The organism is Sodalis sp. RH20 (genome assembly GCF_047324205.1).
Lineage (GTDB): Bacteria > Pseudomonadota > Gammaproteobacteria > Enterobacterales > Enterobacteriaceae > Acerihabitans.
On record NZ_CP178733.1, the window covers coordinates 3860931 to 3917426 of the forward strand.

Consider the following 56496-nt stretch of genomic DNA (forward strand, 5'->3'; position numbering starts at 1 on the left):
ATACAGCACAAACGCCGGCTGCTGGCCTTCGGTCAGTTGCTCCAGATAGGCCTGGCGGATGGCATGGTTAATCAGCTTATCGCGCATCATGCGCTGGTTAACGTAACAATATTGCATTTCCGGCAGCTCGCCGCCGCCGCGGGGGTCGGCCACCCAACCGCGAATGGTCAGATCGCCATGGCTCCACGACACCGCCAGCGCGCGCTGCACAAAAGCCGGTCCGCACAGACTGCCCAGCCGGCGCAGATGCTGGGCTTCCTGGGTCACCGCGCGATATTGCCGCACCGGCTTGCCGTTATGCGTAAGGGTAAAGCTCACGTCGAAACGCGCCAGGGCGATGCGTTTTACCACCTCGTCGATATGGGCGAACTCGGTTTTTTCGGTGCGCATAAATTTGCGCCGCGCCGGCGTATTGTAAAATAAGTCCAGCACTTCCACCGTCGAGCCCACCGGATGCGCGGCCGGCTTCAGGGTCACGTCCATATCGCGGCCTTCGGCATAGGCCTGCCAGGCTTCGCTCTGCGCCTCGGTGCGCGAGGTCAGGGTCAGGCGCGACACAGAGCTGATGCTGGCCAGCGCTTCGCCGCGAAAACCCAGGCTGACGATCGCCTCGAGATCGTCGAGCGTAACAATTTTACTGGTGGCGTGGCGCGCCAACGCCAGCGCCAGCTCGTCTTTATCGATGCCGCAGCCGTTATCGCGGATGCGGATAAGCCTGGCGCCGGCTTTTTCAATATCGATATCGATGCGGGTGGCCCCGGCGTCCAGGCTGTTTTCCACCAGTTCCTTCACCACGGACGCGGGTCGTTCCACCACCTCGCCCGCGGCGATCTGGTTGGCTAGCTGTGGCGGCAGCACCTGAATGGGCATGACGGCATTACCTCTGGCATTATGCGGGTGGAATAATCAACGTCTGACCTAACATGACATTATCGGATTTAAGCTTATTAACGCGTTTCAGGGTATCGCTGCGCACCCCATATTTTGCGGCAATGCCGGTCAGCGAATCCCCCACCGCCACTTTATGACGGCGCGCGCGGGCGGCCTGCGTTTGTTGCGGCACGGCGCCCGCCGGAATTTTCAGCCGCTGTCCTACCCAGACGACATCCCGTTTCAGTTTATTCAGATCGCGCAGCGCGGCCATGCTGACGCCATATTGCGCCGCGATGCCGGACAGGGTCTCGCCCCGTTGCACGGTATGGCGGGTCACCGTTGCCGATGCCGCCGCGCCGCCCGCGGGCTGTACCGCGCCGGCGGTGGATTGCGACACCGCCTGCACGCCGCTGGCGCCGGCATCCATCGCCGAACTGACGCCCTGCGGCCGGTTTTCCAGCTTCGGACCGTTTTGCTGCGGATGCGACGCGAAATACGCCCGCAGGCCAAGATAAATGGCGTTGGCAATTTTATCCTGGTAATCACTGCTGCCCAGCAACCGCTCTTCGCCGGTATTGCTGATAAAACCGGTTTCCACCAGAAGCGATGGAATATCCGGTGAGCGCAATACTCCAAGGCTTGCGTGCTCCGGCCGCGCTTTATGTAGCGAGCCGACGTTGCGCAACTGCCGCAGCACCCGGGTGGCGACGTCGTACCCTACCCGCTGTGAATGGCCGAACTGCAAATCCAGCACCGCCTGGCTGAGATACGGATCGGCGGCGCTGTTGGCCAGCAAATCCCCCGCGCCGCCGAGCAGTTCCGATTGCTTTTCATGCTGTTCCAGCCAGTTGCCCATTTCGCTATTGGCGCGGCGGTTGGACAAGACCCAGACCGACGCGCCGTTGGCGCTGCGGTTTGGCGCGGCATCGGCATGTATCGACACCAGCACGCTGGCGCCCTGTTTACGCGCCACATCGGAGCGGCCCATGACCGAGATAAAATAATCGCCGTCGCGGGTCAGCGCCGGCCTGAACATCGGATCGGCATCCAGCAGCGCTTTCAGTTTGCGGGCAATGGCGATGGTGACATTCTTCTCCTTCAGGCCGTTTGGCCCGATGGCGCCGGGGTCCTGCCCGCCGTGCCCCGCATCGATGGCCACCACCACCCGATCGCCGGACGCCACCGCGCGCCGCGGTCCCCGTGCGGCAGGCGCCGCGTTGGCGGGCGCGCCGTCAAACGGATTGTCCTGCGCCGCCGGCGTCGCCTCGCCGGACGCCGCGCGGGTAACGCGCGCGCGATTTGGCGACGGGGTAACCTGCGCGGGCCTGGCCTGCGCCGGCCGGGGCTGTCCGGTCAAGGTAAAGACCAGGGTATAGCGGCCGTTCTCTTGTGCGGCGGCGGCCTGCACGCGCGATTTGCGCGTCAGTTCAAATACCAGCCGGATACTCTGCGCGTCGGGCGCCTGGCTGCTGCGAATGCGGCTGATGATGTTCTGGCCGTTAAAGTTCAGCGGCAGCCCTTGGGCCACGGCGCTATCGCGGATATCCACCACCACCCGTTCCGGATTGTGCAAGGAAAAGAAGGCATACACCGGCTGCGCGGCAAAACCCAGCGTCACCGTCGAGCGCTCGTCGCCGTTGGTCACATTGATATCGCTGAGGTTTGCCGCTAACGCCTGTCCCATCAGGCACCCGAACACAATGAATAAAATCGTCCTGATCTTCAGCATCATGAATGATTTTCCCGGCGTGACGCCAGCCGCGCCAGGATATGCGCGCCGCGATCGGATCGGGGCTCCAGCTGCGCCTGGCGCCCGGCGCCGACATACTCAAGCGACAGGACGATATCGGCGTCAGGCAGTATTCCCTGGCCTTTTTGGGGCCATTCCACCAGGCACAGGGCATCCTGATCGAAATAATCACGCACGCCCATAAACTCCAGTTCTTCAGCATCCGCCAGACGGTAAAGGTCGAAATGATAGACCGTCCTCGGCGTTAATTCATAAGGTTCGACCAGGGTGTATGTCGGGCTTTTCACATTGCCCGCGTAGCCCAGGGCGCGTAAAAAACCGCGGCAAAACGTTGTTTTGCCGGCGCCCAGATCGCCATAGAGATAAATCACACAGGATTGTCGGCAGGCCGCGGCCAGCGCCGCGCCTAATGCTATGGTCGCCGTTTCGTCCGGCAAAGGTAATACACGTTTGTCCATGTCTGATTTCTATGCGATACGTTCAGGATTAACAAATTGAGATAACGCGGGCAGCAAATCCGTGGCCAGCATACCCCGCGTTCCTTTTTCCGCCGCCAGCTGGTCGGCGGTGGCGCCATGCACGACACAGCCGGCGCAGGCCGCCTCATACAGCGGCAGTTTCTGCGCCAGCAAACCGCCGATAATGCCCGACAGCAGATCGCCCATGCCGCCCGAGGCCATGCCGGCGTTACCGACATCGGCGACGGCCATGCGGCCTTCATCGTCGGCAATAAGCGTGCCGGCGCCTTTCAGGACCACCACGCCGCCGTACCGTTTAATGATATTTTTCGCCGCGAGTAAGCGGTCACTTTCAATGTCGCCTACCTTAGTATTCAGCAGGCGGGCGGCCTCCCCGGGATGCGGGGTGATAATACGATTGTGACGTTTCTGTGGGTTGAATGCCAGCAGGTTAAGCGCATCCGCATCCCACAACATAGGTTTAGTGCAGTTTTCCACAACGCGCAGCGCATTTTTCCCCCACTCCGTCTGGCCCAGTCCCGGGCCGATGACAATGACGTCCGCCCACTCGAGCCCCTGGCGCAGGGACGCGTCGTTAAGGGGCTCGACCATCAGTTCCGGGCGGGCGGTCAGCAACGATGCGATATTTTCCTCACGGGTCAGTACCCGCACCAGGCCGGCGCCGGCGCGCAGCGCCGCCTCTCCGGTCATGCGAATGGCGCCGGACAGGCCGCGATCGCCGCCGACGATCAGTAAACGCCCGTTATCCCCTTTATGGGAACAGGGATCGCGCGGTGTGAGCCAGCGCGTCAGCTGCGAAGCGGTCAGCCGTTCCATAACCGGCGCCTGGCGCGCCAGCCAGGGCGCCAGTCCCAGGTCGTCATAGTGTAGCCGTCCGGTCACGCTGCGCGCTTTGCCGGTCAGCAAACCGGGCTTGAGGGCGATAAAAGTCAGGGTATGCGCCGCGTTTATCACCGCCCCCGCCACCGCGCCGGTTTGCGCATTCAGGCCGGAGGGAATATCCAGCGCGACGACCGGGGCGGCATGGCCGTTAGCCGCCGCGATAAGGGTGCTATAAGGCGCGCGCGGGGCCGCCGCCAGGCCGGTGCCCAGCAAACCGTCGATAATCACGTCCGTTCGCTCCGGCCAGACGGCGTCGGCCCCCAGGACAGTCCCGCCGGCATCCAGCCACGCCTGGCGCGCCAGCCGGGCCTGTTCCGGCAGCGAGTGGATCCCCTTACACTCGATAAGCGTTACCTGCCTGCGTTGCGACCGGGCCAGGCGCGCCACCACGTAGGCGTCGCCGCCGTTATTGCCGTGGCCGGCCAGGATCAGGTAATGGCCGGCAAACGGATAAAGCCAGCTCAGGGCGCGCCAGGCGGCGGCCCCCGCGCGCTCCATTAATTCATACAGCGTTACCCCGGCGAGATCCGCCGCCTCCGGTTCCCAGCCCCGCAGCCACTCCGCCCCGTAGACGGAATGTGGTAAACTTGCAGAGCTTGTTTTCTTTTTATGGTCCGCCATGTCATACCCTTTTGATCTTTTGGAATTAGCCCGGCTTATCAAGCAATGGGGGCGGGAACTGGGTTTTCAACAGGTCGGCATCTGCGATACCGATCTGGCCGCCCATGAGCCCGCCTTGCAAACCTGGCTGGACAACCAGTATCACGGCGAAATGGCCTGGATGTCCCGTCACGGCATGCTGCGCGCGCGCCCCCATGAATTGCTGCCCGGGACCCTGCGGGTCATCAGCGTCAGGATGAATTACCTGCCGGCCGGGGCCGCCTTTGCCCGTACCCTGAATAATCCCCGTATGGGTTATGTTAGCCGCTATGCGCTGGGACGCGACTATCACAAGGTTTTACGTCAGCGTCTTAAGCAGTTGGGCAACAAAATTCAGGATTGGTGCCAAGGGGTAAACTTTCGGCCGTTTGTCGACTCAGCGCCGATCATGGAGCGCCCCCTGGCCGCCAAGGCCGGCATCGGCTGGGTTGGTAAACACTCGCTAATCTTGAATCGCGAGGCCGGCTCCTGGTTTTTCCTCGGGGAATTACTCATCGACTTGCCCCTGCCGGTAGACCAGCCCCAGGAGGAACAATGCGGGCGCTGCGTCGCCTGCATGACCACCTGCCCCACCGGCGCCATTGTCGCGCCCTACCAGGTGGATGCGCGCCGCTGCATTTCTTATCTTACCATCGAACTGGACGGCGAGATCCCCGAGGCGCTGCGTCCGCTGATTGGCAACCGCATCTACGGTTGCGACGATTGCCAGCTAATCTGCCCGTGGAACCGTTTTTCCCAATTAACCGACGAGCCGGACTTCAGCCCCCGGGCGGTACTGCATACCCCGGAATTACTGGCATTGTTTGCCTGGGACGAGGCGCGGTTCCTGCGCGTTACCGAAGGGTCGGCCATCAGGCGCATCGGCCATTTGCGCTGGCTGCGCAACGTGGCGGTAGCCCTGGGCAATGCCCCTTATGAAGATAATGTCGTGCTCGCCCTGCGGGAACGGCTGGGCGAAAACGCCATGCTTGACGTGCATATACGCTGGGCCATCGATCAGCAACTGCTGCGGCGGGACGCCGGGACGGTCAGCGTACAGACCGCGCAGCAAAAGCGGCTGGTAAGGGCGATTGAAAAGGGTTTAGTTCGCGACGCGTAAGCCGCGGCAGCTGATTATAGCGCAATGTTTTAAAAATTCCCGCCTGTGGATAAAATTAAAAAACCGTTGGCAATCAAGCACGCTAAAAAAGGCAATAGGCGCCACCGACGTTTTTAAATAAATTTTAATTGATAAATATCAAAGGACTAAACTTTTCTTTTGATCTGAACACTGGTAAGGGAAAATTATTATTACGAGGCTGCGCTGTGGATAACTCTGTTCAAAACATTTTGGCCCGCGCTGTAACCGCCGCGATGCGCAAATGCATGATAGCCATTGAATGTAAGCGGATTTTGATGTTGGAGCGGGAAACGAGGCTCGAACTCGCGACCCCAACCTTGGCAAGGTTGTGCTCTACCACTGAGCTATTCCCGCTTTATGTGTGACTGAGTAACGTCTGGCTGTCTGTTGCGGGAATGACCCTGGGTCATCACGTCGACCGCCGATAAAAAACGTCTGCCGAGCAAAGGCGCCTTTTCGAAACAGCTGCTTTCAACCATTTGAAATAGAAAGCTTTTTTTACAAATCCCCGCTCAGGAATGGACGAGATTATGGACTGATACCCTAAGAGAGTCAATAACTCGGCGGAAATTTATTGTCTCTCCCCGGCGAACCGTAGACGGCGCTTTACCCGTTACGGCAACGGAAGGGCGGGTGGTGCGTTTACATTACGGCGCGCGACCTGCGACCTGAACCGTTATCCGGGACGGGCCGGCCGCCGGCCTTATTCCCTTGGCGAATTGCCTTGCTTTTTGTAACATCCAACCACGTCAACTGCTATCAGGACTATACCAATGCACACATCCAACACCCTGCGCGCGGCGCTCGACAGCCGCCGCCTGTTTACCGCCATGGCCGCGCACAATCCGCTGGCGGCGCGGCTTGCCGAGGAAGCGGGTTTTGACGGTATCTGGGGCAGCGGCTTTGAACTGTCGGCGAGCTATGCGGTGCCCGATGCCAACATCCTGTCGATGGGCACCCATCTGGAGATGATGCGCGCCATCGCCGCCACCGTGTCGACGCCGCTTATCGCCGATATCGACACCGGCTTCGGCAATGCGGTGAACGTCAGCTACATCATTCCGCAATACGAGGCCGCCGGCGCAGCGGCCGTGGTGATGGAAGACAAGACCTTTCCCAAGGACACCAGCCTGCGCGCGCAGGGCCGCCAGGAACTGGTGCGCATCGAGGAATTCCAGGGCAAGATCGGCGCCGCGGTCGCCGCCCGGCGGCACAAGGATTTTGTCGTTATCGCCCGCGTGGAGGCGCTGATCGCGGGGCTGGGCCAGGACGAGGCCCTGCGCCGCGCCGCAGCCTATGAGGAAGCCGGCGCGGACGCCATCCTGATCCACTCCAGGCAGAAGACGCCCGACGAGATCCTGGCCTTTATCGCCGCCTGGACAGGCCGGGTTCCCCTGGTGCTGGTGCCCACGGCGTATCCACAGCTTACCGAGGCCGATATCGCCGCCAGCGGCAAGGTGGGCATCGTGATCTACGGCAATCACGCCATTCGCGCCGCCGCGGGCGCGATGCGCGCCGTGTTCGCGCAGATCCGCCGTGACGGCGGCATACAGAATGTCGACGCCACCCTTCCCGCGGTCAAGGATATCATCACCTGGCAAGGGGATGCTTATATGCGCGCTATTGAAAAACGCTTTTTGCGCTGAGGCGTTCACGGTGCTGACCGTGGTATGGCCTGCCTGCGGGGAGGAATATCGGGTGGCGTGCCGGGACTGCAATGAAAAATGCCACAGGGCTTTCGCCCTGTGGCATCTATCCGTCACCGCCCTGAACGGGCGCCCGCGACGTACTAATTGGAGCGGGAAACGAGGCTCGAACTCGCGACCCCAACCTTGGCAAGGTTGTGCTCTACCACTGAGCTATTCCCGCATTGTTATTCTGAATCACTTTTTTATGCCGGAAGGCATTTTTTCTTTATGCATCGCGTTTTGTCATGCCGACGAAACCCGATGTTGCAATGTTTGGAGCGGGAAACGAGGCTCGAACTCGCGACCCCAACCTTGGCAAGGTTGTGCTCTACCACTGAGCTATTCCCGCTTTTTATGCTCTATCACCGAGTGATAAAGTCCACGTCTATCGCTGACGCTATATTCCGATTACGCACGCGGCCACGACAATATTTTGCACCGGTACGGGGAGCGCATTATACGAGAAAACATTTTCCCTGCAAGCCCCGACGGGCAAAAATCTGCGCTTTTCGCTCAACTGCCGATAAAAACAGCAATATGGCGTTTTTACCGGCAATCAATGAAACATCAGCGGCTTATCCGCGCGGCCAGTGAGCGGCGCGGCGCCGGCGATAAATAATCAAAGACGAATAAAATGCTCGCGGTAATAGGCCAGTTCCGCCACCGACTCGCGGATATCATCCAGGGCCTGGTGGCTGCTGTTTTTGGTCAGCCCCTCCAGGATTTGCGGTTTCCAGCGCCGGGCCAGTTCCTTAAGCGTGCTGACATCCAGGTAACGATAGTGGAAATAGGCCTCCAGTTCCGGCATATAGCGGAACAGGAAACGACGGTCCTGGCCGATGCTGTTGCCGCAGATGGGCGATTTCCCGGCGGGCACCCATTCCCGCAGAAACGCCAGCGTTAACGCCACCGCACTGTCCTCGTCGATACGGCTGGCCCGGACGCGTTCCACCAGGCCGCTGGCGGTATGGGTGCGCACGTTCCACTCGTCCATGACGGCCAGTTGCTCTTGCGTCTGATGCACGGCCAATACCGGGCCTTCCGCCAGGATATTTAGGTTGGCGTCCGTCACCAGGCTGGCGATTTCAATAATGCGATCGCGTTCGGGATCAAGCCCGGTCATTTCCAGATCGATCCAAATCAGGTTGTTGTCATTTACCGGCATGATTTTCTCGTTGCTAAGGTTTCACGGCGTTTCTGTTAGAATACTGTGTATCATAGACGTTTTCATCGCCACGGGCGATTCATGAGCTACAAGTGAGGCACGGTGACTAAAAATAAACTGTCCAAAGGCCAGCAGCGGCGCGTACAGGCAAATCATCAGCGCCGCCTGAGAACCGATCGCGGCGTCGATTGGGATGACTCGCTTTTAGGCCAGGCCCAGGAAGGCACGGTCGTCAGCCGCTTCGGCATGCACGCCGACGTGGAAGCCGCGGACGGTATCATACACCGCTGCAACCTGCGCCGCACGCTGGGCTCGGTGGTGACCGGCGATCGGGTGGTCTGGCGGCCCGGCAGCGAGGCCTCATCGGGCATCAAGGGCATTATCGAGGCGATTCATCCCCGGACTTCGGTGCTAACGCGGCCGGATTTTTACGACGGCGTCAAGCCCATCGCCGCCAATATGAACCAAATCGTGATTGTATCGGCCATCTTGCCGGAGCTGTCGGTGAACATTATCGACCGCTATCTGGTGGCCTGCGAGACAGTGGAGGTTGAACCGCTGATCGTACTCAATAAAATCGATCTGCTGGACGCAAAGGAACGGGCCTGGGTGGACGCCACCATGGAAGTCTACAGCCGGATAGGCTATCGCGTGCTGATGGTATCGAGCCAGACGCGCGAGGGGATGGCAGGGCTTGAGGCGGCATTGACGGATCGCATCAGCATCTTCGCGGGGCAGTCCGGGGTGGGCAAATCCAGCTTGCTTAATGCCCTGCTGCCTCCTGAACACGCGCAGATCGTGGTCAATACCGTGTCCGATAACTCGGGACTCGGCCAGCACACCACCACCACGGCGCGCATGTATCATTTCAAAAGCGGCGGCCAGGTTATCGACTCCCCCGGCGTGCGGGAATTCGGCTTATGGCATCTGGAACCAGAACAGGTCACCCAGGGATTTATTGAATTCAGGCCGTATCTGGGCAACTGTAAATTCCGCGACTGCCGGCATGATACCGATCCGGGCTGCGCCATCCGCGCCGCCGTGGAGAGCGGCGACATTTCCGCCATTCGTTTCGAGAATTATCATCAGATACTCGACAGCATGTCGCAGGTAAAAACACGTAAATCCTTTTCCGAAACGGATCACTGACATTTATCCTGAGCGCCGCTACAATTTCTCCCGGTTCGTTGTTGTTTCACCCACGCATGTACGAGGTTTCTGTGCTCGATAGGATCAAAATAGCATTGCAGTATTTATTGCCCAAGCGTTGGCTGACCCAATTGGCCGGCTGGGGGGCCGAACTGCAGGCAGGTTGGCTGACGAAACTGGTCATCGATCTGTTCGTGCGGGTTTACCGGGTGGATATGCAGGAAGCGCAGCAGCCCGATACGTCGGCCTATCCTACTTTCAACGCTTTTTTTGTCCGGCCGCTGCGCGATGACGCGCGTCCCATCGACAGCGATCCCGACACGCTGGTCATGCCGGCGGACGGTATCATTTCCCAATCGGGACCGATAGCGGGCGAACAGGTTTTTCAGGCCAAGGGGCATCACTATAGCCTGGAAGCGCTGCTGGCGGGCAACGAGCATCTGGTCGAGCTCTTTCGCGACGGCGCGTTTGTCACCACCTATCTTGCGCCGCGCGATTATCACCGGGTGCATATGCCCTGCAACGGCATCCTGCGGGAAATGATTTATGTGCCGGGCGAGCTGTTTTCGGTCAATCCGCTGACCGCGGCCAATATACCGAACCTGTTCGCCCGCAACGAACGGGCGATCTGCGTATTCGACACCGATTTTGGACCGATGGCGCAAATCCTGGTCGGCGCCACCATTGTCGGCAGTATCGAGACCACCTGGTCCGGCGTGGTGACGCCGCCGCGCGACGGCATTATCAAGCGCTGGCGCTATCCGACGGCGGATGAAGACGGTGCGGTGGTATTTCTGAAAGGCCAGGAGATGGGGCGGTTTAAGCTTGGCTCCACGGTGGTGAACCTTTTTGCCAAAGGCGGCGTTTCCCTGGGCGATCATCTTCACAGTCGCGCGGCAACCCGCGTCGGCGAACGTCTCGCCACCGGCATCGCCCAGGCGGACAGTCCGTTGCCTTAACCGGCCCGGAGCAACCAGAGAGAACCCGATTGCGCCCGATTATCATCCTATTGCTGGGGTGGCTGCTCGCCGCCCCGTCATTCGCCGCCGCTTTTCCCGACGAAGCCCAGGTTAAAAAAGAACTTCAGCAGGCGGAAGCGAATAAGGGCGCGGCGAATCAAGCGGAAATCATCGACGCCCTCCAGGGCGCGCTTTCGTCTATCAACGACGGCAAGGTATCCGCCGCGCGCGCCGGACAATATCGCAGCGCCATCGACAATTTCCCTCAACTGACGCGGGAACTGCGCGATCAACGCGACAGCGAACCGGACAAAGCCGCCGACGTCAGCGGCAAACTCTCGCTAAGCGAACTGGAGCAGCGCGTGCTGCAGACCAGCAGCGACCTGCAGGAACTGGCGCGTCAACTGCAACAGGAGCAGGAACAGGCCCGGGAAATCAGCGACTCGCTGGGCCAGTTGCCGCAACAGCAAACCGAAGCGCGCCGGGCCCTGAGCGATAGCGAACAGCGGCTGCAGGCACAGAGCGCCAGCGCCGCCACGCCGCTGGCGCAGGCGCACCTCATGCAGATCCAGGCGGAAGCCGCCGCGCGGCGGGCGCGGGTCAACGAACTGGAGCTGGCGCAACTGAGCGCCAACAACCGCCAGGAACTGTCGCGCCTGCGGATGGATATGCTGAAAAAACGCCACGACCGGGTGGATATGGACCTGCAGGCGCTGCGCTTTCGGCTCAACAGTCTCCGCCAGCAGGAGGCGGAGCGCGCGCTGGAGCGCACAGAACAGCTGGCGGAGCAAAGCGGCGACTTGCCCGCCGTCATCACCAGCCAACTGCAGATAAACCGCGAACTGTCGGTGGCGCTTAACGAGCAGGCGCAGCGTATGGATTTAATCGCCTCCCAGCAGCGCCAGGCCGCGGCGCAGGCGCTGCAGGTCAGGCAAGCGCTGAGCACCCTGCGCGAGCAGGCGCAATGGCTGGGGGATTCGCCGGCGCTCGGCGAGACGCTGCGCGCCCAGGTGTCGCGCCTGCCGGATCTGCCCAAACCGCAGCAGCTCGACAGCGATATGGCCCAGCTGCGCGTAAGCCGCCTGCATTATGAAGATCTGATGAACAAACGTCCCCAGCTGGATCAAAGCAAGCAGGACGACGGATCGCCGCTGACGCCCGAGCAGCGGCGCATCCTGGACGCGCAGCTGCGTACCCAGCGCGAGCTGCTCAATTCCCTGTTGTCCGGCTACGATAACCAGATACTGGAAATGACGAAGCTCAAGGTAGCCAACAGCCAGCTGGTGGACGCCATGGCGGAAATCCGGGAAGCGGCGCACCGCTATCTGTTCTGGGTGGCGGACGTCAGCCCGGTCACCCTCGCGTTTCCGCTCCACGTGGCCCAGGATCTCAGGCGTTTGGTCTCGCTGGATACCGCCACCCAGCTCAGCGGCGCCATGGTCATGATGGCGACCAGCCAGGAGACGCTGATCCCGCTGTTCTGCGCCATCGCGCTGGTCGGTTTCAGCATCAGTTCCCGCCGTCATTACCACGCCTTCCTCGAGCGCTCGGCCAGTAAGGTCGGCAAGGTCAATCAAGACTATTTTTACCTGACGCTGCGCACCGTGTTCTGGTCGATAGCCGCCGCCCTTCCCCTGCCGGTGCTGTGGGCGGCGCTGGGCTATGGCCTGCAGCATGCGTGGCCTTATCCGGTGGCGGTAGCCATCGGCGACGGCGTGATCGCCACGGTGCCGGTGCTGTGGCTGTTTATGGTCAGCGCCCACTTTGCCCATGCGCGCGGTCTGTTTATCGTGCATCTCGGCTGGCCGGAGAAACGGGTGGCGCGGGCGATGCGTTATTATTCACTGGCCATCGGCCTTATCGTGCCGCTGATCATGGCCCTGATCACCTTCGATAATCTTAATGACCGCGAATTCTCCAGTACCCTGGGCCGCCTGTGCTTTGTCCTGCTGTGCGCGGCCCTGAGCCTGGTGACCAGCAGCCTGAAACGGGCCGGCATCCCGCTTTACCTGGATAAATCCGGCACCGGGGACAACGTGGTCAACCGCACCCTGTGGAACCTGATGCTGTGCGCGCCGCTGGTCGCGGCGATTGCCGCCCTGCTAGGCCATCTCGCCACGGCGCAGGACCTGCTGGCGCGGCTGGAAACCTCGGTGGCGATCTGGTTTTTCCTGCTGGTTATTTACCATATCATCCGCCGCTGGATGTTTATCCAGCGGCGGCGCATCGCCTTTGAGCGCGCCAAGCAGCGCCGCGCGGAAATGCTGGCGCAACGCGCCCGTCACGAGGAGGATTTGTCGCCGTCGCAGCTTTCCGAAGCCGCCGCCGAAGTGGATGAGCCGATAGTCGACCTGGACGTTATCAGCGCCCAGTCGCTGCGTCTGGTGCGATCCCTCCTGACGCTTATCGCCCTGGTGTCGGTTATCTGGTTATGGTCGGAGATTCATTCGGCGTTTGCCTTCCTGGAAAATATCCAGCTGTGGGATGTGAGTTCCACCATCAAGGGCGAGGAAGGGATCCAGTCGATTTCGCTGGCCTCGGTGCTGGTCGCGGTGCTGGTGCTGATCATCACCACCCAGCTGGTCAGGAATCTGCCGGCCCTGTTGGAACTGGCCCTGCTGCAGCATCTGGTGCTGACGCCGGGCACCGGCTATGCGATTACCACCATCACCAAATATATGCTGATGCTGATTGGTGCGTTGATCGGTTTTTCGTGGATCGGCATCGAATGGGCGAAATTGCAGTGGCTGGTGGCGGCGCTCACCGTCGGCCTGGGCATCGGGCTGCAGGAAATTTTCGCCAATTTTATCTCCGGCCTGATCATCTTGTTTGAAAAACCGATCCGCATCGGCGATACCGTGACCATCCGCGACCTGACCGGCAATATCACCCGCATCAATACCCGGGCCACCACCATCACCGATTGGGATCGCAAAGAAATTATCATGCCGAATAAGGCTTTTGTCACCGAGCAGTTTGTTAACTGGTCCCTATCGGATTCCGTCACCCGTATCGTGCTGACCATCCCGGCGCCTCCGGACGCCGACAGCGAAGAAGTCACCCGCATCCTGACCCAGGCGGCGCAGCGCTGTCCGCTGGTGCTGGATAACCCGGCGCCGGAAGCCTATCTGGTGGATTTACAGCAGGGGATTATGCTATTCGATCTGCGGGTGCACGCGGCGGAAATGGGCCACCGCATGCCGCTGCGCCATCAGCTGAACCAATTGATTCTTGAAGGCTACCGCGAACACGGCCTGGAAATGCCGTTCCCGCCTTTCCAGGTGCGCATGGAAACCGCCAAAGGCGCAACGACGTTCAGATCCGGGTCCCTGTAGCCGCACAGGTACTTTCCCGCCGGCCTGATGGCACGGGCGCGGCGGCGCAACATGCCCGTTGTTGAGCCAAAGACGGCGATCAGGCCCGCTCGACCGGGAATGCGATAACCTCGGACAGGCTGTCCGCCTTCAGCGCCAGCATCACCAGCCGGTCCACCCCCAAGGCCACCCCGGAGCATTCCGGTATGCCGTGCGCCAGCGCCGCCAGCAGGTTTTCATCAATGGGCTGCTGCGGCAAGTTCAGCGCGGCGCGCTTGCGGTTATCCTGGGTAAACCGCTGGCGTTGCTCCGCGGCGTCGGTGAGCTCGCGAAAACCATTAGCCAGTTCAATACCTTTGAAATAGGCTTCAAAACGATCGGCCACCCGGTGGTCTTCGGTACTGATTTCCGCAAGCGCGGCCTGGGTGGCGGGAAAATGGTAAACGAACGTCGGTTTATCACGCCCGATGTGGGGTTCCACGCCCATGGCAAACAATAACTGCAGCAGGGTATCGCGATCCTCCTCGACCGTGGCAATGCCGGACAGCTCGAGTTTGGCGGCGGCCTCGCACAGCTGCGCCTTGTCGGCCGACAGGGGATCGATGCCGATATGGCGGATAAACACCTGCTGGTAGGACAGGGTTTCCGCGCTGTCGCAATCAAGGATTTGCTGGAGCAGATCGTCCACTTCATTCATCAGGCGATACATATCGTAGTGGGGACGATACCATTCCAGCATGGTGAACTCGGGATTATGGTGCCGGCCGGATTCCTCGTTGCGAAAACTGCGCCCTATCTGGAATATTGGCCCGCTGCCGGCCGCCAGCAGGCGTTTCATATGGTATTCAGGACTGGTCATCAAATAGAGCGGCAGCCCCTGCGCCGCGCCCGGCCCGACATAATGCGTCTGAAAGGGCACCAGATGAATATCGGTGACGGTGGCCTGGCTCATGGCCGGCGTTTCCACTTCGAGTAACCCGCGGTCGGTAAAAAACCGCCGGAGCTGGGTCATCACCACCGCTCTTTTTAATAGATTAGCGATGGGGGCGCTCGGTAACCAGCTTGCCATTTCGCTCATAACTTTTTCTCCCGTTAAACAGGGGATGAAGTCTACCTTTATCCGTTCAGGCAGACAAACCTTGTTCAATCCGGTCGCCTGCATCGTCCGCGGGTTGCCGCTTTACCGCCTGCATACCGCCAATGGGTGTACACTTACCGTTCAGGCAGGCTATTGATGGAGTATGTATGTCCCTATGGAGAACCGTCGCGCTGGTCGCCTCGTCCTTACTGTCGCTATCGTGCAGCGTCAACCCGCCGTCGGGCGTCCGGCCGGTGGAGAAGTTCGATGTTAACCGCTACCTGGGCACCTGGTATGAAATCGCCCGGCTGGATCACCGTTTCGAAACCGGACTCGATCATGTCACGGCGCAGTATAGCCTGCGGGACGACGGAGGCCTCGACGTCATCAATAAAGGCTATTCCCCGGCCACGCAACGCTTCCGGCAAAGCAACGGCAAAGCCTATTTCCTGGCTTCGCCGCAGCGGGCCTCGCTTAAGGTCTCGTTTTTCGGCCCTTTTTATGGCGGCTACCATGTGATCGCGCTGGATGAAGGCTATGATTACGCCCTGGTCTGCGGCCCCAACCGCGATTATCTCTGGATCCTGGCCCGCGCCAAAACGCTGCCGCAGGCCACGCGCGACCACCTGGTCGCTACCGCCGCCCGGCTGGGTTTTGCGGTGGACCGGCTTATCTGGGTGGATCAATCCTGAAACGGCCTAATGCGACAGCTTCAGGCACAGGATCCCCAGCATAATCATCGCCAGGCTGGCGATGCGCAGCCAATGTGCGGGTTCACCCAGCCACAGCATGCCGACGATAACCGTGCCGACCACGCCTATCCCGGTCCAGACGGCATAGGCGGTACCCACCGGCAGCGTGCGCATGGCCAGGCCCAGCAGCGTGATGCTGATGATCATCGCGATAAGCGTCACCACGCTTGGCAGCAGGCGGGTAAATCCCTCGGTATATTTCAGGCCGATGGCCCAGACAGTTTCCAGCAGGCCGGCGAGGATAAGTAATAACCATGACATGTGAGACGACCTCATAACGATGGGGTCGTCCCCAGAAGAAAAGACAGCTTACCAGGTCGTCCTGCTAAGGAAGGATAATCTTATGCCGCCGTTAGCAAAATGACCAATGAATTTAATTAATCGATTAGTTAAATGTGACGAAACGGTCATTTTAATCAAAATGACCGCGTCATAGTCCGACACCGCTGTCACTATCGGTTCTCATTCCCCGATAACCCGCTGACAGCGGCTATTTCACCAGGATACAGAGGCATTAGCTGAATACAGCCGTGTATATTACTGTGCAGCCCGCTGTACGGCCTGTCCGCCTGCCGAAATATCTTCACCGGCGCCGCGGGTGGTATTACAAGCCGTTAATGAGGACAACACCAGAACAGATAAAAGGGCAATTATACTTTTCTTCAACATAACGATTTCCTTTTGTAGAATCACTTTTTGTCTAAATGAAATAGCACTGCTGTGGATAAAAGCTTGCCTTTTAAGCATAGTAAAAAACCGGCAAAACATACTAAACATATGGCCGGTTGCGCACTTTTAGGACTATTTACTGGAAAATGTCCTGGATGTTGGCTGCACGATGTCTGCGAGCTACTTGCTGGCACCACGCGTAATAGCGCCGCCAAGGTGTTGCACATCTTCACCGAAGCCGCGCGCGGTATTGCAACCGCTCAGCGTCGCTGACATGACTAATGAGATAACGATCAGTTTAACTGTTTTTCCTAACATAATCGCCGGATTCCCCGCACGCCTGAAAACGCCCGGCCTGCCCTGACCCTGATAACGCCTCAGGGCATGCCGGTTGAACGGTTATTTGATGCGGGATACGTATTCGCCGGAGCGGGTATCCACTTTGATCACTTCGCCAATCTGCACGAACAGCGGTACTTTTACCACCGCGCCGGTGGTCAGGGTGGCGGGCTTGCCGCCGGTGCCGGCGGTGTCGCCCTTCAGGCCTGGGTCGGTCTCGATGATTTCCAGCTCGACAAAGTTGGGCGGCGTGACGGCGATGGGCTCGCCGTTCCACAGGGTCAGCACGCATTCGGCCTGCTCGACCAGCCATTTGGCGGCGTCGCTCACCGCTTTCTTATCGGCGGCCAGTTGCTCAAAAGTCTCGTTATTCATAAAATGCCAAAACTCACCGTCGTTGTACAGGTAAGTCAGGTTCATATCCATGACATCGGCCGCCTCGACGGAATCACCGGATTTAAACGTTTTTTCCAGCACCTTGCCGGAAATCAGTTTACGGATGCGCACGCGGTTGAACGCCTGGCCTTTGCCCGGTTTTACGAATTCATTATCAATGATCGCGCACGGCTCGCCGTCCTGCATGATTTTGAGACCGGAACGGAATTCATTGGTACTATAAGACGCCATGGTGGTCCTCTTAATATTACGTGGTCGTTAAGCCAAAAAAATGGCAGATATTGTAACCCGAAACACCCCAACTAGAGAAGATTGGTTGCGTCAACTTGCCGATGTCATTACCGATCCCATCGAACTTTTGCAACAATTGCAACTCAGCGACCATCCGGACCTGCGCGATGGCGCGGCGGCGCGGCGGTTATTCCCGTTACGGGTGCCCAGGGCGTTCGTGGCGCGCATGGAGCCGGGCAATCCGGCCGACCCGCTGCTGCGGCAGGTCCTCACCCTACGCGAGGAATTTCTGCAGGTGCCCGGTTTCAGCACCGATCCGCTGGAAGAACAGCAATCCGTAGTACCGGGCCTGCTGCATAAATACCGTAACCGCGCCTTGCTGCTGGTCAAGGGCGGCTGCGCGGTTAACTGCCGCTATTGCTTCAGGCGCCATTTCCCCTATCAGGATAACCAGGGCAACCGGGCCAATTGGTCAGGGGCGCTGGAGTATATCCGGCAGCACCCGCAGCTGAACGAGATTATTTTTTCCGGCGGCGATCCGCTGATGGCCAAGGATCATGAGCTGGACGAGCTTATCGGCCAGCTGGAAGCCATTCCCCATCTGCGCACCCTGCGCATCCATACCCGTTTGCCGGTGGTTATCCCGGCGCGCATCACCCCCGCTCTTTGCCGGCGCCTGGCCGGCAGCCGTCTCAATGTCGTGCTGGTCACCCATATCAATCATGCCAACGAGATTGACCTGCCGCTGCGCGAGAGTATGACACACCTGCGCATGGCGCAGGTGACGCTGCTCAACCAAAGCGTGCTGCTGCGGGGGGTAAATGATAACGCCGATACGCTGGCGACCCTGAGCGAAACGCTGTTTGACGCCGGCATACTGCCTTATTATCTGCATGTTTTAGATCGGGTACAGGGCGCGGCGCACTTTATGGTGGATGACCATGAAGCCCGGGAGATTATGCAGCAATTACTGTTGAAGGTCTCGGGCTATCTGGTGCCGCGGCTGGCGCGGGAGATCGGCGGGGAAAACAGCAAAACCCTGCTTGATTTAAAACTACGCCAGCGCTAAGCCGTGCTTCCCGACGCCGCCGGGCGGCATCAGGAAGCCAGCGGCTACGGGCATTTATAGACCTGGCCCTGGATCTTGCTGTCCAGCGGGGCAAAACTCGAGAGATAGGTTTCCGTAAAGCCGACCGGGCTGGCGGCCTTATAAATAACGTTGCCGCCCATGGCCGCCGCTTTATTGCGCAGATCGTTGGCCGCGCCGCGCATGGAGCTGCCTTCGCCGCCCTGCCCCGACAACCAGTTGCTTTGCGTGCCGGTAACCGTGCCCAGCGCCTGGCAATTACTGCCCGGCTGGTCTTCGGTGAACTTCACCGACTGCCCCGCGGCGGACAGTTCATTAGTAGTGGCACATCCCGCTAATAATAAAGTGCCCGCACCAAGACAGAGTAAAAATTTGATTCGCATCGTTATCCTCGAATAGTGATATGTCCGGCAAAAATTTTGCTGTGCGCCATATTTTCCCTTGGGCAACCGTCAGCGCATAAACCGCTGTTTACCCTGCCCATACCGCTACCTGTTTATACCTTAAAAACGGTCAGGTTGATAATTTTTTGCCAAAAAAAAACCCCGGCAAGCCGGGGTTTTTTAACGCTATCAGCGCAACAGGGGCATTACATCATGCCGCCCATGCCGCCCATACCGCCCATGCCGCCACCGGCGCCACCCAGATCTGCTTTGTCTTCACGCGGCAGATCGGTGATCATACATTCGGTGGTGATCATCAGGCTGGCAATAGAGGCCGCATACTGCAGCGCGGAACGGGTTACCTTGGTTGGATCCAGGATACCCATTTCGATCATGTTGCCGTATTCTTCGGTTGCCGCGTTATAGCCCATGTTACCGTTGCTGGCTTTAACGTTGTTGGCAATCACGGACGGTTCTTCACCGGCGTTGGCCACGATTTGGCGCAAAGGCGCTTCCATGGCGCGACGGGCAATCTTGATGCCGACATTCTGGTCTTCATTGTCGCCACGCAGATCGGTGATGCTGTTGGCTACGCGAATCAGCGCTACGCCGCCGCCGGCAACCACGCCTTCTTCCACGGCCGCACGGGTCGCATGCAGGGCATCTTCCACGCGGGCTTTTTTCTCTTTCATTTCAACTTCAGTCGCGGCGCCCACTTTAATCACGGCAACACCGCCGGCAAGTTTAGCAACACGTTCCTGCAGTTTTTCACGATCGTAGTCGGACGTGGCGTCGTCACGCTGCTGGTTGATTTGCGCAACCCGGCTTTCGATGACGGCTTTATCGCCGATACCGTCGATGATGGTGGTGGTGTCTTTGGTGATGACGACACGTTTCGCCTGGCCCATATCTTCCAGGGTGGCTTTTTCCAGTTCCAGGCCGATTTCTTCAGAAATCACGGTACCGGCGGTCAGGACGGCGATGTCCTGCAGCATGGCTTTACGACGGTCGCCGAAGCCCGGGGCTTTGACAGCCGCAACTTTAACGATGCCGCGCATGGTGTTGACCACCAGGGTCGCCAGGGCTTCGCCCTCAACGTCTTCAGCGATGATCAGCAGCGGTTTGCCGGCTTTGGCAACGGCTTCCAGTACCGGCAGCATTTCGCGGATATTGGAGATTTTTTTATCAGCCAACAGGATGAACGGGCTTTCGAGTTCGATAGCGCCGGTTTCCGGTTTGTTGATGAAATAAGGAGAGAGGTAGCCACGGTCGAACTGCATACCTTCAACCACATCCAGCTCGTCCTGCAGGCCTGAGCCTTCTTCAACGGTGATAACGCCTTCTTTGCCTACTTTCGCCATGGCTTCGGCGATAAGTTTACCCACGGTTTCGTCGGAGTTGGCGGAGATGGTGCCCACCTGGGCGATGGCTTTGGAGTCAGAGCAAGGTACGGACAGTTTTTTCAATTCTTCGACGGCGGCGATAACCGCTTTGTCGATACCCCGTTTCAGGTCCATCGGGTTCATGCCAGCGGCAACGGCTTTCAGACCTTCATTGACGATGGATTGAGCCAGAACGGTGGCGGTGGTGGTGCCGTCGCCCGCAGCGTCATTCGCTTTGGAGGCAACTTCTTTCAACATCTGGGCGCCCATGTTCTCGAACTTGTCTTCCAGTTCGACTTCACGCGCCACGGACACGCCATCTTTCGTGATGACAGGCGCGCCGAAGGATTTGTCCAGCACCACGTTGCGGCCCTTGGGACCCAGGGTGACTTTGACCGCGTCTGCCAGAATGTTCACGCCGCGCAGCATTTTGATGCGGGCTTCGTTACCGAATTTTACGTCTTTAGCTGCCATTTGAATTTCCCTTAAATTCGTTCAGTTCAGATGATTACGCGAGAATTACGCCTCGACGATGGCCAGAATGTCGCTTTCGGACATGATCAAGACTTCTTCGTTATCGATCTTTTCTACTTTCACGCCATAGCCGTCGTTGAAAATCACGATATCGCCGACTTTCACATCCAGTGCTTTGATTTCACCGTTTTCGAGGATGCGGCCATGGCCGATTGCCAGTACTTCGCCACGGGTGGATTTACCCGCCGCGGAACCGGTCAGAACGATGCCGCCAGCCGATTTTGATTCAACTTCTTTACGCTTGACGATAACGCGATCATGTAATGGACGAATTTTCATTGAAAGCTCTCCTTAAGAAAGTCCGTATCTGTTTCGGGATGAATGCCGGGCATGCCTTCATGCCCTGCCTCGTGGTGATTAAGATGGGGGCGTTCGGTTACGCTTCAAGGGGAAAAAAAAGAATTTTTTTGTCTGAGCGGCTGTTTTTTAGCCGCCGTAAATAAAACCTCAGTATTTTCATTGCGTTAAAAAGCAGCCTGTGCCAAAAAAATTAACATCTATTTATCATCTTCGGGCCGGTGTTCGATGGCGTCGCGCGGAATATCCTTACGTTTGTACTCGCCCTCGAAGGTATCGCCGCCCGCATCATGGGAGGCAAAACCGCCGGCCGCGCCGCGCTGGAACCGCAGGTGGGGCAGCAGTTTCAGGGTCAGTGAATTCTGCACCGGCGGCAGCAACAGCAACAGGCCGAGAAAATCGGTAAAAAAGCCGGGCAACAGCAGCAGAAATCCCGCCAGCAGGATGGAGACGCTTTTGATCATTTCAGCGGCCGGGCTTTCGCCGTTGGCCATCTTGATCTGCATCTGGCCCAGGATCTTCAGCCCCTGGGTACGCACCAGCGACACGCCGATAAACGAGGTCAGCACAATCAGCAGCAGCGTAAAAAGCACGCCGATGACATGCGCGACTTGTATAAAAATCGTGATCTCTATATAGGCCACGAGAAATATCAGTAATAAGGGTATCCAACGCACCGAATTCTCCTTGGGTTGACTGGCCCGGCGCGGGCGCCTCATTGGATGCTGGCGGACGGCGGCGGGCTGATGACAAAAACGTGCCTGTGGTTATGGTATCCTGAAGCGCGGGTGTCGGCGCGGGTTATTTACCGCACTTTACATCACGCGGACTTGCCGCGCGCCCTGCCGGCACCCAGGCCGGACGAATGGCAAGCCATTAAAATAATTCTGTTAGATAATCGTGATCAACTTAATAGCGTCAGTGTTTAAGCAGCATATAATGATGAGCACAAGTGCATTGTCAGTGCAACGCGCTGGATAATAAAATTAATCTGAAATTATCCAGCGTCAATCGTTAAAAATATCGCTTATTAAGGAAGTACCCATGGCGAATACCATTCGTATAGAAGAAGACCTGTTGGGAACACGTGAAGTTCCTTCTGAAGCTTATTATGGCATCCACACGCTGCGCGCCATTGAAAACTTCTATATCAGCAACACCAAAATCAGCGACATTCCCGAATTCGTTCGCGGCATGGTGATGGTGAAAAAGGCGGCCGCGCTGGCCAACAAGGAGCTGCATACCCTGCCGCGCGCCATTGCCGATACGATAGTCGCCGCCTGTGACGAAGTACTGGATAAAGGCCGCTGCCTGGATCAGTTCCCCATCGACGTTTTCCAGGGCGGCGCCGGCACGTCGGTAAACATGAATACCAATGAGGTGCTGGCGAATCTCGGCCTGGAGCTGATGGGCCATCAAAAGGGGGAATACCAATACCTTAACCCCAACGATCACCTGAATAAATGCCAGTCGACCAACGATGTCTACCCTACCGGCTTTCGTATCGCGGTCTATATTTCCATCCTCAAGCTGGTCGAGGCGGTGGGCCAGCTGGGAGAAGGGTTCGAGCGCAAGGCGCAGGAATTCGCCACTATCCTGAAAATGGGCCGCACCCAGCTGCAGGATGCCGTGCCGATGACCCTCGGCCAGGAATTCCATGCCTTTACCGTGCTGCTGAAAGAAGAAAATAAAAACCTGCTGCGCACCGCCGAGTTGCTGTTGGAAGTGAACCTGGGCGCCACCGCCATCGGCACCCGGCTGAACACGCCCGACGGCTACCAGGCGCTGGCGGTGCAGAAACTGGCGGAAATCAGCAACCTGCCCTTGCTGCCGGCGGAAGATCTTATCGAGGCGACCTCCGACTGCGGCGCTTATGTCATGGTACACAGCGCGTTAAAGCGCCTGGCGGTAAAACTTTCCAAGATCTGTAACGATCTCAGGCTGTTGTCCTCCGGTCCGCGCACCGGTCTTAACGAAATCAACCTGCCGCAGCTGCAGGCGGGCTCGTCCATCATGCCGGCCAAGGTCAATCCGGTGGTGCCGGAGGTGGTCAACCAGGTGTGCTTCAAGGTTATCGGCAACGATACCTGCATTACCATGGCGGCCGAAGCCGGTCAGTTGCAGCTGAACGTGATGGAGCCGGTTATCGGGCAGGCGATGTTTGAATCGGTGCATATCCTGACCAACGCCTGCTTTAACCTGCTGGATAAATGCATTAACGGCATTACCGCCAATCGGGCGGTATGCGAAGCATATGTGTTCAACTCCATCGGCATCATCACCTACCTCAACCCGTTTATCGGCCACCATAACGGCGATATCGTCGGTAAAATCTGTGCCGAAACCGGTAAAAGCGTACGTGAGGTGGTGCTGGAGCGCGGGTTGCTGACGCCGGCCGAGCTGGATGACATCTTTTCACTGGAAAACCTGATGCATCCCACCTATAAAGCCGTACGCTATACCGATGACAACGAGTAGCCGCGGGTAGCCTCTTGCGTTTTTCATTGCTGTCGCCATGGCGCCGGCCGGGTTATACTGCCGGTCGGCGCTATACCGCGAGGTTGTCATGGCAGCAAAATTCCCGGCAGGAAAACGTATCCCGGCAGCCGATCCCGGCGCCGCGGACACGACCGAAACCCAAACATCTGAAAACAGCTCCACCGCATGCGGCGCCGCTGAAAACGGCATCATCATCATCCTTTGCACCGCCCCGGATAAAACCACCGCGCAGGCGCTGGCGGGCACCCTGCTCGGCGCGAAGCTGGCCGGTTGCGTCACGCTGCTGCCGGGGGCGACCTCGTTTTATTTCTGGGAAGGCAAGCTGGAACAGGAAGACGAAGTGCAGATGCTGATAAAAAGCCATGTCCGCCATCAGCAAGAACTGATTGCCTGCATTAAAAAACACCATCCTTATCAAACTCCGGAGTTACTGGTATTACCCGTCCAGGGTGGCGATCCAGATTATCTATCATGGCTCAACGCGTCCTTACACTGATCCTGCTGGCATGGCTGGGCATCGGCCTGCCGCCGCCCGCCGCCGCCGCGCTGTTCGGCAATTCGCCGGCCACGACCTTTGTGCCGGTCGACCAGGCGTTTAGTTTTGATTTTCACCAGCAGGGCGCCGATTTGGCGCTGAGCTGGCAGATCCGCCCCGGTTATTATCTTTACCGCCAACAAATCAAGCTGGAACCGGCCGGCGCCCGGCTGGGCGACCCCGCCATGCCCACAGGGCTGAACCATCACGATGAATTTTTCGGCGACGTGCAAATCTACCGCACCAGCCTGCGGTTAAACGTGCCGCTGCTGGACGCGTCCGGCGGCGCGACGGTGCGGGTTACCTACCAGGGCTGCGCCGACGCCGGTTTTTGCTATCCGCCCGAGACCCGGGTAGTGCCGTTATCGGCGGTTGCCGGCAGCGGCGCCCCTTCCGCGTCGGCGGCGATAACGCCGTCCCGGCCGCCGGACGCCGGCGCCCTGCCCTTTTCCCCGCTATGGGCACTGCTTATCGGTATCGGTATCGCCTTTACGCCCTGCGTGCTGCCCATGTATCCGCTGATTTCCGGCATTATCCTCGGCGCCGGCACGGCGCGGCTCAGCACCGGACGGGTACTGGCGCTTGCCGGGGTGTATGTTCAGGGCATGGCGATGACCTATACCGCGCTCGGCATGGCGGTGGCCGCCGCCGGGCTGCGGTTCCAGGCCGCATTGCAGCAGCCCGCGGTGCTGATCGGCCTGTCGGCGCTGTTTATCCTCCTGGCGCTGTCCATGTTCGGGTTATTTACCCTGCAACTGCCGGTGGCGCTGCAAACCCGCCTGACGCTCTGGAGCAATCGGCAGCGGGGCGGCGCCTTGCCCGGCGTCTTTATCATGGGCGCGCTGGCGGGGCTGTTTTGCTCGCCCTGCACCACCGCGCCGCTCGGCGCTATTTTGCTGTATATTGCTCAAAGCGGTAACCTGGCCGTCGGCGGCGTGACGCTTTATCTGTATGCCCTGGGCATGGGGATCCCGCTGATCCTGGTGGCGGTGTTCGGCAACCGCCTGCTGCCGCGCGGCGGCCCGTGGATGCAGCAGATCAAACAAGGCATGGGCTTTGTTATCCTGGCGCTGCCGGTGTTTTTGCTGGAGCGCGTGTTTGGCGATACCTGGGGACTGCGGCTGTGGAGCGGGCTGGCGGTCGCCTTTTTCGCCTGGGCGCTGCTCGCCAGCCGGGAGGGCCGTTTTCGCGGCGCCCGACTGCTGCAAATGATCCTGCTGGTGCTGATGGTCGTGGCGGCCAGGCCGCTGCAGGACTGGGCATTTTCGCCCACGGCGGGCGTGAATGCCGCCGTGGACGGCGCGGCGCCCGTCTTCAGGCGCGTCGCCACCAGCGCGCAGATTAACCAGGCGCTGAACGCCTCGCCCGACCGGCCGGTGATGCTGGATTTGTATGCGGACTGGTGCGTCGCCTGTAAAGAATTTGAAAAATACACCTTCCCCGCCGATGGGGTGAAACGTCAGCTTGCCAAGCTGACGTTATTACAGGCGGATGTCACGGCCAATTCGCCGGAGCAACAGGCCCTGCTCAAGGAGTTGCGGGTGTTGGGCCTGCCCACCATCCTGTTTTTCGACCGCCAGGGACGGGAAATTCCTGGCTCAAGGGTAACTGGCTTTCTGGATGCCGATGACTTTCAGCGCCATTTGCAGAAAGTCGCCCCATAACCGACACTAGGGACTGGTAACCGCAAGCTTTTAGGAGGCATACGTGCAACGCGAACAGGTACTGGATTATGCGTTGAACCTTTTGGAACAAAAAGGTTTTACCCTCGTTTCACTGGAGATGCTTGCCGACGGCCTGGCGATTCCGCGCGCCGAGCTTGAGCAGTACTGGCCGGACCGGGAGGCGCTGCTGCTGGACTGCCTGCGCTACCACGGCGAGCAGGTGGACGGCTGGCGCAGCCAGCTGCTGCTGGATGCGACCCTTGACCCGCAGCAAAAGCTGCTGGCGCGCTATAAGGTACTGGACGAGCAGGTGCGCCAGCAGCGTTACCCCGGCTGCCTGTTTGTTGCCGCCTGTAGTTTTTATCCGGCCGCCGACCATCCGATCCATCAGTTGGCCGAACGGCAAAAACAGGCATCCTACGCCTACACCCGCGAACTGCTCGACCAGTTGGAAACCGACGATCCCACCATGGTGGCGCAGCAAATGGAACTGATCCTGGAGGGTTGCCTGAGCAAGCTGCTGGTGAAGCATCAGCTGCAGGATGTGGCCGTGGCGCGCCGTTTGGCGGAGGATATCCTGCGGCTGGCGCTGTGCCGTAAAAACGGCGCGTTGAGCTGAATTGCGCGCTCTTTTGCCTGAAAAGTCAGCGATTGAGTGGGGTTACGCATAAATCCTTGATAAATCCATTGACGAACAGCGGTCAATACGGTTTAATGCGGCGCGTTGCCCGGATAGCTCAGTCGGTAGAGCAGGGGATTGAAAATCCCCGTGTCCTTGGTTCGATTCCGAGTCCGGGCACCATTTTTGATTAAACCAGCTTAGCAGCTGGTTTTTTGCTTTCTGGCGTCTGGACTCTCCATCGAACGGCGTTCGATGACTCGCCTCATCCATGAGGCTCGCCCTGCGGGCCAGCGCTGACGCGCTGTGCAAAAACGCTCCCGGCGTTTTTGTCCGAGTCCGGGCACCATTTTTGATTAAACCAGCTTAGCAGCTGGTTTTTTGCTTTCTGGCGTCTAGACTCTCCATCGAACGGCGTTCGATGACTCGCCTCATCCCTGAGGCTCGCCCTGCGGGCCAGCGCTAAAGCGCTGTGCAAAAACGCTCCCGGCGTTTTTGTCCGAGTCCGGCGATAATCTACGTTCCACCAGCCACCGCGCCAGCGCCTGGCCGTACCCGCACAGCAGATGGGCATCGGGCTCAAAGCGAGGCGAGGTCATGGGCCGGTCATCCACGGTCAGACTGGCCCGCAGATGAGATGTGAGGGCATCGTCCATCTAGGGGGTGATGGACTGAACGGCGTTGGTCTTACCGGCCATACTGGGTTACCGACGGACCTGCCGATGACAAGTCTGGCTGAGGCCACGGAAAAGCTGGAAAGGTACAGCATCGCTGGAAAATTGAAACGTTCCCTAAGGTTATAAAGTCCGGATGTCAGGCAGAGCGCTCCAGACTGGGTTCGGCAGAGCGGCTGACAAATTGACTCTGTTGTTACTGCATCCTGAGCTGGCGGATATACGGGTTTACAAGGTTAAGCAGAGAAATGCCCGCCGCTCCGGCAAAACTTGCTTGCAGCGAAACAGAGAGAAAATACTGGGCACGATGGTTAAAGACAGAACGCAAGTCATGTCATCATCTACTCTCAAAAAAATAGTGCAATGCTATTTGACCTGACCTAGAAAAAGCCAACCCCATTAATTTTGGCAGGCTTATATTGTTTCGCCAAATTCAATGGTTTTTACCTGATATTGCCGCTGAACATACCTTCACGGAAAACCCTTGCGGCTGGATCAGTGGTAAATAAAACCAGATCGGTATTTTGTTCCACTTTTATAGTATGTGCCCCATTGTCGCTGATGATGACGCTTTCACCACTCTCGAGTTCAATATCGCCAATTTTTGCTCGCCCCTCGAAAACATAAAGGATTCTCGTAACGCCAAGGACGGGAATGTTCGGCAAAGATAGCTCTTCATTCTGGCTCAGGCGAGCATCCTGCAACCAGGTTTGGGACCGGAAGATCAATGGCGCATTTTCTGGCCCAGCGATCAATCTCCAGGCATGTTCACTGTACGGCGTGCCAAAATCATGGAACTGGACCTGAGGCCTTAGATTGCTCTGAGCAGGGCGCACAAAAATTTGCAGGCACTGCATAGAATCGCCATGCTTACCCAAGATGCGCTCTTCGTGTTGAAAAGTATGGCCCGCATTCATCAGCATCAGACGCGAATTTGAGATCTTTTCTTCATTACCCACGGTGTCGAGATGCAGCATTTCCCCTTTACGCACATAAGTCAGGATTTCATCGTCTTTATGTGGATGCATAGAGATAACTGTACCCGGCTTTATATTCGCATGGTCAATACGACCTATGGCGCCAATACCACTATCATCAGATTGCTGCACCATACCCGGCCAGAGGATTTCGATACCAAAACCACCTGAACCATGACGGTGTTTATTACTACGAAAAATTTTTTGCATATTGCCCATGATGATTCCTTATTACGGCGCGACCAGCCAGGAAGTGGTTAACGAGGCTAAATTGCTATCGCAATAGTTGAATTTATTGTCCACGCCCAAACTTACTGGAATGACTCCATGAGGACCTGAACCAGTTTTTCACCTTCAGGCGTGGCCCAGCTACCAGCCAGCTCAGCAATGAGCTGATTAGTGGTGGTAAGCGTAATGCCGTTCTTATCCATACGGCGCAGCGCGATGTCATCCGCCATTTTGGTTGGAGATGCGCCTGCATCTGCAACAACCTGGATGTCAAAACCCTGTGCGGCGAGCGTTAGGGCTGGGTACACGGTGCAGACATCATTAGTGACGCCAGCAATGATCAATTTCTTTCTTCCCGTCGCCTTAACCGCCGCGGCAATTTTCTCATCATCCATAGCGTTGACGATGCCCATGCGTTTGATGCGCGCCTTGAATTCTTTTGGAATAATTGTTTCCAGTTCTTCAAGCAATGGCCCCTGCGCATATTCTTCCATGCTCGAGGTCAACACGACGGGCATATCCAGAATGGCAGCCGATTTTGCCAGCATCAGAGCATTACGTTTAAGTTCGTCGAAAGGCATCGATTTTGCCCAGCCCATCGTACCAACCTGATGATCAATCAACAGCATGGCGGAATTGTCAGCGGTAAATCTTTCAAAGCTCATCAGTATTATCCTATTGTTTAATAATGTTTTTATGCAGGTGCATTTGTTAGCACATCGCAAGGATTTTGTTAATTCGGTGCGAATGACTAAATTATAGGCTGCCAATTTTTGGAATAAATAGCTAAAATTAGAATTAAACATTCCACTGATGGAACAATGCATATGGAGCTTCTGAATCACATGTCTTACTTCGTTGAAGTCGTTAAAGCTAAAAGCTTTCGCGGCGCGGCGGAGTCGTTAGGCATGCCAAACTCTACGCTTTCTCGCAAGATTGGGGAGCTGGAAAAGACCATTGGCCTGCGGTTGTTACATCGAACAACGCGCAAGATAGAACTGACTGAAGCGGGCCAGATTTATTATGAGCGCTGCCGACGTATTGTGGATGAAGCCCGACTTGCGCATGAACAACTGGGTACCATGTTGGCCAATCCTGAAGGTTTGCTAAGAATCTCACTGCCGGCTGATTTTGCCATCGTGGTTCTGACACCGATCATCTGCCAGTTCTCTGAGCGTTATCCTGGCATCAGCTTTGATTTCGACCTTACTCCCCGAAATGTCGATCTGGTGTCGGAACCCTTCGACCTCGCCATCCGGATGGGGGCGCTGCCCGACTCAGGACTAATAGCGCGTAAACTGGGTGCATTACCTCGATATGTTTATGCTTCTCCACAATATATTGCGGCAAAAGGCACTCCTGACACACCACAAGCCCTGTCTGAACATGAATGCCTTGTCATGCGCCCGGAAAAAACCGCGAGCTGGCATCTCTATCATGGCGAGGAAAAGGTGAGTGTTCGGACTTCCGGGCGTTTCCAGATGAACAGCATCGGGATGATGCGCCGCCTGGCGACGATGGGGATAGGGGTAGCGGTGTTGCCAGAACTCATCGTTGCAGATGATGTTAAACGTAATGATTTAACAAGGATATTAGCGCCCTATGAAGCTGAAGCGGTGACAATCTATGCATTGACGGAAACACGTTTGTTACCTGCCAAAGTTCAGGTATTTATCGAGTACCTACGTGAACATTTAAAATGAAAGGTGGATGATTTAGGGCTGCAATCTTACGCCGCCCGGCAAAAATTAAGATGAGAGAAAGTACCTGTCACTTTTAACAGATACTGAGATAGGTCTTGAAATTGAGATGAGTATAAAGGCAAGTAAAATTAAGGGAATGAAAAACCGTCCTATTTCCTGATGATAGAGAGCGACCAGAACGGCTGCAGTCACAATAAGTCATGCCGTAACCAGAGTCGCTTACCCCCACATGTTTAAAATAAGAAACTGTGGGGCCAATAATGCTCACAACAAAACCGGTTATAAAAGCCACAACAATCAACCCTAAAACGTCATCTTCTACTATCATGGTGTTAATGTTCATCCTGATGAAAAAATTTATTCAGCCAAAAAACTGACATGAATGACCCAAATGATTCATTTTTAATATTTCCTTCATAGCGGGCTAATAGATTCAGGAATACTGCGTAGCAGATACTATCTTATATAGTGATGGTTTTATTATTCCATAAATGGAAAACACAATTCCGTAATATGAACGTCTAAAAATAAAAATATGTTCTAGCATTTTAAAGGTAAGCCATAGCCAACTATCAATGGAGCAATAACCATGAGTGATAAGAACGCCCGCCCAGTCGCAGTGATTGCCGGAGCAGGAGCCGGGAATGGACAGGCTCTGGCAAAACGTTTTTCAGACGCTGGATATAGTGTTGCCCTGCTAGCGCGTAGCCTCGAAAAAACTCAGGAACTGGCGAATAAGATCAGTAATGCCAAAGCCTATGCATGTGATGTAGGAGACCAGACATCTGTAGTTACGGCATTTAGCGCCATTCATAAAGAGCTGGGGCATGCGGAAGTGTTAATCTTCAACGCCGGTTCCGGTGTTTTTGCCGACGTTGAATCCATCACGCCGGAACAGTTTGAATCGGCATGGCGAGTCAATGCCTATGGAGCGTTGCTGTGCGCGCAGCAAATTATTCCTCTAATGAAGGCTAATCAAAAGGGCGATATTGTTTTCATTGGCGCGACGGCATCCCGCCGTGGCGGCGCTAATACAGCGGCATTTGCGCCAGCTAAAGCAGCACAGCATAGTCTGGCTGAATCCATGGCACGTAAGTTATGGCCAGAAGGCATTCATGTTTCAGTTGTGGTGATTGACGGTATTGTTGATCTACCTAAGACACGTGAAAGCATGCCTGACAGACCTGAAGATGAATTTGTTGCTCCGCAAGCAGTAGCCGAGGCCGCCTACTTTATGACGACTCAGCCCAGGAAAGGTTGGAGTTTTGAGACGGAAGTCAGGCCGTGGCGCGAGACGTGGTAAGCGTAGCTCGCCTGGCATTGATTGCTTACTAAGCCTAAACCCCATCTGCTTTGTTAAACAGCACAATGGCTGGCCAGATGGATATTAATTATACAGAACCCGTAACGCCAATGTCATTACGATTTATATATATTGAGGGGAAATCGAACCGAAGGAACGAACCGGACTTATTTCCGTACTACCGACCCACTCTCATGATCTACAAGCAAAAATACGGGTCAACCTGCGGATCTTGACAACTGGCAGGGATAAAATTTATTAAGGAATTCAACTTAATAGAAAACTGGATGACCCCGAGTCGGGCACCATGATGTAGCGAATCCAGCTTAGCAGCTGGTTTTTTGCTTTCTGGCATCGGGACTCTCCATCGAACGACGTTCGATGGCTCGCCTCATCCATGAGGCTCGACCTGCGGGCCAGCGCTGACGCGCTGTGCAAAAACGCTCCCGGCGTTTTTGTCCGAGTCCGGGCACCACCATTTCTTTTTTATGCTTTCTTATGAATCAATATATATATTAAATTCAATAGGTTAGTGTAAGAACCCTTTCCGATACGTTTTGATTTATCCCTAGGTATCTGGAAAATGTGGGGTCAAATTGCGGGTCATTCAGTGCGATGAATGGGGTGACCCTCACATGGCTCTGACTGACTGGGACTGCCCCCGTTTTACGCAAAATCTAAGGTAACAATTCAAGCAATTCGTGAGTTACACATGCGCAGATTATGTAAAATACAAATTCACTCACCCATCCTTTGATTGAGAATTTAAGCGACTTAATGAGGCGCCATGGACTTGAAAAAACTTGGTTTAGTAAACCCCCTGGACGACAAATTTTCGGCATATGTCTGGGCCAGGATAATCTAAAGAAAACTATAATAAAAAAACATCCAATCATTGAAGTATAAGGTGCAGACCGTCCCAAAGGCGTAGTCATTTTTATTACTAGCCAAAATAGCGTACCAAAAAATATTAAGGCAGCGACTACTGAAATTAGGTACTCTATCAGCAAGTATGCGTTAAGCAATCTTGGTCGCCGCATTAGAGATATCTGAGCAATATTGCAACCGTATAGATAATAGACTACCACCAGGCCGACCAGGAAAGTCGACCCCTTGCTTAACTTCGCATGTGGTAATATGCATAAAAGAAGAGACCCCCAGAAAGCAAAAAGGAACAAGCCAGACCAATTTAATGCTAACCGAGGTTGCAACACAAAATTAAAAATAACGGGATTAAGTCTTGTAACTAATTCAGGATATTTGTATTTAAAAAAAGAGGCTTGCTTGTGCATATCAGCGACTAGATTTGGCGTCAACCTCGTCCAGAATGGCAATGATTGGCGTTCACTCAGTAATAACTGATTAGCAAGACGCACACTACAACTTGCCGATTCACTGTCCACCTGTATGCGTTTCCAGACCCTCGCCAGCTCAGTCTGCCGCATTTGTGTTTCAATTGCCTGTACCACGAATGGCTGCAACATTGGGTAGGTGTTATTTTTTTCCCAGCCCCACCCTAGCCTCTTAGAAACTGTTTCGATATCTCCTTCAATTATCCCTGGCTGATTAGCCAGCGCCATGGCGAAATGTTGGTGAAATTGCTGTTGCTGCTCCAGGTTTCCATTTCGAGTAATTTGCGTCCACAAACGATCCAATGCCGGCAATCCCACCATTTCATTATGCACGACGTCTTTGGCTACTTGAGCGACATCGTCTAATGTATAAGGCATTGGAGACACCGGAACATGCAGCCACGGTGTCCCTGCGCAATTGCTGCCACAAATCTCCAGTTCAACCGAATTCACTATTGGTTGCTTTATTTTTTTCTCTGAAATGTCTAAAGGTATCAATGATAAATTGGGCTGAGCCGCTAATGTCTTTGCCTGCTCAAAGGCTTCGCGTAACTGCTGATAGCCTTTGGGATCACGGTCAGGCCGATGCAATTTTAATTGGTGTGCATAGGTGCGCCGAATCAGCGCCAGATCTTCAGTGGGCGCAATGTTCAGAATCGTCCAGATATCCATTATGACGTTCCATCGTCAAGGCGATCGAGGGCTGCCTCTACACGCTGTCGCGTAAGGGCAATTTGGCGCGGGTCCTGGCTGTCTAACGCCTGCTCGAAAGCAGTGATAACCGTGTCAGCCCACTGCCGCTCATCACCAAGCAGGACATTGAAGAGCCGAGCTCCACGGTCAAGAAGAGCGCGGTTGATAGGATTGTCTCGGGGGTTTTGTTTCAGATTAGATAGCCTCTGCAAACTTTCTGCGATTTGTTTTTCACTCATTTGCCCAGGAACTTTTTCGATGACCATACATATCGGCACAGTTGCATCATCATGGCTACATTGAATTTCTAATAGGCCATCAACGGTGTAGGTGAAACGCACGTCTAGGGAAACCTCCTCTGCCTTTTTCGGCGGTACCTCTACCGACATTTCACCCAGGAAGACATTGTCCTTTACCCGACGCGCCTCACCTTGAAAGATTTTGACCAGCACAACCTTTTGATTGTCAAATACAGTGCAAACACGTTTCATGATGCTTACCGGTAGGAACGTGTTGCGCTCAATTAAAGGCAGGAAAAACCCTTCCTCCAGCTGTCCAGAATGTTGCTTGGCAATTTCTATGCCTAGTGTAAAAGGCATGACATCAGTGAGAATAATTTCTTCTACCGCACTGTCAGCCATAATCATGCCAGCCTGCACGCCGGCACCGAGAGCAACAGCTTCATCAGGGTTGAGATCATATCGGGGGAATCGGCCAAATAATCGCGCCACTGTTTGGCGAATCAACGGCATGCGGGTAGCACCTCCGACCAGCAGAATATGATCGAGATCGGATAGTGAAAAACGCGCATCGTGGAGCGCCTGCATAATAGGTTGCTGTAATCTCTCAAGTAAAGGTTGACAGGATTGTGCAAACTGGTGTTCATCTAAAGACCAAAGCCACTCTTTTCCGCCCCATGTCAACTCTGCTTTACCATTACTATTGAGAGATATGCTCCGTTTCATGGCCTCCGCCTGTGCCAGAAGGCTTGGATGTATCTGGGGGATGTATTGCTCAAGGTCGGGATGAACCTCTAACATCCATCGGCAAATTGCCTCACTGAAATCATCACCGCCGAGCATCACATCACCACAACTGGCACGAACTTCCACTACGCCTTCAAACATATCGATAATGGAGACGTCAAATGTGCCACCACCTAAATCGAAGGTCAGGTATTTCTGTTCATGATTTTCGAGAAGACCGAAAGCTAAAGATGCAGCGGTCGGTTCGTTAAGCAAACGCACAACATTGAGTCCAGCAAGCTGACCCGCGGTTTTAACCGCCCTGCGCTGCACATCATTGAAATAGGCCGGAACGGTTATTACCGCATCAGTAAATGATCCTTTATTCCAGGTTTCCACATCCTCTTTCAACTGACGTAAAAGAAGTGCGGAGATTTCTTCCGCTCGAAAGCTTAAATGACCTATTTGAATTTTGGTGGATGAACCCATATGGCGCTTGAAGCTCGCCTTAGTCATATGGGGATGACTGATTAATCTGGCATATGCACTCTGCCCTATAAGAATATTGCCATGGTCATCAAGGCCAACAACTGATGGCGTCAGTAAATGACCGTGCCTGTTGGGAACCAGAACCGGACGCCCATCCAGCCATAGGCTGGCTGCACTGTTCGTCGTACCAAGATCAATCCCTAATACTTCCCTTACTGTCATTCTTTGCTCCCGAAATTCCTTTTATAGAAAACATGCCAAGAATAAGCATTAAGCTCAGATTAAACAATAAGTCGTGAAAAATTTATCCTTATCGAGAGCAAAGCATAATCATTAAATACAATTATTAAATGATTATATTTGATTGTTATAAAACGAGCTATATATTCATTATCCAACTAATCAAAAAGGTTGTGTAATCGCATTTAAGCAGAATATTTAAAATCTAGGTACAAATTAAATTTTTACTTTCGATTAATTAATAATTTCCTGTATTTTACTATCACAGTAAGCGTCAATTCAGGGCCATATTGATGCTTATTCAGCAGGGATACTGAGGTTCCACGGCAGGAGTTCTGTGATCTTATTGATGGGATGATCCGCGGTAGTCGCCAGTATATGGCGCAGATACGCTTCCGGCTCCACGCCGTTTAATTTGCAACTGCCGATTAGCGTATACATCAGCGCCGCACGTTCGCCGCCACTATCAGAGCCGAAGAACAGATAATTTTTTCGGCACAGGCTCACCCCCGCAGCGCGTTTTCAGCGATATTATTGTCGATCTCCGCCCAGCCATCACCGGCGTAGTGATACCGGCGTAGTAATACAGTGCCGGCCAGTGATTCATCAGATAGTTGAACGCCTTGGCCGTATCGGCCTGACGCGACAGTGTAGTGAGCTTTACCCGAATCCAGCGCTCCAGACCGATGAGTATCGGCCGGGAGCGCGTTTCGCTCGCCCGCCTTCGTTCTTCGGCCGGACGCCCCCGGATGTCGGCTTCGATTGCGTACAGCTCACCGATCCGGCTCAGGGCCTCGGTAGTGGCCGGCGACGGATGGCGCACATGAATATCATGGATTTTACGCTCCTTACGTGCCGGAGATACCGCAGGCTCTTTGCAAAAGGGAAGAATGCAAATCTTGCCATTGCGGCCGTCGCCCGGGAGCTGGCCGGCTTTATCTGGGATATTGGCCGTCTGGCGATGTCGCTATCGCTGGAGCCACATAACACACTGATGGCATAAGAGAACAAGAAACGAGAGAACCGGCATGATCGAAGAGCGTTTCCTGAAGGCGGCGTAGCCCGGTACAACAGCAACCCACGGCTACGCTTCGCGGCGGCAGGGCAACGCTAATTCGCGTCGTAAGAAAGTGGCAGGCTCAAATGACGGACCTCTGTAATGCGGTATCCAACCCGCGAATATCAGCGTGATCCACCGTCGGATTTACTGCTACGTCGCCCTCAGGAAATTTAGCCTATGAAAAAAAACGGCCACACCAGCGATTTTGGTTTGACACGGAAAGTCATATCAGCGTACGCCCAGCGCCGTCTGTTTTTAACCGAAGCCGTTAGATACCCTGCGTGTCCGTCTGTCATAAGCTGTGCCCACGATCAAGCGAGGCCGACCCGGAGCATTCCGCTCCCTGGCGCTTTAGCCCTCGCCGACCCTTAATTCCGGCTCCGCGGCGCAAATCGCAGCGAGGAAATCGATAAATTGCCGCACCCGGGAGGGCATGCGCCGTCCGGCGGCGGTAACGGCGTTGATCGGAAAGGGCGCCGGCGCATGCCGGTCCAGAATTCGTACGACCTCGCCGGAGGCCAGCACATCCGTAAACAACCAACTCGCGTGATGGGCGATGCCGAGGCCCGCGAGAACCGCGCCGCGAACATGCTCGGCGTCATTGGTGCGAAACGCTCCCCCACCGTCGACCGTGACCTGCCGGCCGTCTACGTGGAAACCCCAGCCAATAATATCGCCCTGGTAGACATAGCCGATACGCTGGTGATTACGCAGTTCGTCTACCGTTTGCGGCGTACCGTGTTGGGCTAGATAGCTGGCGGAGGCCAGGGTTATCATCCGCATGTCGCCGATGCGCCGGGCGACGAGTGCTGAATCCGCAAGCCGACCGATACGGATCGCGACGTCTATTCCCTCCTCGATGAGGTCAACGTGCCGCCCGGAAACTTCCATCTCGATCGCGACGTCGGGAAAACGACTCCTGAAATCCAATAGCCGGGGAATAACGAACATCCTCCCGAAGGCTGGCGCGAGGGTCACGCGAACCAGCCCTGAAGGGGCCGACTGCCCTTCAAGGATTCTCTCTTCGACAACGTCGAGATCCTGAAGGATGCGGACGGTGGCCTCGTAATAGTCCTGTCCTGCGGGCGTCACGGCAAGGGCACGGGAATTTCTCGCGATAAGTTGTGTCCCGAGCCGCGCTTCAAGCGCTGCGAGCTGTTTGCTGACGGTCGGCTGGCTGACGTTGAGGTCCCGCGCTGCCTGTGAAAAGCTTCCGCTTTCGACGACACGTACGAACATCCGCATCGTGTCCAACTTATCCACCATTTTCATTCCCCAGAAGAATAGAAGACATTACCGTTCCGATCTTACCTTATTGTTTATACGACGTAGCTCTGCAGGCAAACGCAGATCTTTATGGCCGCCCGCGGAATTCTGACTCCCGACGCAAACCCTCCCATCACCATCAACACATGATCGTCGATGAATATCGCCGAAAGAATCGCTTTATGTCGATGGCGCTTGCCGACCAGGCCACGGCCCGCTGTGAACACCCTACAGCGAATAATTCCAAATAAGAATAGATGGTATTCATTTAGCGTCAATTTCATTCTCAAGAAGAATATGAGAATCTGCATTCGTCCACCCGCTCAGGGTCCAGAATTGAAAAGAATTGAAAGGAAGAATTATGGCAATCAAGATCTACGGTGATGCAGGCTCGGGCAGCTTGCGTCGCGTGAACACGGCTGCGAAGATCATGGGCATTGAACTCGAACGCGTTAACGTTGATCTGTTCAAAGGCGAGAGCCAGACCGCCGAGTTCAAATCGCGCCTCAATCCCCACGGTTTGACACCGGTTCTGGAAGAAGGAGACACCATTCTCTGGGAGTCTTCAGCGATCAATCTGTATCTGGCCAGCAAGGTGGATTCGCCGCTGGCCGGAACCACGCATGAGGAGCGCTTTCAGGTCCTTCAGTGGATGTTCTGGTCGGGCGAGCAGTGGCGCACCTTCACCACCACCCTCTTCGATGAGCGGGTCGGGAAAACGGTCATGGGCTTACCGAAGGACGAATCCCTTATTACGTTCGCCGAGGGTAAGATCCGCGCCGCGGCGAAGGTACTCGACCAGCATCTTGCAGGCCGCAAGTTCATGGTTGGCCAAGCGTTGACCTTGGCTGATATCGATATTGCGGCGCCCTTCTCCCAAGTCGATCGGGCAAAGTTTCCGTTCAAGGAATATCCGAACCTCATCGCTTGGCACGATAATCTTCTTCAGTCGTTCCCAGCGTGGGCGGAGACGAAGGCTGAGATTGATGACCGTATGGATGGCTTCCTGGCGAGCGTCGGCGTGACGCTATAAATTCACGGCTTTCCGTACGGCCAGCACGCGTATGGAGAGGGTGCGGACTTGGACGTTGTGGCGCGGGCCGGAACAAGAACAATCCACGGCGACGCTTCGCGACCACAGTCCATGGACTGTATTCATCATCTTTATCCGGCTGGGTTTGACCTCTTTCGCCTTATCGTCTTGCCGCCAGCCAGACCGTATGCCCCGAACAGTGGGGATCTTCCGGCACCATGTCGATGACATCGTAGCCATGCGCATCCAGTAGCGCGCGGTATTCTTCCGGCGCCAGGCTCGCATGGAACAGCGGCTCGCCCTCAAATTGTCCCATTGCGATCCCCTTCCCTGGGCCGCTGGTAAACATCAGCGCGCTGCCCGGGTGGCTGTGCCGCGCAAAGATCGGGAACATCTTTTGTTGGTCCCGCTGGGTGAGATGGAAAAAACTGTCCCACGCAATCAGGCCAGCAAAGGTTTCGCCGAGCGCCAGCTTGCGCATATCCAGCGCCAGCCAGCGCTGCGCGGGAAAACGCGCGCGGGCGCGATCCAGCATCGCTGTGGCGCCATCAATACCGGTGAGTTGAAAACCCAGTTGGATGAAATACCCGGCAATGGGCTGACCATTACCGCAACCGATATCGAGAATGTGCCCTTTCCCGCCGATCGCGGTGATGAACTTATCCAGCCAGCTTTTTTCAACGAGCGTGCGCGAGCGCTGGCGGGCAAAGGCATCAGCATGGCGCTGGTAGAGGGAAAGAATATTTTTTGCCGCGTGTTTGTCCACAACTCCCCCGCTGTTGTCATTTTTTCAATTCCGCTCAGGCAATGCTTCCAGCCGTCCAGTCATGCTCAAACGCGCTTTAACCTGCGGTTTTCCCGTTGCGCGAAGAGAGCCATGCCGGCTATCATCGCCGCCGCAAAGATGGCCCCCTTGAGTGATCCGGTGCCCAGTAAGACCAAGGCCGGCCCGGGACAAATACCCGCCAGGCCCCAGCCGATGCCAAATAAAGCCGCGCCGCCAATCAGCGGCTTATCAATCCGGCGGTTGTCGGGGAGAGACAGTGTCTCGGCAAAGACCGGGCGCGAACGTTTTTTTACGGAACGGAACGCCAAAAAACCGACGCTGATGGCTCCCCCCATCACAAACGCCAAAGACGGATCCCATACTCGGGTGATATCGAGGAAACCAATCACCTTGCCTGGATCCGCCATACCGCTGACGAGAAGCCCGACGCCGAATAATAACCCGGCGATCAAAGAGAAAAACACATTCATTGCCGTCTCCGGATGGGTGCAATCACCGTAAATACCCCTTCAGCCAAACGGTCACCGCAGCAACACACATAAACGTAACGGTGGCTGCCAGCGATCGCGGCGATAACCGTGAGAGGCCGCAGACCCCGTGACCACTGGTACAACCTGACCCGTAGCGGGTACCGATACCGACCAGCAGTCCCGCAATGATCAGCAGAGGCCAGGACGCGTCGACGGTACTTTCAGGCAGTGGGGAAAATTGTTTATACACCAGCGGGGATGCGACCATGCCGAGCAGAAAGGCCAGCCGCCATGCGCGATCGGCGGTTTTCAGCGATAATAAGCCGCCCAGGATGCCGCTTATTCCGGCGATCCGGCCGCAAAACAGGATCAAAACCCACGCCGCCCCACCGATCAGCAGGCCCCCGGCAAAACTTTGCCCGGGGGTGAAGTGCTGCATATCAATGATCATTGCCCACGCCCTCCTCTGCCGGTCCCGGGCAGTAAAGCTGATATAATGTCTTGAGTAATACCACGATGTCCGGGTCGCCTATCCGATAAAAAATCTGTTTTCCTTCACGGCGCGTGGCAACCATTTTTTTTCTGCGCAGGACGCCCAGTTGCTGGGATAACGTCGGCTGAACTATCCCCAGCGCGCTTGCCAGCTCGCCGACCGAAGACTCATGCTGACTGAGGTGGCATAACAGCAGCAGACGATCTTCGTTCGCCAGTGATTTTAATACGCCAAGGGTTCTGGCGGCGGCTAACCGCATCCTTTCCCGCTCGCTCCGGTGGTTCATCTGCTGTCGGACGCCTTAAGGTATAGTTGTTAACAATTTATAAATTAATATAATATTATATTGTATATCGAGATGAAATAGCCAGCCCATGATGATCTTCCGGCGACAGCCGCCTTGCTGTGTCCCGGCTGTTATCGCCTTAACACCTCTTCCACGAAAAGCGCAAACTGTCTGGCTTTCGCACTGGTCATCCGCCCTGTGGGAAATACCGCCCATAAATCAATATCCGGCAGCGACCATGCCTCCAGCAACCGACGGACGCCGCCGTTGGCCAATTCCCGGGCAAACATCCAGTCGGAGGCGATGGTGAGCCCCATATGCGCAAGTACGGCGGCGCGGATGCCTTCGGCGGCGCTGAGGCGCACCCGTCCCCGCATAGCAACGGAAATGTCGCTGCCGCCGCGGGTAAAACGCCAGACGTCGCTTGTCTGGCTAAAACCAATCGCCTCATGCTCCGCCAGATCGGCGGGTTTTTCCGGCTCCCCGAACCGGGCGAGATATTCAGGCGTGGCAAGCACCGAACGACGGGAGGTGGCCAGCCTGCGCGCCACGGCGTTCGAATCCGCAAGCCGGCCCATGCGCAGGGAGATGTCGATACCTTCGGCAAGCAGGTCAATGGGCCGGTCATCCAAAATGAGATCCACGCTCAGGTCGGGATGTTGCGCCATAAATTGCGGCAAATGGGGAATCACATGCAGGCGGGCGAACGTCGGCGCGGCGGAAATCCGTAAATTGCCGGCAAGGCCCGCCGCGATCCCCTTGGCCGCGACATCGGCTTCATCCGCCCCCTCGATAACAACGCGCGCATGTTCGTAATAGCGTAATCCCGCCTCGGTGGGCGTCAGGCCGTGGGTTGAACGCAGCAGTAAACGCACCTGCAGCCGCGCCTCCAGTTGCGCAATGGTTTTCGAAACCGCCGGCTGGCCGATATTTAATATTCTCGCCGCGCCGGAAAAAGAGCCGGCATCCACCACGCGAATAAATACGATCATCGCCTGCAGCCGATCCATATATTCCCCCTGGGAATGAGCGTTATCGCTTCGTGCCATCTGCCATTCCTGCGTAGTAATAGCAGATACTCTGTCCACACGCTAGCCCACAACGTACGGAGAGTTGCCATGTACCACCTTTACGCCTTCGCCACGCCTAACAGCGTCAAGGCCGTCATCATGCTGGAGGAACTGGCTCAGGACTATCAGCTGCGCCCCATCAACGTGAAACAGGGTGAACAAAAGGGCGATGCGTTCCTCGCACTGAACCCCAACGGTAAGGTGCCGGTACTGGTGGAAGCCGGTGCCGAAGGGAATGAACCGCTGGTGCTGACCGAGTCCTCGGCCATTCTGGTTTATCTGGCTGAAAAGCACGGCCGGCTCTTGCCGAACGGCGGCGCCGAACGCGCAAGGGTCTTCGAGCAGCTGTTCTTTCATGCCTCGGCGCTGAGCCCAAGCTTCGGCCAGGCGGGATTTTTCAAACGCCTGGCAAGCGAGCCGCAACCCCTGGCGGAGCTGCGCTTCAGTACCGAGGCCGAACGGGTTACCGGCCTGATGGATAGGGTGTTGCATGAACGCCGGTTCGTGGCGGGCGACATCTACAGCATCGCCGACATTGCCCATTTCGGCTGGTTCTGGCGGCGCGAATTCGCCGGCGTCACCCTGGATGTCCATCCCAATATCGCACGCTGGTACGACCAGATGAGCCAGCGTCCGGCGGTCCGCCGCGCCATTACACGTCTCAACGCGCTGGTCCCTCAGGCCTGATTTCTCATTACCGGAGTAATAAACCATGTTGCATTTTGAAGACTATCGCCATTCATTTCCCAACGCCCGTTTGACGCGCTCCGCCAGCGGCGTACTGGAAGTGACCCTGCATACCGATGGCGATACGCTGCAGTTCAACGGCCATACCCATGAACAATTTGTCGATCTTTTTCATGACATCGGCGCGGATCCGGACAACCGCGTGGTGATCCTTACCGGCGCCGGCGACGCGTTTATGGCAACCATCAGCGCCGAAGGCTTTGATTTTTTCACACCCCGCGGCTACGACAAAATATTCCGCGAAGGCAAAAAAGTGCTGATGAATATTCTGGATATCGAGGTACCGATGATTGCGGCGCTTAACGGCCCGGTTCGTCTGCATTCCGAATATGTCCTGCTGGCGGATATTGTCTTGGCCACTCCCGCCACGGTATTCCAGGACAAACCCCATTTCGACTTCGGCATCGTGCCCGGGGACGGCGTCAACCTGCTCTGGCCGGAAGTTATCGGCAGCATACGCGCCCGCTATTTCCTGCTCACCCGGCAGGAACTGGACGCCAAGACCGCCAAGGACTGGGGCGTGGTAAATGAAGTGGTGCCGTCGGGCGACCTGCTGGCCCGTGCCCATGAGATAGCCGAATCGCTCGCCGCCCTGCCCCCGCTCACCGGGCGCTATACGCGCATCGCCCTAACGCAAAAACTGCGCCGCATTGTCGATGAAGGGGCCGGGTATGGCCTGGCGCTGGAAGGCATCAGCGCAGCGGACGTCGCGCTCGCCATGGCCCGGCAAAACTGACCCCGCTATTTATAGCGATGATTTCGGTTCTGGTCATGCCGTCGGCGGACGGCCCCAGGCGGTCCGCATAATCACTTTTATGCAAAAAGGAAAAAATATGTCGCTGCAAATGAAACTCGATGCGTTCAAAGCTGATTTCGAGGCGGGAAAACCGCCGTACAATATGCCGCCAACCGACATTGCCGTCATGCACCGCGCCACCGCGGAGCTTATTGCTTCCGGCGCCGCGCAACGGGCGTTGAAGGCCGGCGATAAAGCGCCGGCCTTCACCCTGGACGATGCCGACGGCAACCGGATATCCTCCGTTGAGCTGCTCAAAAAAGGGCCGCTGGCCATCACTTTTTATCGCGGCGTCTGGTGCCCCTACTGCAATATGGAATTACAGGCATTGCAGGCCGTGCTGGACGATTTTTACGCGGCGGGCGCCAGCCTGGTGGCCATCTCCCCGCAAACCCGGGCCAACAGCCGCAAATCCGTCCGCCAGAATAAACTGGCATTTCCTATCCTGTCCGATGGTGAAAATAGCGTAGCCGCGGCATTCGGCCTGCGCTTTGCGTTACCCGGTTATCTGATTGATCTGTACAAAAAGCTGAAAAACGATCTGCCCGCCTTCAATGACGATCCCGGCTGGACCCTGCCCATGCCGGCACGCTATGTGGTGGCGCCGGACGGCACTATCGTCTATGCCGAGGTCAATCCGGATTATACCCGCCGTCCCGAACCGCGAGATCTGCTGCCCGCCATACGCCGTGCAAACGGCCGCGCCTGATCACCAACAAAACCACCCCCGCGCCAGGCGGGGCAGGAGAAAAACGATGTCACGCACATTTCTTATTACCGGCGCCAGCAAAGGTATTGGGCTGGCGCTCTCGGCACGGCTGGCCAGGGACGGCCACCAGGTGATAGGGGTAGCCCGCACCGCCCCGGCGGAAGGTTTCCCCGGCCACTTCGTTGCCATGGACCTCAGCAAGGCTGAAACGGCGAGGACGGAATTTGCCCGCCTTGCCGATCGCTTCCAGATTGACGGCGTGGTGAATAATGTCGGATTGGTCAGACCGCAGCCCCTGGACGAGGTGACGCTGGAACAGCTTGCCGAGGTGATGCGGGTCAACCTTTATCCGGCCATTATTGCCACGCAAGCGGCGCTTGCGGGCATGAAGGCGCGCCGCTGGGGACGTGTCGTGAACATTTCCAGCCTGACCGTCCTTGGCGCCGTCGAACGCACTGCCTATGCCGCGGCAAAAGCGGCATTGGTGAGCTTCACGCGCACCTGGGCACTGGAAACGGCCACAACCGGCATCACCGTGAATGCCGTGGCGCCGGGTCCGACGGAAACCGCGCTGTTTCGCGCCGGCAATGCCCCCGGCAGCGACGGCGAGCGCCGTTACCTTGCCGCGGTTCCCATGGGCCGCTTCGGCAAGCCTGATGAAATCGCCGCCGCGATTGCCTTCCTGTTGTCGGAAGATGCCGGATTCATTACCGGACAAACGCTACACGTGGATGGCGGCGCTTCCACGGGAAAATCCGCGTTCTGAGGGAAAAGGCAGCCGCAGTAAAACCCGCGGTACGGGGAACCAACGCGTTGTCTTGCCGACGAAATGTTGGCTATCACGACGGGCGATGGTCCGTACTGCCGCGTATCTGCCTGTCAGCGACGAATTCATTACAAATAGAAGGCGGTTACGCGTTCGCGGCACGCTGAAAAAACAGGCCCCCTTCAGCGCTAAACTTAATTCGGGAGGGGTTTTCGTAACGGTGCGCCAGGGACCGGATTTCAAAGGTCAGAGGGTGAAAATACGCGTTCCCGGAATACTGAGCGCAAAATCGGCACCGAAGATTTTCGCCGGCGTCTGAAATCCGGGTTGGCCGGCGCCGGTAAGTACCCGTTTCGCGGCTTCGACGGCAGCGAGCGGCGTATAGGAATAGCCATTGACCGTCTCGATGACGGCATAATGGCTATCGCCGCCGGCGCCCGTGATTTCCACCGCCGCGCGGGCGGGATTGGCTGCGCGCTCTTGCGGCGAGGGGCCATCGGGCAGGAGGGTTAAATCCCCTGAAGGAAAGGCGTCGCCGCTAACGTGGACATACATTTCAATGTTGGGGATGCCGGTTGAATGCCAGGCAGTGACAAGATCGCCGAAAGAAAGCGGCATGCATGCTACTTTCCCCGCGCCAAAATCGAAAAAGTCGGTTTCCGCCTGTGTTTTGGTCATCAGCGACCCGTTAACCCTGGCCAGCAGGCCAGCGCTGATAATTTCCCCGGCGCTCACCGCCGATCCGCGCGACATGGCGCCCGCCACCTGAAGCGCGATTCTCAGCCGTACCGGTTCGCGGACCTTTACCGCAAGCGTCGCCGCGAGACAGTCGGTCGGCACCACATCCCAGCCCACGCCGGGCATCAGCATGCTCCCGGTCCCGGCAGCCAGGTCATGCAGTGACTCCGCCAGCCGGTAGACATTGATTTCAGCGGTGATGTCCAGGTAATGGATTCCGCGTTGTATACAGGCCCTCATCAATGGTTCCGCCGTGCTGGCAAAGGGCCCGGCACAGTTCAGCACCACGCTTATGCCGTCCAGGCTGCGGGAGAGGGCCTCGCCGTGTTGTAACGCAAAGGCGGCGGCGCCGACGTTTAATATCTGAGCCAACTCAGCCAGTTTTTCTTTATTTCTGCCGGCAATGACAACGTCAAGACCGGCTGCTTTTGCCTGTTCGGCAATCATGCGCCCGGTATAACCGGTGGCGCCGTATATAAGTAATGTTTTCATGATGGGTTGTGCTGCCAACTTTTGTAGACGAATTCCAGGGTATAGCCGTCGGGATCGATAACACCGGCGGCATAATAGCGGGGATCATAATAAAGGCGCGCGCCCGGCGCGCCGTTGTCGGCGGCTCCCGCGCGCATTGCCGTAGCATAGGCCTCGTCAACCATGGCTTCACTCTCGGCGACGAAACCGACATGCGTGCTACCGCCGGCGGCGGTCCCCGCGCGCAGCCAGAAAAAAATACGCCCGTTCGCGCCAAAACCCTTGAGATCGGGATGCCCCGGCGGTCCGTCGCGGCCGTCATAGTCCACTCGCGTCCTAATGCCGAGCGGCGCCAATGCCGCGGTGTAAAACGCCACCGAACGATCGAGGTCGCTCACCGATAAAAAGATATGATCGAGCATGAAATCTCCTCAAACCATTAAATAGGGTAGCCGCCGGCGGCGTCGGCATGATGATGGCAGGTGAGTATCACACCCATGCCACGCGCCGCGCACTGGATTGCCGTACTGGCGCCGATACCGCCGCTTCCGCCCGTTATAAGAATAACTTTCATGATGTTTTCTCTCTCTTTGCCAGCCATGACGTGAGAGTAAAGGAAGGACGGCACAAGCGCTTCCGTGTTCCTGCTCGATTCTTACCTGTTTCTGCTTTATGCTCTTTTTAAACACAGATGCCGAGGATGTGGGACATGGCGTTGCAATCCCAGCTTGACGAGCTGTGCGGCCTGGCCGCACATGCCAGTAACTGGCGCACGGAAACCGGCATTCCACGCGTGGCGATGGTGCAGGGGAATGTTCCGCCAGCGGCGCTTGCCGCGGTATATGAGCCCATGGTCAACCTGATCCTCAGGGGCAGCAAAACGATGACGGTGGGAGAACGGGTCTTTAACTATGACCCGGCCTCGTATTTTGTGATGTCGGTTGATTTACCCGCGGTGGGCGCGGTTCATCCGTCCGCGACGGGGGAGCCCTATCTGGCCGTGAGCCTGACCATAGAACCGCAGCGTGTCGCCGCCTTGCTGGATGATTTACCGCCCTCGGCCCTGAAAAACAGGCCGGAAGGCGGTTTTTCCGTCGCCTCCGTGACGGCGGAACTTCTTGATGCCTGGGTCAGAATGCTGCGCCTGATGACCACCCCTGACGACATTGCCGCGCTGGCCCCGGGCTATGAACGGGAAATTCTTTACCATGTGCTTAAGGGACCGCATGGCTGGATGCTGAGGGACATCGCCTCGCCGGGCACCATGCTGGCCCGTATCGGCAATGCCATCCGCTGGTTAAGGCATAATTTCGCCGAAGAGTTTATCGTTGAGTCATTAGCCGAGCGGGAGGCGATGAGCGTCTCGGCTTTTCATCGCCATTTTAAAGCCGTCACGGCCATGAGTCCGTTACAGTATCAAAAGCGCGTGCGGCTGCTTCATGCCAGGACGATGTTATTAGGCAGGCAACAGAGCGTCACCTTTGTTGCGCAGGAAGTGGGCTACAAAAGCGTTCCCCAGTTCAACAGGGATTACGCCCGCATCTTCGGCCTGCCGCCCCTGAAGGATGTGGCCCAGTTGCGCAAGGTTATCCATGTGCGCGAGAACCATTAGGGAAAACAGACATTCTGCAATAGGCCCCGGATAGCGGCAAAAGAGCAACAATGCCCTCGGCAAATAAAAACCATCAATAGCCAGCCCTTCTATTAAAGTGACCCCGGCAACGGCGAATCAGGCAGGGCCTGATTCGCCAGCTTGCATTTTCAACGGCACTACGGGATTCTAATCGGCGCTGGATGACGTTTTGGAGAAATCATGGCAAATCACTATCGCGACATTTTGGCCACCCCCGGCGTCGTGGGCTTGGCCATCGCGGGTTCCATTGTCCGCCTGCCGCAGGCGATGGTAGGCATCGGTATCATTACGATGTTGGTGCAGCAGCGGGGGCTTTACTGGCTGGCCGGCTCGGTGGCGGCCACCTTTACGCTGGCGAACGCGCTTATCGGCCCCCAGGTGTCGAAACGCATTGATCAACACGGCCAAAGCCGGGTACTGCCCATTGTTACCGCCTTCAGTATCACTATGCTGCTGGCGCTGATGATTGCCGCCCATATGGCGGCGCCCGCTCCGCTGCTGTTTATCCTTGCCGCGCTGGCCGGTACGATGCCGAACATGCCCGCCATGATAAGGGCGCGCTGGACGGGGCTGTTTCGCGGCAAACCGCAATTACACACCGCCTTTTCCCTTGATTCGGTGCTAACGGAACTGGCCTATATTGTCGGCCCGCCGTTGGCCATCGGCCTGAGCACCGGCCTTTTCGCCGAAGCCGGACCTCTTGCCGCCGTCTTGCTGTTGGCGGTGGGCATGACGGCCTTTCTTTTGCAGCGGCGCACGGAGCCGAAGGCGACGAAGAGCGACGGCAAGAGCGGGATCTCGACACTGCGCTTCCCCGGCCTGCGTATCATCGTGCTGGCGCTGCTGGCGATGGGCGTGATTGGCGGCTCCATCGATGTGGCCGTCGTTGCCTTCGCCAACGCGCAAGGCTGGCCGACGGCCGCCAGTTTCATCCTCGCGGCCTACGCATTCGGTTCGATGACCGCCGGCCTGGCGTTCGGCGCGTTAAGGACTGCCATAGCGATTGACAGGCAATTCCTTATTGGAATACTGGCGACGGCGCTCACGGCCGTATTGCCCATTCTTTCCCCGGATGTCTATATCATGATGGCAATGATCTTTGTGGCGGGCATGTCCTTCGCGCCGACGATGGTCATCGTCCTGAATCTCGGCACCATTATTTTGCCGCCGTCCAGGCTCACCGAAGGCCTGACCTGGATGACGACGGGCATCAGCGTCGGCGTCGCGCTCGGCGGCGCGCTGGCCGGCCAGATCATCGACGCCTATGGCGCGCGGGCAGGATTCAGCGTGGCCGTTGCCGCGGGGCTGGTTATGGTGGTCGTCGTGCTGTCCGGCCTGGGCACGCTACGTGCCGCCTCCGCCACGCATGCCAGGCTGACCTTCCCCTGCGGATGACAGCCGCGCATAGCGTGTCGGCGCCATCCCGACGTGGCGCGTGAACGCCACGCTGAAAGTACTTGCGGAGCTGTAGCCGACGCGCTCCGCAATCTGGGCAATGCTGCCCTGCTCACGGCGCAACAGATCCTTGGCGATCGCCATGCGCCAGTTAAGCAGATATTCCATCGGCGTCACGCCCACGGCGCGGCTGAACCGCTCAAAAAACGCCGAGCGCGAAAGCGCCGCCGCCTTCGCCAGCTCCGCCACCGTCCAGGGATATGTCGGGCGCTCATGCATCGCCCGGATCGAGACCGCGAGGCGGCAGTCGGTCAGGCCATGCACCAGGCCGGGAGACGCCGCCGTGCCCGCGGTCGATCGCAGCGCTTCAATAAGCAGCACCTCGATCAGGCGCGCCAGCACCACCTCGCGCGCCGGGCGCTGCTCGCGCGTTTCCTCGCTCACGAGTTGCACGAGGGTGGCCAACCGCGGCTCGCCGCGCACGTGCATCAGCTGCGGCAGCAGCGAAACCAGCAAGGCCGCGTCCGGCGAGCCAAAGCTGCAATGGCCCGCCAGCATGCGCAGGTCGGCCGGGCCTTCCTGGCGGCCAATCCTGAACCGGCCCGCGCCCAGCTCGACGGGCAGCGTCTCGGTGCCGGCCGGTGGCGGCACGGCGCTGGACATCGCCACGCCATAGGCCGAGGGGATGAGGGCGAAGTCGCCCGATTGCAGCGCGATCGGCGCATGCCCGTCCACCGCGAGGCGGCACGCGCCCTCAAGGATCACGCAATAGAACGGCTCTCCGGCGGCTGTACGACTGATGGCCCAGGATCCGGCGCCGGCGACCACCTTCGCGAACCCGGCGCCCGGCTGCAGCAAGGTCACGACCTCGGCGAGCGGATCGATCATATCGGACTCCTGCAAATGAAATATGGACTTTTGATTGTAGCGAGTACGATCCCCAGCGTCTATTATCGGGACATCGCCACCCACTCAGTAAGGAGTTTTTATGAAGACAGTCCTGATCACCGGTTGTTCGTCCGGTTTCGGCCTCGAAATCGCCCGCCATTTCCTCGACCAGGGCTGGCGGGTTATCGCCACCATGCGCACACCGCGCGAAGATATCCTGCCGCCTTCCGAACACCTGCGCGTACTTGCCCTTGACGTCACCGATCCAGAGAGTATTCGCGGGGCCGTGGCGACTGCCGGGCCGATTGACGTACTGGTCAATAATGCGGGCGTCGGCGCGGCGGCGCCCCTGGAAAGCATGCCGATGGCGACGGTGCGTGAAATCTTCGAGACCAACACTTTCGGCACGATGGCCTTGACCCAGGCGGTGCTGCCGCAATTCAGACAACGCAAGAGCGGCGTCGTCGTCAACGTTACGTCGAGCGTCACTTATAAGGCGCTGCCGCTGCTCAGCGCTTACCGGGCGAGCAAGGCGGCGGTAAATGCGTTCACCGAGTCGCTGGCCGCGGAGGTCGAACAATTTGGCGTGCGCGCCCATCTGGTGCTGCCGGGCCGATCGCCCGAAACCCGTTTCGCCGATAACGCGCAGCCCCATACGGAGGGCCTTGACCACGAGGCCTATGCCGAGCTGGTGAAAAACCTGTTCGCGTCGTTCGGCGAGTCCGGCCCAATCACCTATGCACAGGATGTGGCGCAGGCGGTATGGCGCGCGGCGACCGACCCCGCCAGCCCAATGCGTATCCCGGCAGGCGCCGATGCCATACTCTGGGCCGCTGAACAGTAACCAGATGGCCGAAACGAAAGCGCGTTGGCGCCATCCGGCCATAGGTTGCAGTATCTGAGGCTTTGGCAGCGCAGAAAAATGAACAGGCCGCCCGGATGATAAGGATTTTCTGTGGCGAGCCCAGCTTGCACGAAAACAACGGCCGGGCATGTTATAGATTATCAACGGCGGGCAGAACGTTCACCCGCCGTTACGCTATGGGTCCTTTACAGCGGACGCTGACGCTCGGTCACCGGGCGGGGCTGCGTGCGGCGCCCTACCATGCCCATGACCCCGGCCAGAACCGCTTCGACAATTAACATAAAGAAGGTGAACCAGCTGGCTTTAGCGGTAGCGGCCGCCGCTTTATCACCCGCTTCACGGGCTTTTTGCTCCGCCTGCTGTTTCAGCTCTTCATATTTTGCGCGGGCTTGCTGATAACTTTTTTCCGTCTGATCGACAATCTGCTCCGCTTCTTGATCGCTTTTACCGGTTCGCGCTTTAATGATGTTTTTCAGCGCATCGCGATCGGCGGCCTGGAAGGTGGTTTCATTGCGCTGGATCAGCCCCTGAATAAATTGAGCGACATCCGTATCGGCTGTCTGCGGATGATTAGCGGTATCAGACGCCTGATTTTGGGCATTATTAGCCTCGCCCTGGGCTTTATTTTGCAGATTCTCCGGCTGAAGCTCCGGTTTACCCGTCTGGCGCAGTGTCGTTTCAAGTTCATTTTGCACGCTGTCGAGATTAATATTATTTTCCGCCAGCTTATCTTTCGCCATTTGTGTTACCGAAGGCGCGGCGGCGGATATTCCACTGCCGATGGTTTGCAAACCGGTGCCGGCAATACTCATGGCGCCGCTCATGGCGTTATTCAACACGACCAGAAGGAACCAGGCGCAAATCAAGGTATTCACACCGAACATCAATAAACCATGCAGCGCCCCTTCGCGCTGGGCCAGACGCCCGCTGGCATAGGCGCCCGCCGCGATAGCAATAAGCATGCTGGCTCCGGTCCAGATGGCCGCGCCGGTGCCCAGGCCGTCAAAGGGGTTATTTTCTTTCAAGGGATCTATGGTGCTGGCGCCGACGGCCGTACCCAGTATGGCCAACAGTAAATAGACCACCATCGAAATAATGACACCAGCGAAAATGGCACTCCACGAAATACGTTTCAACGGGACACCGGTTACCGGCTCAACCCATGTCTCATGGTAATTATCGGATGTAGTGATTGGTCTTTCGCTCATGTGAAAATCTCCCTTTATCGCTAAACTTCTCATGGTGTAATCGCAGTTCAGATTGAGCAGAATCCTGCGTTCGCCCGCCAATGATTGCCTTTTTTTGACAACCTAACATTAGCTTTTTTAATGTTAGTCATATAATGGCAAATGCACCAACAAATCTTTACATAACTTAGCCAAAGCAGGAATTGTTGATAAAAACAGCGTTAATTACTGTCCACGGTCAAATGGCCGCACGCTCCTTGTGCAGGATACATGTTATTAATCAATTGATTACTTTGAATTACACGAACCGGTTGCCGATGTGGCCAAATAATCCAGCCTGACGACACCGCGGGTTTGTTAGCCATAGCGCTGATTTTTAAGCCCGTCCGGCAGTAATGAAGGACAATGCCGCCAGGTTTACAGACGGCGGATACATAAGTTTTTAACGCCGCCCCGCCAGGGCGGCGGGTTCGGCGTCAGGGCGCCAAACTACCCGGGCCAGACCGATGACTCAGCCGCGGGCAGCGAAGCGCCGCTGATGGGAATTTACTTATGCAAGCCGGGGGATTTATCGCTGGCAAAACGGTTCGCGTCATTTTTTTCTACATCGACTTCCTGGCGGCGCACCGTATCCCTTACCGTTTCCACGCGCTCGTTCACTTCGCTGCGAATCGCCGCCTCTTCCCTGACCCGCGCCGTTTTATTCACCACAGGCTCCTCATGGGATTCCTCGATATCAATGGTTTTTTCCGACCAGTCGACATCGCTCAGATACACCGGTTCGTCCACCGCGCGCAGGACAACATCCGCATGCTGGTCATATAACGAGATATCCTCGGCCACTTCATCTTCAATGGTATAACGGCGCACGCGTACCGTACCGTCGCTGACCTGATGCTTACCGATCTCCACCTGCTCCTCGGCCAGCTTCAGGGACTCGCGGTTTTCCGTTTCCAGCGCCCCGCCGGTCGCCACCGGGGGGATGGTGCCGGCCGCGCCCGTGTCCACGCCGGCGCTCGCCGTACGGCCATAAACCGCGCCGGTATCGCCTGGCAGCCCGCGATTGTAGGCCGGGGTATCCGTGTTGCCGGAAGAAACGTAATCATCCGCCAACTGATCCAGCAGCGTTTCTATCCGGTCGGCATCTTCTTTCGGCACACGCACCGTCAGCAGAACCCCGCCGGTTTGCACGGCCCGGGTATATTCAGTGGCATAATCATCATCGACATCATCGCCAAACAATCGCTGCCAGAAGCTGGGATGGCGAATTTCCTTGTCTTTTACCCGCAGTCTTTCACCAGAAATGATATCGATATTATGTTCCGCAATACCTTCTGCGATCAGTTTCTCTTTCGCCACTTGCGCCTGCTGTAACGCCTTAAAAGCGGTCACTATTTTTTCATGGGCCATAGTAGAATCCTCCTCTTGCTTGGGTTTACGGTTATCGTTCTTCTTCATCATCTTTGATAATATTTATTTCCTGACGGCGTACATTTACCTTTTCCTGAAAAGGCGTCTCCTTTTTCAGTTTCCGTATATGCACTTCCTCTTTAAGAATATAGCGGCGGATAATTTCAACCCGCTCCTCAATAACAGGAATAATCATGACATCGCCTTCCTGCCGGATCGGCGGGAACCTGCCTTCTTCCAGTTCTTCATTTTTAGCAATATGCTCTATATCTATTTGTTCCTGATATAATTCCGCTGCCAGCAGTTGTTCTTCCGAGTGGGTGGTGCGCGTCACGCGCAACCGGCGGTCCACCACTCTGGCAATGTTTAATTCGGCATGTTCTTCCGCCAGCGGAATAATCTTATTATCATTATCCTGGCGGTCAGAGTCCGGGGCATTTTTGTTATCCATATCTGCTCCTGAGGCGGCGCCGAAGTTTAACTTCAACATACTTAGAATTTATTAATTAGCATGAGATTATAAAAGCATTATTGCTATTTTACTGAATGATTAAAATCATTAATGTGACAGTTATAAGCATAGTTTATTATTTAAAAAATAAAGGAACGCAGCGGGTACAATTGTAAAAAAGTATTAAACTCCTGTGATTTAAACTATTAAGCAGCCTCTCCAGGATAAAAAAGCAGCAGGTTTTCTACGCCGGCGGCAAGGGACGGGGGAGCGATCGGGCCGTTAAGCGGTGACCTCTAAAACGGGCAACCGTTGAGAGACCGGAGGAGGGGGTTATGCGGCCTACCGTGCCTTTTGGGAGACATTCCTGCCCGCATGGGGTTCGAGTTTGGCGATATCCCATAATGCCAGGGCGGTAATCAACGCGATAACCACAAATCCCAGCCGGAAAGCCATGCCCGGCGCGGGCGGTAACGCCAGAATCTCCGTTAACCATGCGCCAACCCGGATACTCAACGCCCCGAGGGTCACGCCAAGACCGCTTGCCAACTGCAGCGACGTGCTGAACAGCGTATTGGCGGAGCTCATTTCCTGCGGCGGAACATCCGCAAAAGCCAGCGAGCTGATGCCGGTAAATTGCATTGAGCGGCTCAGCCCGCCCCAGAACAAGAGAACCAGGGTCATCATCTTTGGCGACTCGGGCGTCAGGAACGCGCAAAACAGTAGCGACAGCACGCACATCACGCCATTGCCCAGCAGCAGTTTTTTGAAACCGAAGTAGCGAATCAGGGGCGTGGTGGCCGGTTTCATCGCCAGGTTGCCGGCAAATACCGCCAGTACCAGCGAGCCGGCATGGAACGCGTCCAGGCCAAAGCCGACCTGGAACATCAGCGGCAGCATAAAGGGCGCCGAGCTGATAGTGGCGCGTAACACGAAGCCGCCCCGCATGGTAATGCGAAACGTCGGCACCGACAGCGGCCGCAGCCGGATCAAAGGCGCCCTGGCGCGCAGCAGGTGCCTGATAGCCCAGGCCAGCGTTAACAGGCCGGTCACGATTAAAGCAACGGCATTAACGGGGCTAATGTTTTCCTGGCTGAACATTTCCAGCCCGGCCACCAGGCACAGCATGGTAATGCCTAATGAAAAAAAACCTATAACATCAAAAGGCTGCTTTTCTTCCGGCGTCTTGTTCGGCATCATGATCCACGCCAGGGTGATCGCGATGGCGCCCAGAGGCACATTGAGGAAAAAGATCCAGTGCCAGCTTGCATAGGTGGTGATAAATCCCCCGAGCGGCGGGCCGATGATGGGGGCCACCAACGCCGGCCAGGTCAGGGTGGCGATGGCTTTGATAAGCTGATCTTTGGGCGTGGTGCGCAATACCACCAGACGCCCCACAGGCACCATCATGGCGCCGCCGATACCCTGTAAAATACGCATCAGCACAAATTGCGTGACGGTATGCGTTAATCCGCACAATAGCGACGAGACAGTGAAGATAAGCAGCGCCAGGCTGAAAACATTCCGTGCGCCAAAGCGCTCGGCTACCCAGCCGCTGGCGGGGATCAACACGGCCAGCGTCAGGAGATAGGCACTGATGCCGATATTAAGATCGATGGCCGATACGCCGAATGCCTTCGCCATATCGGGTAATGCGGTTGCAATCACGGTTCCGTCAAGAAATTCCATAAAAAAGGCGCTGGCAACCAAGAGCGCCATTCCTGAGATACGTGACGAACCGGCGTCCTGTTTGGGCGTATCTTCAGAATTTGAATCAGATAAAGCCATAAAACGCCCTTTGCCTTAACGGAAACAATGTAGCCACTATAAAGGTATGATAACTCTGAAAAGATCTTATACCAGCCCGCCTGAATATTCGAGCGGTTTTGTCAGCTAATTTTCATAGGGGGTTAAAACAAAAATACGATCGACCCGACCGGAAAGTGAATATAACGCATGGCAATCAATGTGGGTAATGGCGAAAAATACAGGCGGAGAACTCCCCAGGTACGCGCGTTGCAAAGATAAAAAAAAGCGGCAAACGCGCGGCCTGAAATTAGCATTACAGCGCCTTGCGCAGCGTAATATTGATGCGGTGGGATCCCACCAGCGGATGAAAACCTTCCTTAACCGGCAGGATGCCGTGATAATTCAGCCGGGACGGCCCGCCCCATACCACCACATCGCCATGGGCCAGCGGGATACGCTGGGCGCGGTCGCTGCGCTGCAGGCCGCCGAATTGAAAGACGGCGGGCAGGCCGAGCGAAACCGAGACGATGGGCGCGCCAAAGTCATGTTCGTCTTTATCCTGGTGCAGGGAGAGCTTGCTGCCCGGATCGTAGCGGTTCATCAGGCAGGAATCCGGCACGTAACGGCCAAAACCGGCCGCTACGGCGGCTTCATCCGCCAGCGCCATCAAGATAGCCGGGATGGGCGGCCAGGGCTTGCCGGTCCGGGAATCCCGCTCTGAATAACGGTAGCCGCGCCTGTCGCTGGTCCAGCCATTGCCGCACCAGCTCATCGCCACCGACATCACATGGCCGCCCGGCGTGGTCATATGCCGCCACGGCACCTGCGCCACCACGCTATTGACCGCCGCCAGCAGCGCCGGGCCGTGGTCGCGGACAAATCCGTGCAGTACCACCGCGCCGGGGGCGATTGTTTCGTGCCACGGCGGCGGCGGCGCATCCTCGAACAGATCGATTGTCATCGGCTTACCCTGTATGTATACCCAGTATTTATTCTAGCCGCCGGACGCCAATTGTCCAGTATCATTGTCAGCGATCTGCGCGCAGCAAGCGTCTTGATGATCCGCCTTTTTATCACCCTCGGGTTCTTTCAATATCC

General features: G+C 56.7%; 56 protein-coding genes, 4 tRNA genes and 1 pseudogene (1 of these 61 cut by a window edge). 23 read left to right on the forward strand and 38 right to left on the reverse strand.

All coding sequences use genetic code 11. The features are described from left to right. The 4 genes in view from mutL to nnr are tightly spaced (at most 19 nt apart) and all read right to left on the reverse strand, a layout consistent with a single transcriptional unit that may run on beyond the window. Positions 1–870, reverse strand: the 5' end (the start) of a protein-coding gene (gene mutL / locus ACL2XM_RS17775) for a DNA mismatch repair endonuclease MutL (RefSeq protein WP_413731307.1). It extends 1056 nt beyond the left edge of the window; 870 of the gene's 1926 nt are visible here — the first part of the coding sequence; the start codon lies at positions 868–870; its stop codon lies off the left edge, out of view. A 19-nt stretch (positions 871–889) separates the two neighbouring features. Next, complete coding sequence (amiB, locus tag ACL2XM_RS17780; RefSeq protein ID WP_413728899.1) at positions 890–2605, reverse strand: N-acetylmuramoyl-L-alanine amidase AmiB; 1716 nt, start codon at positions 2603–2605, stop codon at positions 890–892. Continuing rightward, positions 2602–3081: a tRNA (adenosine(37)-N6)-threonylcarbamoyltransferase complex ATPase subunit type 1 TsaE gene (gene tsaE / locus ACL2XM_RS17785; protein ID WP_410012159.1), complete on the reverse strand. Its 480-nt coding sequence runs from the start codon at positions 3079–3081 to the stop codon at positions 2602–2604. The genes amiB and tsaE overlap by 4 nt, the downstream gene beginning before the upstream one ends. A gap of 9 nt (positions 3082–3090) precedes the next feature. Beyond that, on the reverse strand, positions 3091–4605 hold the full coding sequence (nnr, locus tag ACL2XM_RS17790; RefSeq protein ID WP_413731309.1) for a bifunctional ADP-dependent NAD(P)H-hydrate dehydratase/NAD(P)H-hydrate epimerase: 1515 nt from the start codon (positions 4603–4605) through the stop codon (positions 3091–3093). On the opposite strand from nnr, the gene queG reads away from it, so the two are divergent. Further along, positions 4604–5743, forward strand: a complete 1140-nt coding sequence (queG, locus tag ACL2XM_RS17795) for a tRNA epoxyqueuosine(34) reductase QueG (RefSeq protein WP_413722080.1) — start codon at positions 4604–4606, stop codon at positions 5741–5743. The genes nnr and queG overlap by 2 nt on opposite strands. A gap of 300 nt (positions 5744–6043) precedes the next feature. Here the strand turns inward: queG and ACL2XM_RS17800 are convergent. Next, a tRNA-Gly gene (locus tag ACL2XM_RS17800) sits at positions 6044–6118 on the reverse strand. Between the two features lie 419 nt (positions 6119–6537). On the opposite strand from ACL2XM_RS17800, the gene ACL2XM_RS17805 reads away from it, so the two are divergent. Continuing rightward, entirely contained in the window at positions 6538–7410 is an 873-nt protein-coding gene (locus tag ACL2XM_RS17805) for a phosphonopyruvate hydrolase (protein WP_413731310.1), read from the forward strand. A gap of 148 nt (positions 7411–7558) precedes the next feature. Here ACL2XM_RS17805 and ACL2XM_RS17810 read toward each other — a convergent pair. The 3 genes from ACL2XM_RS17810 to orn form a co-directional block, all read right to left on the reverse strand. Continuing rightward, positions 7559–7633 (reverse strand) — tRNA-Gly (locus ACL2XM_RS17810). Positions 7634–7726: 93 nt separating this feature from the next. Continuing rightward, positions 7727–7801: transfer RNA gene (locus ACL2XM_RS17815), tRNA-Gly, on the reverse strand. A gap of 270 nt (positions 7802–8071) precedes the next feature. Continuing rightward, positions 8072–8617 carry an oligoribonuclease gene (gene orn / locus ACL2XM_RS17820; RefSeq protein ID WP_413722078.1) on the reverse strand — a complete coding sequence of 182 codons (546 nt, stop codon included), beginning with the start codon at positions 8615–8617 and terminating at the stop codon, positions 8072–8074. A gap of 102 nt (positions 8618–8719) precedes the next feature. Between orn and rsgA the strand changes: the two genes are divergently transcribed. From rsgA to mscM, 3 genes are all read left to right on the forward strand, one after another. Further along, positions 8720–9766: a small ribosomal subunit biogenesis GTPase RsgA gene (gene rsgA / locus ACL2XM_RS17825; RefSeq protein WP_413722077.1), complete on the forward strand. Its 1047-nt coding sequence runs from the start codon at positions 8720–8722 to the stop codon at positions 9764–9766. A gap of 71 nt (positions 9767–9837) precedes the next feature. Beyond that, the gene (gene asd / locus ACL2XM_RS17830) at positions 9838–10725 is read left to right on the forward strand and encodes an archaetidylserine decarboxylase (RefSeq protein WP_413731312.1); all 888 of its coding nucleotides are present in this window, start codon (positions 9838–9840) and stop codon (positions 10723–10725) included. Between the two features lie 29 nt (positions 10726–10754). Then, positions 10755–14060, forward strand: coding sequence for a miniconductance mechanosensitive channel MscM (mscM, locus tag ACL2XM_RS17835; RefSeq protein WP_413731314.1), 3306 nt, complete (start codon positions 10755–10757; stop codon positions 14058–14060). A gap of 79 nt (positions 14061–14139) precedes the next feature. Here the strand turns inward: mscM and epmA are convergent, their stop codons facing one another. Beyond that, the gene (gene epmA / locus ACL2XM_RS17840) at positions 14140–15117 is read right to left on the reverse strand and encodes an elongation factor P--(R)-beta-lysine ligase (protein WP_410012167.1); all 978 of its coding nucleotides are present in this window, start codon (positions 15115–15117) and stop codon (positions 14140–14142) included. Positions 15118–15284: 167 nt separating this feature from the next. Between epmA and blc the strand changes: the two genes are divergently transcribed. Further along, a complete protein-coding gene (gene blc / locus ACL2XM_RS17845; protein WP_413722074.1) occupies positions 15285–15809 on the forward strand; it encodes an outer membrane lipoprotein Blc in 525 nt (174 codons plus the stop codon). Between the two features lie 6 nt (positions 15810–15815). On the opposite strand, the gene sugE is transcribed toward blc, so the two are convergent. The 4 genes from sugE to efp all read right to left on the reverse strand — a co-directional run bounded on the left by sugE (position 15816) and on the right by efp (position 17504). Then, on the reverse strand, positions 15816–16130 hold the full coding sequence (gene sugE / locus ACL2XM_RS17850; RefSeq protein ID WP_410012170.1) for a quaternary ammonium compound efflux SMR transporter SugE: 315 nt from the start codon (positions 16128–16130) through the stop codon (positions 15816–15818). Positions 16131–16406: 276 nt separating this feature from the next. Beyond that, the gene (locus ACL2XM_RS17855) at positions 16407–16538 is read right to left on the reverse strand and encodes an entericidin A/B family lipoprotein (RefSeq protein WP_162364129.1); all 132 of its coding nucleotides are present in this window, start codon (positions 16536–16538) and stop codon (positions 16407–16409) included. A 180-nt stretch (positions 16539–16718) separates the two neighbouring features. After that, positions 16719–16856: an entericidin A/B family lipoprotein gene (locus ACL2XM_RS17860; protein ID WP_410012171.1), complete on the reverse strand. Its 138-nt coding sequence runs from the start codon at positions 16854–16856 to the stop codon at positions 16719–16721. Positions 16857–16937: 81 nt separating this feature from the next. Beyond that, a complete protein-coding gene (gene efp, locus ACL2XM_RS17865) occupies positions 16938–17504 on the reverse strand; it encodes an elongation factor P (protein ID WP_410012172.1) in 567 nt (188 codons plus the stop codon). A 40-nt stretch (positions 17505–17544) separates the two neighbouring features. On the opposite strand from efp, the gene epmB reads away from it, so the two are divergent. Next, entirely contained in the window at positions 17545–18573 is a 1029-nt protein-coding gene (epmB, locus tag ACL2XM_RS17870; RefSeq protein ID WP_410012173.1) for an EF-P beta-lysylation protein EpmB, read from the forward strand. Between the two features lie 44 nt (positions 18574–18617). Here the strand turns inward: epmB and ACL2XM_RS17875 are convergent, their stop codons facing one another. The 4 genes from ACL2XM_RS17875 to ACL2XM_RS17890 all read right to left on the reverse strand — a co-directional run bounded on the left by ACL2XM_RS17875 (position 18618) and on the right by ACL2XM_RS17890 (position 21864). Beyond that, on the reverse strand, positions 18618–18974 hold the full coding sequence (locus ACL2XM_RS17875; RefSeq protein ID WP_410012174.1) for a DUF4156 domain-containing protein: 357 nt from the start codon (positions 18972–18974) through the stop codon (positions 18618–18620). Positions 18975–19180: 206 nt separating this feature from the next. Next, positions 19181–20830, reverse strand: coding sequence for a chaperonin GroEL (gene groL, locus ACL2XM_RS17880; RefSeq protein WP_410012175.1), 1650 nt, complete (start codon positions 20828–20830; stop codon positions 19181–19183). A gap of 45 nt (positions 20831–20875) precedes the next feature. Then, complete coding sequence (locus ACL2XM_RS17885; protein WP_132925602.1) at positions 20876–21169, reverse strand: co-chaperone GroES; 294 nt, start codon at positions 21167–21169, stop codon at positions 20876–20878. 218 nt (positions 21170–21387) lie between these two features. Continuing rightward, complete coding sequence (locus ACL2XM_RS17890; RefSeq protein ID WP_410012176.1) at positions 21388–21864, reverse strand: FxsA family protein; 477 nt, start codon at positions 21862–21864, stop codon at positions 21388–21390. Positions 21865–22231: 367 nt separating this feature from the next. Between ACL2XM_RS17890 and aspA the strand changes: the two genes are divergently transcribed. From aspA to ACL2XM_RS17915, 5 genes are all read left to right on the forward strand, one after another. Continuing rightward, the gene (gene aspA / locus ACL2XM_RS17895) at positions 22232–23665 is read left to right on the forward strand and encodes an aspartate ammonia-lyase (RefSeq protein ID WP_410012177.1); all 1434 of its coding nucleotides are present in this window, start codon (positions 22232–22234) and stop codon (positions 23663–23665) included. Between the two features lie 208 nt (positions 23666–23873). Beyond that, on the forward strand, positions 23874–24182 hold the full coding sequence (gene cutA / locus ACL2XM_RS17900) for a divalent cation tolerance protein CutA (protein WP_410016632.1): 309 nt from the start codon (positions 23874–23876) through the stop codon (positions 24180–24182). Further along, positions 24158–25885 (forward strand): protein-disulfide reductase DsbD, encoded by a 1728-nt coding sequence (locus tag ACL2XM_RS17905; RefSeq protein ID WP_413731315.1) that lies wholly within the window; start codon positions 24158–24160, stop codon positions 25883–25885. The genes cutA and ACL2XM_RS17905 overlap by 25 nt, the downstream gene beginning before the upstream one ends. 43 nt (positions 25886–25928) lie before the next feature. Beyond that, positions 25929–26504, forward strand: coding sequence for a division control transcriptional repressor DicD (dicD, locus tag ACL2XM_RS17910; protein WP_410012179.1), 576 nt, complete (start codon positions 25929–25931; stop codon positions 26502–26504). Between the two features lie 107 nt (positions 26505–26611). Then, positions 26612–26687: transfer RNA gene (locus tag ACL2XM_RS17915), tRNA-Phe, on the forward strand. A gap of 248 nt (positions 26688–26935) precedes the next feature. Here ACL2XM_RS17915 and ACL2XM_RS17920 read toward each other — a convergent pair. The 3 genes from ACL2XM_RS17920 to ACL2XM_RS17930 form a co-directional block, all read right to left on the reverse strand. Next, positions 26936–27103, reverse strand: coding sequence for a hypothetical protein (locus ACL2XM_RS17920; protein ID WP_413722072.1), 168 nt, complete (start codon positions 27101–27103; stop codon positions 26936–26938). A gap of 518 nt (positions 27104–27621) precedes the next feature. After that, positions 27622–28374, reverse strand: coding sequence for a pirin family protein (locus tag ACL2XM_RS17925; protein ID WP_413731316.1), 753 nt, complete (start codon positions 28372–28374; stop codon positions 27622–27624). Between the two features lie 92 nt (positions 28375–28466). After that, a complete protein-coding gene (locus ACL2XM_RS17930; protein WP_413731317.1) occupies positions 28467–29048 on the reverse strand; it encodes an isochorismatase family protein in 582 nt (193 codons plus the stop codon). A 162-nt stretch (positions 29049–29210) separates the two neighbouring features. Between ACL2XM_RS17930 and ACL2XM_RS17935 the strand changes: the two genes are divergently transcribed. Beyond that, on the forward strand, positions 29211–30086 hold the full coding sequence (locus ACL2XM_RS17935; protein ID WP_413727201.1) for a LysR family transcriptional regulator: 876 nt from the start codon (positions 29211–29213) through the stop codon (positions 30084–30086). A 589-nt stretch (positions 30087–30675) separates the two neighbouring features. Continuing rightward, the gene (locus tag ACL2XM_RS17940) at positions 30676–31389 is read left to right on the forward strand and encodes an SDR family NAD(P)-dependent oxidoreductase (protein WP_413722068.1); all 714 of its coding nucleotides are present in this window, start codon (positions 30676–30678) and stop codon (positions 31387–31389) included. Positions 31390–32066: 677 nt separating this feature from the next. Here the strand turns inward: ACL2XM_RS17940 and ACL2XM_RS17945 are convergent. From ACL2XM_RS17945 to ACL2XM_RS17955, 3 genes and pseudogenes are all read right to left on the reverse strand, one after another. Beyond that, positions 32067–33413, reverse strand: a complete 1347-nt coding sequence (locus ACL2XM_RS17945; protein WP_413722067.1) for a hypothetical protein — start codon at positions 33411–33413, stop codon at positions 32067–32069. Beyond that, complete coding sequence (locus ACL2XM_RS17950; RefSeq protein ID WP_413722066.1) at positions 33413–35110, reverse strand: Hsp70 family protein; 1698 nt, start codon at positions 35108–35110, stop codon at positions 33413–33415. Before ACL2XM_RS17950 ends, ACL2XM_RS17945 begins: the two co-directional genes overlap by 1 nt. A gap of 315 nt (positions 35111–35425) precedes the next feature. Continuing rightward, a pseudogene (locus ACL2XM_RS17955) lies at positions 35426–35984 on the reverse strand (IS66 family transposase); the annotation flags it as partial. Here ACL2XM_RS17955 and ACL2XM_RS17960 point away from each other — a divergent pair. Next, positions 35952–36131: a hypothetical protein gene (locus tag ACL2XM_RS17960; RefSeq protein WP_413723550.1), complete on the forward strand. Its 180-nt coding sequence runs from the start codon at positions 35952–35954 to the stop codon at positions 36129–36131. The pseudogene ACL2XM_RS17955 and the gene ACL2XM_RS17960 overlap by 33 nt on opposite strands. Positions 36132–36539: 408 nt before the next feature. On the opposite strand, the gene ACL2XM_RS17965 is transcribed toward ACL2XM_RS17960, so the two are convergent. Next, on the reverse strand, positions 36540–37454 hold the full coding sequence (locus ACL2XM_RS17965) for a LysR substrate-binding domain-containing protein (protein WP_413731319.1): 915 nt from the start codon (positions 37452–37454) through the stop codon (positions 36540–36542). A gap of 361 nt (positions 37455–37815) precedes the next feature. Here ACL2XM_RS17965 and ACL2XM_RS17970 point away from each other — a divergent pair, with 361 nt between their 5' ends. Further along, positions 37816–38487, forward strand: a complete 672-nt coding sequence (locus ACL2XM_RS17970; protein ID WP_413731321.1) for a glutathione S-transferase family protein — start codon at positions 37816–37818, stop codon at positions 38485–38487. Positions 38488–38647: 160 nt separating this feature from the next. Here ACL2XM_RS17970 and ACL2XM_RS17975 read toward each other — a convergent pair whose 3' ends face one another. The 5 genes from ACL2XM_RS17975 to ACL2XM_RS17995 form a co-directional block, all read right to left on the reverse strand. Next, the gene (locus ACL2XM_RS17975; RefSeq protein ID WP_413731323.1) at positions 38648–39253 is read right to left on the reverse strand and encodes a class I SAM-dependent DNA methyltransferase; all 606 of its coding nucleotides are present in this window, start codon (positions 39251–39253) and stop codon (positions 38648–38650) included. 65 nt (positions 39254–39318) lie between these two features. Then, positions 39319–39744 carry a DUF6691 family protein gene (locus tag ACL2XM_RS17980; RefSeq protein WP_413728908.1) on the reverse strand — a complete coding sequence of 142 codons (426 nt, stop codon included), beginning with the start codon at positions 39742–39744 and terminating at the stop codon, positions 39319–39321. Between the two features lie 22 nt (positions 39745–39766). Continuing rightward, positions 39767–40195: a YeeE/YedE family protein gene (locus ACL2XM_RS17985; RefSeq protein ID WP_413728909.1), complete on the reverse strand. Its 429-nt coding sequence runs from the start codon at positions 40193–40195 to the stop codon at positions 39767–39769. Beyond that, positions 40185–40523, reverse strand: a complete 339-nt coding sequence (locus ACL2XM_RS17990; RefSeq protein WP_410012189.1) for a metalloregulator ArsR/SmtB family transcription factor — start codon at positions 40521–40523, stop codon at positions 40185–40187. The genes ACL2XM_RS17985 and ACL2XM_RS17990 overlap by 11 nt, the downstream gene beginning before the upstream one ends. A 131-nt stretch (positions 40524–40654) precedes the next feature. Next, entirely contained in the window at positions 40655–41572 is a 918-nt protein-coding gene (locus ACL2XM_RS17995; RefSeq protein ID WP_413731325.1) for a LysR substrate-binding domain-containing protein, read from the reverse strand. Between the two features lie 69 nt (positions 41573–41641). Here ACL2XM_RS17995 and ACL2XM_RS18000 point away from each other — a divergent pair, with 69 nt between their 5' ends. From ACL2XM_RS18000 to ACL2XM_RS18015, 4 genes are all read left to right on the forward strand, one after another. Further along, positions 41642–42280, forward strand: coding sequence for a glutathione S-transferase family protein (locus ACL2XM_RS18000; RefSeq protein ID WP_413728911.1), 639 nt, complete (start codon positions 41642–41644; stop codon positions 42278–42280). 25 nt (positions 42281–42305) lie between these two features. Continuing rightward, positions 42306–43076 (forward strand): enoyl-CoA hydratase/isomerase family protein, encoded by a 771-nt coding sequence (locus ACL2XM_RS18005; protein WP_413728912.1) that lies wholly within the window; start codon positions 42306–42308, stop codon positions 43074–43076. 97 nt (positions 43077–43173) lie between these two features. Further along, entirely contained in the window at positions 43174–43845 is a 672-nt protein-coding gene (locus tag ACL2XM_RS18010; RefSeq protein WP_413731327.1) for a peroxiredoxin-like family protein, read from the forward strand. 46 nt (positions 43846–43891) lie between these two features. After that, positions 43892–44611 (forward strand): SDR family oxidoreductase, encoded by a 720-nt coding sequence (locus tag ACL2XM_RS18015; protein ID WP_413727210.1) that lies wholly within the window; start codon positions 43892–43894, stop codon positions 44609–44611. Between the two features lie 246 nt (positions 44612–44857). Here ACL2XM_RS18015 and ACL2XM_RS18020 read toward each other — a convergent pair whose 3' ends face one another. Genes ACL2XM_RS18020 through ACL2XM_RS18030 form a run of 3 tightly spaced genes read right to left on the reverse strand, consistent with a single transcriptional unit; the run spans position 44858 to position 46394 of the window. Further along, entirely contained in the window at positions 44858–45841 is a 984-nt protein-coding gene (locus ACL2XM_RS18020) for a saccharopine dehydrogenase family protein (protein ID WP_413731328.1), read from the reverse strand. Continuing rightward, positions 45838–46242, reverse strand: a complete 405-nt coding sequence (locus tag ACL2XM_RS18025; RefSeq protein ID WP_410012196.1) for a VOC family protein — start codon at positions 46240–46242, stop codon at positions 45838–45840. Before ACL2XM_RS18025 ends, ACL2XM_RS18020 begins: the two co-directional genes overlap by 4 nt. A gap of 17 nt (positions 46243–46259) precedes the next feature. Further along, complete coding sequence (locus ACL2XM_RS18030; protein ID WP_413731330.1) at positions 46260–46394, reverse strand: SDR family NAD(P)-dependent oxidoreductase; 135 nt, start codon at positions 46392–46394, stop codon at positions 46260–46262. A gap of 135 nt (positions 46395–46529) precedes the next feature. Between ACL2XM_RS18030 and ACL2XM_RS18035 the strand changes: the two genes are divergently transcribed. Together ACL2XM_RS18035 and ACL2XM_RS18040 are read left to right on the forward strand one after the other, a co-directional pair. Continuing rightward, the gene (locus ACL2XM_RS18035; protein WP_413731331.1) at positions 46530–47432 is read left to right on the forward strand and encodes an AraC family transcriptional regulator N-terminal domain-containing protein; all 903 of its coding nucleotides are present in this window, start codon (positions 46530–46532) and stop codon (positions 47430–47432) included. A 201-nt stretch (positions 47433–47633) separates the two neighbouring features. Further along, positions 47634–48848 carry an MFS transporter gene (locus tag ACL2XM_RS18040; protein ID WP_413731333.1) on the forward strand — a complete coding sequence of 405 codons (1215 nt, stop codon included), beginning with the start codon at positions 47634–47636 and terminating at the stop codon, positions 48846–48848. On the opposite strand, the gene ACL2XM_RS18045 is transcribed toward ACL2XM_RS18040, so the two are convergent. Continuing rightward, positions 48798–49736, reverse strand: coding sequence for an AraC family transcriptional regulator (locus tag ACL2XM_RS18045; RefSeq protein WP_410012200.1), 939 nt, complete (start codon positions 49734–49736; stop codon positions 48798–48800). The two genes, ACL2XM_RS18040 and ACL2XM_RS18045, sit on opposite strands and share 51 nt — an antisense overlap. Positions 49737–49836: 100 nt before the next feature. Between ACL2XM_RS18045 and ACL2XM_RS18050 the strand changes: the two genes are divergently transcribed. Next, complete coding sequence (locus ACL2XM_RS18050) at positions 49837–50580, forward strand: SDR family oxidoreductase (protein WP_410012201.1); 744 nt, start codon at positions 49837–49839, stop codon at positions 50578–50580. Between the two features lie 206 nt (positions 50581–50786). On the opposite strand, the gene ACL2XM_RS18055 is transcribed toward ACL2XM_RS18050, so the two are convergent. From ACL2XM_RS18055 to alkB, 5 genes are all read right to left on the reverse strand, one after another. Next, positions 50787–51809, reverse strand: coding sequence for a hypothetical protein (locus tag ACL2XM_RS18055; RefSeq protein ID WP_410012202.1), 1023 nt, complete (start codon positions 51807–51809; stop codon positions 50787–50789). Between the two features lie 525 nt (positions 51810–52334). After that, on the reverse strand, positions 52335–53198 hold the full coding sequence (locus ACL2XM_RS18060; protein ID WP_410012203.1) for a YsnF/AvaK domain-containing protein: 864 nt from the start codon (positions 53196–53198) through the stop codon (positions 52335–52337). A gap of 31 nt (positions 53199–53229) precedes the next feature. Continuing rightward, positions 53230–53649 (reverse strand): DUF2382 domain-containing protein, encoded by a 420-nt coding sequence (locus ACL2XM_RS18065; protein WP_410012204.1) that lies wholly within the window; start codon positions 53647–53649, stop codon positions 53230–53232. 342 nt (positions 53650–53991) lie between these two features. After that, complete coding sequence (locus ACL2XM_RS18070) at positions 53992–55437, reverse strand: MFS transporter (protein ID WP_413722051.1); 1446 nt, start codon at positions 55435–55437, stop codon at positions 53992–53994. Between the two features lie 274 nt (positions 55438–55711). Further along, positions 55712–56359, reverse strand: coding sequence for a DNA oxidative demethylase AlkB (gene alkB / locus ACL2XM_RS18075; RefSeq protein WP_410012206.1), 648 nt, complete (start codon positions 56357–56359; stop codon positions 55712–55714). Positions 56360–56496 lie beyond the last annotated feature (137 nt).

Coding starts and splice junctions, on each gene's coding strand:
- amiB (WP_413728899.1), bottom strand. CDS start 2,605: ATGATGCTGAAGATCAGGACGATTTTATTCATTGTGTTCGGGTGCCTG.
- tsaE (WP_410012159.1), bottom strand. CDS start 3,081: ATGGACAAACGTGTATTACCTTTGCCGGACGAAACGGCGACCATAGCA.
- queG (WP_413722080.1), top strand. CDS start 4,604: ATGTCATACCCTTTTGATCTTTTGGAATTAGCCCGGCTTATCAAGCAA.
- nnr (WP_413731309.1), bottom strand. CDS start 4,605: ATGGCGGACCATAAAAAGAAAACAAGCTCTGCAAGTTTACCACATTCC.
- ACL2XM_RS17805 (WP_413731310.1), top strand. CDS start 6,538: ATGCACACATCCAACACCCTGCGCGCGGCGCTCGACAGCCGCCGCCTG.
- orn (WP_413722078.1), bottom strand. CDS start 8,617: ATGCCGGTAAATGACAACAACCTGATTTGGATCGATCTGGAAATGACC.
- epmA (WP_410012167.1), bottom strand. CDS start 15,117: ATGAGCGAAATGGCAAGCTGGTTACCGAGCGCCCCCATCGCTAATCTA.
- blc (WP_413722074.1), top strand. CDS start 15,285: ATGTCCCTATGGAGAACCGTCGCGCTGGTCGCCTCGTCCTTACTGTCG.
- sugE (WP_410012170.1), bottom strand. CDS start 16,130: ATGTCATGGTTATTACTTATCCTCGCCGGCCTGCTGGAAACTGTCTGG.
- ACL2XM_RS17855 (WP_162364129.1), bottom strand. CDS start 16,538: ATGTTGAAGAAAAGTATAATTGCCCTTTTATCTGTTCTGGTGTTGTCC.
- ACL2XM_RS17860 (WP_410012171.1), bottom strand. CDS start 16,856: ATGTTAGGAAAAACAGTTAAACTGATCGTTATCTCATTAGTCATGTCA.
- efp (WP_410012172.1), bottom strand. CDS start 17,504: ATGGCGTCTTATAGTACCAATGAATTCCGTTCCGGTCTCAAAATCATG.
- epmB (WP_410012173.1), top strand. CDS start 17,545: ATGGCAGATATTGTAACCCGAAACACCCCAACTAGAGAAGATTGGTTG.
- ACL2XM_RS17875 (WP_410012174.1), bottom strand. CDS start 18,974: ATGCGAATCAAATTTTTACTCTGTCTTGGTGCGGGCACTTTATTATTA.
- groL (WP_410012175.1), bottom strand. CDS start 20,830: ATGGCAGCTAAAGACGTAAAATTCGGTAACGAAGCCCGCATCAAAATG.
- ACL2XM_RS17885 (WP_132925602.1), bottom strand. CDS start 21,169: ATGAAAATTCGTCCATTACATGATCGCGTTATCGTCAAGCGTAAAGAA.
- aspA (WP_410012177.1), top strand. CDS start 22,232: ATGGCGAATACCATTCGTATAGAAGAAGACCTGTTGGGAACACGTGAA.
- ACL2XM_RS17905 (WP_413731315.1), top strand. CDS start 24,158: ATGGCTCAACGCGTCCTTACACTGATCCTGCTGGCATGGCTGGGCATC.
- ACL2XM_RS17920 (WP_413722072.1), bottom strand. CDS start 27,103: ATGACCTCGCCTCGCTTTGAGCCCGATGCCCATCTGCTGTGCGGGTAC.
- ACL2XM_RS17925 (WP_413731316.1), bottom strand. CDS start 28,374: ATGGGCAATATGCAAAAAATTTTTCGTAGTAATAAACACCGTCATGGT.
- ACL2XM_RS17930 (WP_413731317.1), bottom strand. CDS start 29,048: ATGAGCTTTGAAAGATTTACCGCTGACAATTCCGCCATGCTGTTGATT.
- ACL2XM_RS17935 (WP_413727201.1), top strand. CDS start 29,211: ATGGAGCTTCTGAATCACATGTCTTACTTCGTTGAAGTCGTTAAAGCT.
- ACL2XM_RS17940 (WP_413722068.1), top strand. CDS start 30,676: ATGAGTGATAAGAACGCCCGCCCAGTCGCAGTGATTGCCGGAGCAGGA.
- ACL2XM_RS17945 (WP_413722067.1), bottom strand. CDS start 33,413: ATGGATATCTGGACGATTCTGAACATTGCGCCCACTGAAGATCTGGCG.
- ACL2XM_RS17950 (WP_413722066.1), bottom strand. CDS start 35,110: ATGACAGTAAGGGAAGTATTAGGGATTGATCTTGGTACGACGAACAGT.
- ACL2XM_RS17960 (WP_413723550.1), top strand. CDS start 35,952: ATGAATATCATGGATTTTACGCTCCTTACGTGCCGGAGATACCGCAGG.
- ACL2XM_RS17965 (WP_413731319.1), bottom strand. CDS start 37,454: ATGGTGGATAAGTTGGACACGATGCGGATGTTCGTACGTGTCGTCGAA.
- ACL2XM_RS17970 (WP_413731321.1), top strand. CDS start 37,816: ATGGCAATCAAGATCTACGGTGATGCAGGCTCGGGCAGCTTGCGTCGC.
- ACL2XM_RS17980 (WP_413728908.1), bottom strand. CDS start 39,744: ATGAATGTGTTTTTCTCTTTGATCGCCGGGTTATTATTCGGCGTCGGG.
- ACL2XM_RS17985 (WP_413728909.1), bottom strand. CDS start 40,195: ATGATCATTGATATGCAGCACTTCACCCCCGGGCAAAGTTTTGCCGGG.
- ACL2XM_RS17990 (WP_410012189.1), bottom strand. CDS start 40,523: ATGAACCACCGGAGCGAGCGGGAAAGGATGCGGTTAGCCGCCGCCAGA.
- ACL2XM_RS17995 (WP_413731325.1), bottom strand. CDS start 41,572: ATGGCACGAAGCGATAACGCTCATTCCCAGGGGGAATATATGGATCGG.
- ACL2XM_RS18000 (WP_413728911.1), top strand. CDS start 41,642: ATGTACCACCTTTACGCCTTCGCCACGCCTAACAGCGTCAAGGCCGTC.
- ACL2XM_RS18005 (WP_413728912.1), top strand. CDS start 42,306: ATGTTGCATTTTGAAGACTATCGCCATTCATTTCCCAACGCCCGTTTG.
- ACL2XM_RS18010 (WP_413731327.1), top strand. CDS start 43,174: ATGTCGCTGCAAATGAAACTCGATGCGTTCAAAGCTGATTTCGAGGCG.
- ACL2XM_RS18015 (WP_413727210.1), top strand. CDS start 43,892: ATGTCACGCACATTTCTTATTACCGGCGCCAGCAAAGGTATTGGGCTG.
- ACL2XM_RS18020 (WP_413731328.1), bottom strand. CDS start 45,841: ATGAAAACATTACTTATATACGGCGCCACCGGTTATACCGGGCGCATG.
- ACL2XM_RS18025 (WP_410012196.1), bottom strand. CDS start 46,242: ATGCTCGATCATATCTTTTTATCGGTGAGCGACCTCGATCGTTCGGTG.
- ACL2XM_RS18030 (WP_413731330.1), bottom strand. CDS start 46,394: ATGAAAGTTATTCTTATAACGGGCGGAAGCGGCGGTATCGGCGCCAGT.
- ACL2XM_RS18035 (WP_413731331.1), top strand. CDS start 46,530: ATGGCGTTGCAATCCCAGCTTGACGAGCTGTGCGGCCTGGCCGCACAT.
- ACL2XM_RS18040 (WP_413731333.1), top strand. CDS start 47,634: ATGGCAAATCACTATCGCGACATTTTGGCCACCCCCGGCGTCGTGGGC.
- ACL2XM_RS18045 (WP_410012200.1), bottom strand. CDS start 49,736: ATGATCGATCCGCTCGCCGAGGTCGTGACCTTGCTGCAGCCGGGCGCC.
- ACL2XM_RS18050 (WP_410012201.1), top strand. CDS start 49,837: ATGAAGACAGTCCTGATCACCGGTTGTTCGTCCGGTTTCGGCCTCGAA.
- ACL2XM_RS18055 (WP_410012202.1), bottom strand. CDS start 51,809: ATGAGCGAAAGACCAATCACTACATCCGATAATTACCATGAGACATGG.
- ACL2XM_RS18060 (WP_410012203.1), bottom strand. CDS start 53,198: ATGGCCCATGAAAAAATAGTGACCGCTTTTAAGGCGTTACAGCAGGCG.
- ACL2XM_RS18065 (WP_410012204.1), bottom strand. CDS start 53,649: ATGGATAACAAAAATGCCCCGGACTCTGACCGCCAGGATAATGATAAT.
- ACL2XM_RS18070 (WP_413722051.1), bottom strand. CDS start 55,437: ATGGCTTTATCTGATTCAAATTCTGAAGATACGCCCAAACAGGACGCC.
- alkB (WP_410012206.1), bottom strand. CDS start 56,359: ATGACAATCGATCTGTTCGAGGATGCGCCGCCGCCGCCGTGGCACGAA.